Genomic DNA, 57,257 nt, shown 5'->3' with positions numbered 1-57,257 from the left:
CCTGGCCGCGCTGGGCGTGCAGGGCGGCACCGGCCAGGAGGCCGGCGCGATCCCGAAGCTGTCCGCGCTGCCCGCCCCGATCCGCACGGCTGTGGAGGGCGCGTACGGCCACGGCATCGGCGACCTGTTCCTCTACGCGGCGCCGCTCTCCCTCCTCGCGCTGATCGCCGTGCTGTTCATCAAGGAGGTCCCGCTGCGGACCAGCGCGATCACCGTACGCGCCGACGCGGCGGAGGCCGGCGAGACGCCCGGACCCGAGACCGCGCCCCAGCGGAACGGCGCCGTGACCGGACGCCACGCCCAGCGGGACAGGCAGCAGCACGACAGGCAGCGGCCGGTCACGGCGGCCGGGGCCGAGCCGGCGTCGCCGAACGGCCACGCCACCGCCATCGAGCCCCTGAACGCACAGCCTCTGACCACGCAGGCCCTGAACGCACAGTCTCTGACCACGCAGGCCCCGAACGCGCAGTCTCTGACCACGCAGGCCCCGAACGCGCAGGTCCTCACCGCCACCCAGGCCCAGCCGTACGCCGCTCTGGCGATGGACGCGCACGGGCCCGGCGTGGACATCCGCGGGTTCGTCAAGGGCCGGGACGGCGTGCCCGTGGGCCGCGCCACGCTCACGCTGATCGACGTACGCGGCCACCAGCTCGGCCGTACGGTCACCCAGGACGACGGGGGCTACGTGCTCCAGGCGCCCGGCAGCGGGACGTACGTGCTGATCGCATCGGCGGGCGACCGGGAGCCGCAGGTCGCGACGCTGGTCGTGGGCGACCAGCCGGTCGACTATGACATGGTGCTCGCGGCCTCGGGCCGGCTCGTCGGCACCGTACGCGGCGCGGACGGGACGCCGGTCGCCGACGCGGTGGTCGTCGTGACCGACGTACGCGGCGAGGTCGTGGCCAGCAGCGCGACCGACGCCCAGGGCGGCTTCTCCTTCTCCGGCATCGTGGCCGGCACCTACACGCTCACGGTCAGCGGCGCGGCCTACCGTCCCTCCGCCGTGCCGATCGAGGTGCTGGGCACCGGCCAGACCCGGCACGACGTCGTGCTGCTGCCCGGCGCGCGGGTGCGGGGCACGGTCCGCGTCAAGGACGGCGTGCCGCTGGCCGACGCCAGGGTCACGCTGCTCGACGCCGCCGGCAACGTGGTGGGCGTGGCGACCACCGGCGAGGACGGCGAGTACGCCTTCACCGACCTGACCGGCGGGCAGTACACGCTCGTCGCGAGCGGCTACCCGCCCGTTGCGAGCACGCTGAACCTCGGCGGCGAGGGCGACGAGCCGTACGACGTGTGGCTGGGGCACGAGCGATGAGCGTCTCCGAGACGGCGCCCAGGGGACTGCACGCCCTGGTCAGGAGCAAGGACGGCTGGGCCGTGCAGCACGCGGTCGTCACGGTGACGGACACGACCGGTCGGCAGGTGGCGCGGGCGGAGGCGGACGCCGACGGGCACGTCGTCACCGCCCCGCTGCCGCCGGGGGTCTACACGGTGGTCGCGACCGCGATCGGGTATGCGCCCGCCGCGTCCACCGCGATCGCGACCGCCTCGGGCGCCGCCGAGGCCGGCACGCTGGTGCTGGCCCGGCAGGGCGGCACCGCGCTCCCGCCGCCCGGTGTGTGGACGATCGACCCCGAGCACTCGAAGATCTCGGCCACGGCGCGGCACCTCGGGCTGAGCAGCGTGCAGGGGCGGTTCACCGAGTTCTCCGGCCGGATCGAGATGGGCGCCACGCCGGAGGAGTCGTCGGTGGTCGCCGAGATCGTCGCCGGCTCCATCGACACGGGCAGCCGGATGCGCGATGATCACCTGCGTTCCGCGGACTTCCTCGACGTCCCGGTGCACCCGGTGATCACCTACCGGAGCACCGGGCTGTCGCCGGCGGGCCCGGACCGGTGGACGGTGCACGGCGTGCTGACGCTGAGCGGCGTCAGCCGCCCGGTCGATCTCGACCTGAGCTATCTGGGCACGGGCCCGGACCTGTGGGGCGGGCTGCGGGCGGCGTTCCACGCGGTCACCGAGCTGCGCCGCGAGGAGTTCGCGATGACCTACAACCAGGTCGTCCAGGCGGGGATCTCGCTGATCGGGGCGACACTGAAAGTAGAGCTGGAAATCCAGGCGGTGCGCGGGTAAATCCCCTGCCACACATAGTCAGGAGGAGGCAGGCCATGACGGAGGCGGAGATCGCTCCCCGACCGCCCACGGCCGGCGAACACGAGGCGTACTGCGCGATCGAGCGGCAGCTCGCCATCCTGTTGCGGCGCGCCAACGCGTTCTCCGCCGGGATGGGGCGCAAGGTGCATCCCGAGCTGGACCCCGGCGCGTACGGCCTGCTGGTCCGCATCGAGCAGAGCTCGCCGATGCGGTCCAGCGACCTGGCCGCCTACCTTCGGGTCGGCCGGGCGACGATCAGCCGCCAGCTCAAGGGGCTGGAGGAGCTGGGGCTGATCAGCCGCAGCCCCGACCCCGAGGACGGCCGGGCCCATTTGCTGGCCCTCACCGCCGAGGGCAGCAGGCGGCTCGGCGCCGCGCGGTCCGCCCGCGAGGGCCGGCTCCGCACGCTGCTGGCCGCCTGGCCGGAAGAGGACGTACGGCTGCTCGCAGGGATGCTCGAACGGTTCAACATACTCACGGAAGACCTCTATCCCTGACCTCACGTTTCACGTACGTTACGGGCTACAACCCATGTGGTGGCCAATCCGTCATAAGGGACGCTTAAACTGCGCCTCAGACGTTTTCGCACCACAGCAAGGAGGCCGGTGTGGCTCCCTGGTCCATTTATCGGAAAGCGGCGAGCATCGGGGCGGTGGCTCTGGCGGCGACGCTGACCGTCACCGCCTGCGGGAGCGACTCCGCCGACTCGGGCACGACGACGGCCTCGGCCGCCCCCGGCGGTGTCGCCCTCGTCAACGCCGGAAAGCTCACCACCTGCACGAACATTCCGTACGAGCCGTTCCAGTTCAACCAGGGCGACAAGGTCGTCGGGTTCGACGTGGACATCGTCGACCTGGTCGCGAAGAAGCTGGGCGTGACCCAGGACATCGTGGACATCGACTTCGCGGCGATCAAGAGTGGCGCCGCGCTGAACGCCCGCAAGTGCGACGTCGCCGCCGCCGGCATGACGATCACGCCGGAGCGTCAGCAGAACCTGTTGTTCTCCGAGCCGTACTTCGACGCCACCCAGGCGCTGATGGCGAAGAAGGGCAGCGGGGTCACCTCGCTCGACGACGTCAAGGCCAAGAACCTCAAGCTGGGCGCGCAGGCGTCCACGACCGGCCTCGACTACGTCAAGGGGAAGGGCTTCGAGCCGATCGAGTTCGCCGACTCTCCCAAGGAGCTGCTCGGCCTGCAGACCGGCCAGGCGGACGTGATCGTGCAGGACCTCCCGGTCGTGCTGACCTGGCTGAAGAAGCCCGAGATCGGCGCCAAGTTCGAGCAGGTCGCCAGCCTCGACACCGGTGAGCAGTACGGCATCGGCATGAAGAAGGACAACACGGCGCTCAAGAAGGTCGTCGACGAGGTCCTCGCCACCGCCAAGTCCGACGGCACCTACAACGAGATCTACAAGAAGTGGTTCGGCACCGAGCCCGGCGGCGCGTCCGGCGGTGGTTCGGGCGCCGAGACCGGAACCGAGTCGCCCGCCGCGGGATCATGAGTGTTGTGACCGAGCAGCAGGCGCCATCCCCGGCTGAGCCCCGCAAGGGGCTCAGCCCGCGCAAGAGGCAGCGCATCAGCCGGGTCATCCAGTACGCCCTGCTGATCGTGGTCTTCGTCGTCCTGGTCGCGCTGGCCGACTGGAAGTCGATCGGCGAGTCGTTCCTCAACCTCGAGGTCGCCGGCAAGGGCCTGCCCGACCTGTTCACGGTGGCGTTGCGCAACACCGTGATCTACACGCTGACGGGCTTCGCCCTCGGCTTCGTCGCGGGTCTGGTGCTGGCCCTGATGCGGCTGTCCTCGGTCGCGCCCTACCGGTGGCTGTCGGTGATCTACATCGAGATCTTCCGCGGCCTGCCGATCCTGCTCATCTTCCTGATGATCGGGAGCCTCCCGCTGGCGTTCCCCGGCTTCGAACTGCCCGGCGGCGTGTACGGCAGTGCCGCCCTGGGGCTCGGCGTCGTCTCGGCGGCGTACATGGCGGAGAACTTCCGGGCGGGCATCCAGGCGGTGCCGAAGGGACAGATGGAGGCGGCGCGGTCGCTCGGCATGCCGCACATGCGGGCGATGATCACGATCATCATCCCGCAGGCGATCCGGATCGTGCTGCCGCCGCTCACCAACCAGCTCGTCATGCTGCTGAAGGACTCCTCGCTGGTGCTCATCCTGGGCGTCACGGCCGCCCAGGTGGAGCTGGCCAAGTTCGGCAACGACCAGTCCTCCACCTACGCCAACCCCACGCCGATCCTCGTGACCGGTCTGACGTACCTGCTGATCACGATCCCCCTCGGGTACGTCGCGAGGCGGCTGGAAGCGCGTCAGGGAGCGCACCGATGAGCACCGTCGAGATCAGGAACCTGCACAAGTCGTTCGGCAGCCTCGAAGTGCTGCGCGGCATCGACTTCACGGTCGAGAGCGGCCAGGTCGTCTGCGTTATCGGGCCGTCCGGCTCGGGCAAGTCCACGCTGCTGCGCTGCGTGAACCTGCTGGAGCAGCCGACCTCCGGCACCGTGGTCGTGGACGGCGTCGACCTGACCGACCCCGACGTCGACATCGACGCCGCCCGGCGGCACATCGGCATGGTGTTCCAGCAGTTCAACCTGTTCCCCCACCTGACCGTGCGGCGCAACGTCACGATCGCCCAGGAGCGGGTGCTCAAGCGGCGCAAGGACGAGTGCGACCGCGTCGCCCGGGAGAACCTGGAGAAGGTCGGCCTGATCGAGAAGATCGACGCCTACCCGCCCCAGTTGTCCGGTGGTCAGCAGCAGCGGGTGGCGATCGCCCGCGCGCTCGCCATGAACCCCTCGCTGATGCTGTTCGACGAGCCGACCTCCGCCCTCGACCCCGAGCTGGTCGGCGACGTGCTGTCGGTCATGCGGCAGCTCGCGGAGGACGGCATGACCATGCTCGTCGTCACCCACGAGATGGGGTTCGCCCGCGAGGTCGCCGACCGTGTGGTGTTCATGGACGGCGGCGTGATCGTCGAGGACGGGCCGCCCGAGCAGGTCATCGCCGACCCGCGGCACGAGCGGACCCGCGAGTTCCTCAGCCGCGTGCTGCACCCCGGCGGCGTCTGACGTCCGGAGCACCCCCTTCGTGGAACAATGGCGTACTTCGAGGGGGGTGATGGGCGGGTGGGCGCGCTCTCGGAGCAGGTGCGGGCGGCGATCGCGAGCAACGTGCGGCACGCGCGGCACACGCGTGGGCTCAGCATCCGTGACCTGGCGGACCGCTCCGGCTTCAGCAAGGCGCTGCTGTCGCAGATCGAGCGCGGCCTGGCCAACCCCACGGTCGAGGTGCTGGCGGGGTTAGCCGAGGCGCTCGACCTGTCCTTCTCCGACATCACCAGGACGCCACTGTACGAACCGCAGGTGCTGCGCCGCGCCGGCGACGGCGCGGCGCGCACCCTGCTCAGCTCCCTCGACCGGCGGCACTTCGAGCTGTACGAAACGCCGCTGCCACCAGAGCACGCCCACGAGAGCGCGCCGCACGGGCGGGGGTCGGAGGAGTTCGCCTACGTCCTGTCCGGGTCCGTGACCCTGGAGGTCGCCACGTACGAAGTCAGTCTTGAGGCAGGGGACGCCGTGCGGTTCTCGGCCGAGGCCGAGCACGGCTACCGGACCGGTGCGGAGCCGGCCCGGCTGCTGACGCTCGTCTCCATGCCCTTCGACTGACGGGTCACCTGAGCGCGATCATGCTCCGGTAGCTCGGCCGGCCATACCAGGCGAGCCGGTCCAGCGTCGCGGCGGGCAGCGGCAGGTCGAGCGCGTCGAGGTAGGTCTCACCCAGATGGGCGTCCGTCCAGGGATCGTTGACGTGGAAGACGTCTCCGTCCACACCGTGGACGGCGATCCAGTGCGGGCAACTTTCTTCGTGCATGCCAAGCTGCTCGATCAGCACGAGCGCCATTCCGCCGCCCTCGACCACCGCGCGGAGCCGGTCGAGGTCGAAGGCGACGGTCTCCACGCCGATGCCCCGGCGGGACAGCTCGGCGCGGAACCCCGTCTGGATGAAGCGCCGCAGCTCGCGCTCCTCGTCCGTATCGCACAGCTCCAGCAGGGTCGGGGCCTCGGTGGACAGCAGCACCTCCGGGGTGACGCCCCGGCCCGCGGCAGCGAGCGCGAGGCCCAGGGGGTCGCAGCCGGCCACCGTGGTCGCCTCGCGCCACAGCCGCAGCTCCTCTTCCCGGGAGGGCTCGCCCCCCAGCCCCAGCCCGGCCAGGGCCATCTGCAGCGCCACCGGCCCGCAGGTGAAGTCGGTGGTCTGGCGCATGTACGGCACCGCCCGCGCGGGCGGCCGCTCGCGCCAGCGCACCTGACCATGACCCGTTTCCGCGCGGCCGACGACCGGGCCCGCCCAGGTGGGCACCGGTACCTCCCGGTAACCCCGGCCCAGCGAGCGTTCCCATGCGGCATCCCGCGCCGCGAACCAGCGCTTGACCGCCACCGCGCCCTCTCGCCAGGCGCGCTCCTCGATCACGCGGACGAGCGCGTCGGCGACCGCGTCATCGTCCGCCCACACGTCCACGATCTTCCGGTACGCGGTCAGCGGCCTGTGCACCTCGAACGCGGCCCCGGTCAGCGTCCCGTCCTGCGTACGGGCCGTGACGAGCGTGCGCACCTGCACGCCGCCGGCGAGCCGCCAGCGGCTCAGCAGGCCGGCGGGCACGGCGTCGAGTCCGTCGGCGACGGAGGCCACGTCCCCTGTAACGGGCAGCACGTCGACGCGTAGGTCGGTCATCAGGATCTTCACTCCGCTCGGGTCGCCGCCGGCACGGACGCCAGCAGCCGTTGGGTGTACTCGTGGGCCGGGGCGCCGAGCACGTCGCCGACCGGCCCGGCCTCGACGACCCGGCCGCGGTGCATGACGTACACGCGGTCGGCGACCTGCCGCGCGACGGCCAGGTCGTGGGTGATGAACAGCAGGGTCAGGCCCAGGTCGCGGCGCAGATCCGACAGCAGGTTGAGCACCTGGGCCTGGACCGAGACGTCGAGCGCGGAGACGGGCTCGTCGCAGACCAGCACCTCGGCTCCGGGTGCGAGTGCCCGTGCGATCGCCACGCGCTGACGCTCACCACCGGACAGCGCTCGGGGCCTGCGCCGGGCGTACGCCGCGGGCAGGCCGACAAGATCGAGCAGGCCGGACACCTCCGACCGAGGACGGCCCGCCGCCCTGAGCGCCTCGGCCAGCGAGGCGCCGACGGTGAGGCCGGGGTTCAGCGCCGAGTACGGGTCCTGGAACACGTACTGCACCCGCCTCGGGCCGGTGGCCTGGCCGGCGAACGCGACGCTTCCTCCGTCGGGCCGTTCGAGGCCGACCACGCACCGCGCGAGGGTGGTCTTCCCGGAGCCGGACTCGCCGACGACCGCGACCGCTTCCCCCGCCGCGACCTCCAGGTCGACCCCGTCGAGCGCCGGCGCCGCCGAACCGGGGAACCGTTTGGTCAGCCCGCGTACGGTCAGCAGCGCGGACGACGGGCCCGCCTCCGGAGAAACGGCCGCGGCGAGAGGAGCCTCACGAAGGGGCACGGCGGGCAGGGGCACGGCGGGAAGGGACACGGCGACCGGGCGCACGTCCGAGGGCCGCACGCACGCCACCCGGTGCCGGCTGTTTCCCGGCCCATGGGCGACCTCCGCCAGGGCCGGCTCGGCCGTACGGCACGCCTCGGCCGCCAGATCACACCGGTCCGCGAACGCGCAGGCGCCGCTCACCGCGTACGGCCGGGGCACCGAGCCGGGGATCGTCGGCAGCGCCGGCAGGCGGTGGGTGACGGGCGGATCGCAGGCCGCCAGCCGGGCCGTGTAGGGGTGCGCGGGCCGGTCCATCACGTCGGCCGCCGGGCCCTCCTCGGCGAGCCGCCCGGCGTACATCACCATGATCCGGTCGGCCCTGGCCCGGGCGAGCCGCAGGTCGTGGGTGATCAGGATGAGGCCCATCCGGCGCGCCCGCTGCAGCCCGGCGACGAGTTCCAGGACCTCGTGCTGGGTCGTCACGTCGAGGGCGGTGGTCGGCTCGTCCGCGATCAGCAGGCCGGGACCGGCGGCCAGCGCGGCGGCGATCGCCACCCGCTGGCGCATCCCGCCGGAGAGCTGGAAGGGATAGCGTCCGGCGGTCTCGGCGGGCAGCCCCACCTCGGCCAGCAGGCGGGCGACTCCGGCGGCGCGGCCGGCGCGCGGCAGCGCCCAGCCGATCTGCTCGCCGCAGCGGTGCACCGGCGAGAGCGAGGTGAACGGGTCCTGGAGCAGCAGCGCGATTTCCGAGCCCCTGATGCGCTGCCAGGGCGTGCGCCCGGCCAGGTCGTACGCCTGCCCGGACAGCTCCAGCCGTCCGGTGGCGTGCACGCCCTCGGGCAGCAGGCCGGTCAGCGCTCTGGCGGTCATCGACTTGCCCGAGCCGGACTCGCCGACGATCGCCACCGTCTCCCCCGGCGCCACCGTCAGGTCGACTCCCGCGACGAGGACGCCGGCCGCCGAGGTCACCCGTACGTCGCGGGCGTCGAGCAGCGGAGTCACCTGGTCGTGTGTCATCGGGCCACCCCCCTGCGGTCGAGCAGCTCGGACAGCCAGTCGCCGAGCAGGTTCACCGCCGTGGCGGTGAGGATGATCAGCACACCGGGCACGACCGCCGCCAGCGGATTGTCGCCCAGCAACGCGCGCCCGTCGGCGAGCTGGCGTCCCCAGTCCGGTGCCCCAGGCGGCACGCCGAGCCCGAGATACGACAGCGATGACAGCGCGACCAGCGCGAACGCCACGTTGAGCAGGAGGTTGGCCACCACGATCGGCACGATGTTGGGCGCGATGTGCCGGAACATGATCCGCATCGGCCGGATGCCGAGGATCCTGGCCGACTCGATGTACGGCCGGGGTGTCTGCTCCATCACCGCGCCCCGTACGAGCCGCACGTCGGACGGCGAGAACAGCACGATCAGCACGGCGACCGTGATCCAGTAGCCGCGCCCCACGAGTCCGGCGACCACGATGGCCAGCAGCACGGACGGCAGCGCCAGCAGCAGGTCGGCGTAGCGCCCGGCCAGCATGTCCACGACCCCGCCCCGGTAGCCCGCGAAGGTCCCGAGCAGGACCCCGATCACCATCGAGCCCACGGCGACCACGATCGGACCGGCCAGAGCCGAGCGGGCGCCCGCGAGCGACAGCTGCAGGATGTCTCGGCCGAGCTGGTCGGTGCCGAACAGGTGGCCCTCGACGCCCGCGCCGACCACGCCCAGGTAAACGTCCTGGTCGAGAGCGTGCGGCGCGAGCAGTTCCCGGCCCGCCGCGCACACCGCGACGGCCGCGAGCACGACGGCGGACAGGATCGCCACCACCGGCGGCCGGCTCTTCGTCCTTGCCTTCATCGGTCTCATCGCCGCACCGCCCTGGCCCGTACGCGCGGGTCGATCGCGAGGTAGGACAGATCCACGGCGAGCGCGGTCGCCGACACGACCAGCGCGACGACGAGCGTCAGCGCCTGCACCACCGGGATGTCCTTGAACAGCACCGACTCCTCCATCAGCGAGCCGAGGCCGGGCAGCGCGAAGGTGACCTCGATCAGCACGGTCCCGCCGAACAGGTAGGCCACCATGAGGCCGAGGCTGGTCACGATGGGGATCGCCGCGTTGCGCAGCACGAGGCGCAGCACCCGTCGCTCGGACAGGCCGCGTGCCCGGGCGAACGTCACGTAGTCCTGGTCCAGCTCCCGGATGACCGCCGCCCTGGTCAGCTTCACGACGAAGGCGCCGAGCCCGAACGCCAGCGCCACCGCCGGGAGGACGAGATGCCAGAGGGAGTCGAGGAACCCCTCGCCGGTGCCGTAGACGGGAAACCAGCCCAGTCCCAGGGCGAAGACGTACAGCAGGATCAGGCCGACCGCGAAGCCGGGCGCGCTGACGCCGACGACCGAAGCCGCCACGAGCATCCGGTCGAGCGGCCGCCCGCGGCGTACGGCGGTGGCGATCCCGGCCGGGACGCCGGCCAGGACCGACAGCAGGAACGCCAGCCCGGCCGTGGCCGCCGTGATGCCGGTCCGGTCGAGCAGCAGCGGCCCGACCTGCCCTCCCGTACGGATGGACGTGCCGAAGTCGCCGGTCATCGCGTGGGACAGCCACCACCAGTACTGCGCGAGGAACGGCTCGTCCAGGTGGTGCAGCGCGCGGATCCCGGCCAGGGCCTCCGGCGTGACGTTGCGGGTGCCCAGCAGGTTGCGGGCGACGTCGCCGGGGGCGAGATACAGCAGCGCGAAGACCAGCAGCGACAGCGCGAGCAGCAGCGCGAACGTGGCGGCGGCCCGGCGCAGCGCGAAGGCGAGGGCGGCGCGGTTCACTTCGCCGCGTAGACCTGCTGCGGCCAGTCCGCCAGCAGGGTGTAGGAGGTGTAGTCCCTGACGCCGATCGCACTGCCGAACGCGGTCGCCGCCTGGCCCCACCACAGCGGCAGGTACGCGAGGTCGGCGGCCTGCGTGGTCTGCGCCTCGATCAGCAGTCCGGCCCGCTTCGCCGGGTCGGCCTCGGCGGCGGCCTTCGCCATCGTGGCGGCGATCGCGTCGTTGGCGTACTTGGCGGGGTTGGCCTCGCCGAGGAACCAGGTCGCGAGCTCACCGGGGTCGCCGGTGGTGTTGAAGTACCACATGTAGCTCAGCGGCGGGAACTCGTTGAGCTCCGCCAGCCACTGCTCGATCGGCAGTTCCTTCACCTCCAGCGTGATGCCGATCTTGGCCAGGTCGGCGGCGAACGCCTGCGCGGCCGTCCCCAGGTGCGGGCCGGTGTTCGGGTAGGACAGGCTCGCACTGAACCCGTTCGGCACCTTCGACTGCGCCAGCTCCTGCTTCGCCTTCTCCAGGTCGTACGCGTACTGGGGGATGGCGGCGAGCCGCTGCGCCGCCTCCTGCGGCGTCCAGAGCCCGCCGAACTGCTCGGGCGTGGACAGCGCCGTGGCGACCTGACCATGCCCGCGCAGGATCTTGTCGACGATCGCCTGGCGGTTCACCGCGTGAGCGACCGCCCTGCGGACGTGCACGTCGTCGAACGGCGCGGTCTTCGTGTTGAAGGTCAGCCCGGCGTAGGAGCGATCGGGCGCGTAGACCACCCGGGTGGCAGAGGCGCCCTCCCATTGACGCGACTGGGCCAGCGGCACGTTGAGCGCCATGTCGGCTTTGCCGGCCTGCCACGCCAGCAGGCGCGTGTTGTCGTCCGGCACGAACTCGAACCGGATCTTCGCGATCTTCGGCCGGGTTCCGTGCCAGGTGTCCGCCCGGGAGAACTCGACGTAGGAGTCGGGGACGAACCCGGTCACCGTGTACGGCCCGGACCCGACGGGGAGCGCCTGCGGGGTGCCGAACCCGCTCTTCGCGCGCTCCCACGCAGCCTTGGGGGCGATCCACAGGGCGTCGGCGTTGGACGGCAGCCAGGCGAACGCCTCGTCGGCGGCCTTGACGGTCAGGGTGATCTCGGCGTCACCGGTCTTCTCGGCCTTCTTCAGGTTGGCCCAGTAGGCGGCCGTGGCGGGCGAGACCTTGGCGTCCCTCGCCATCGCGATCGAGTGCAGCACGTCATCGGCGGTCACCGGGGTGCCGTCGTGGAACCGGGCGTCCGGACGGAGCCGGTAGACGTAGGTGGTGGGCGACGTCCGCTCGAAGCCCGATGCCAGGGCGGGAACGATTTTCCCCGTGGTGTCGACGCCGACGAGCCCCTCCATGCAGATCCCGGCCACGTAGTAGTTGAGAATGCCCGACTCCTGCCCGGGATACAGGTTCGACAGCGAGCCGGGAAGCGACACCCGGAGCACCTCGATCTCCTTGCCGGTGTCCGTGCCGGCGGCGGCGCTTCCGCTCGACGCCTTCGAGCCGGCCGACGGAGACGGCGCCGCGCCGCAGGCCTCCAGCAACGCCGCGGCCGTGAGCATGGTCATGCCGGTGACCGTCGTCCTGAGGAATCCCCGGCGGGTATGGACGCCGCGCTCGTCCGTTTCTGCCATGGCGCGCCTTCCCTATGACCTGGCTTGTCTACCAGTTAGCCCCAAATGGATAGGAGCAGTAAACACCACGGAATGCCGGATCTTCCATCCTTTTCCCGACCAAATGTGTAGAGATCTTGCCGTGGCCTCGTCGTGGCGGAACTTCCTCGTCGCACGGCGCACCTTCACTACCACGGCGTCGTCCCGCCACCGTCCGCTCCGCGCTGCCGAGCCCCCCGCGGTGCCGCCCGGCGTTACGGATGGCTCGCTCGTGTCAGCGGCGGTAGCCGGCCATCCGCTCCAGACGTGCGATCCGCTCGGCGACCGGCGGGTGGGTGGCGAACAGCCGGCCGATCCGGGTGCCCCGGAACGGATTGACGATCATCATGTGACCGGCGGAGGCGAGCCTGCCGTTCTCCGGGAGCGGCAGCCTGCGGACCTCCATCTCGATCTTGCGGAGCGCGGAGGCGAGGGCCAGCGGGTCGCCGGTCAGCCGTGCGCCCGCGTCGTCGGCCGCGAACTCCCGGGAACGCGCGATCGCCATCTGGATCATCGTGGCCGCGACCGGGCCGAGGATCACCACGAGGATGGCGCCGAGGAACCCCGGGCCCTCGTCGTCGTCCGAGCCGAAGAACAGGCCGGCGTACCCGAAGTAGGTGATCATCGTCGCGAGCGCACCCGCGACCGAGGAGATCAGGATGTCGCGGTTGTGGATGTGCGACAGCTCGTGGCCGAGCACGCCCTTGAGCTCGCGCTCGTCCAGCAGCCCGAGCAGGCCGTGTGTCACGCACACCACGCCGTCACGCGGGTTGCGCCCGGTCGCGAACGCGTTGGGCTGCATCGTCGGGGACACGTACAGGCGGGGCATCGGCGCGCGGGCCTCGGTGCACAGCTCGCGGACGACGCGATAGAGAGCCGGCTGTTCCACCTCCGCCACGGGCCGGGCCCGCATGGCCGACAGCGCGATCCTGTCGGCGCAGAAGTAGGCGACGCCGCAGACCACGAGGGCGGCCACGAACGCGATCCGGACGCCCATGCCGCCTCCCAGCCAGGCCCCGATGACCAGGAGCGACGCGGACAGCGTCCCCAGCAGGACCGCGGTGCGCAGGCGGTTGTGGTGCACGCCTCCTCCTCCCGGTTCGGTGTGGCCGGCTCGGGCGTCCGGCTCGGGCGTCCGGCTCGGTGTGTCCAGCTCGGTGTGTCCAGCGCGGGGTCGGGCCGGAACGTCCGGCTCGGGCGTCCAGCCCTACCAACGCGCACGGCCAGGACGAACGTTCCCCGTGACGCGCCTCACCCTGTGACGGACAGCACCACCTGCGGGGCTACGGAGAAGACCACGGTGACGGCGACCGTGACGGCGACCGCGGCACCCGCCGCCGCCCTCGCCGAGACCGTACGGCTCTCGCCCGCCGCGGGCGGCGCGAACAGCCGGGCGGTCCAGGCGATGTAGTAGTAGAGCCCGACCACCGTGTTGGCCGCCATGACGAGGGCCAGCCAGCCGAGCCCGCCGTCCACCACCGCCCGGAAGACGACGATCTTCGCGAACAGACCGGCGAGCCCGGGCGGCAGCCCGGCCAGGCAGACGAGGGCGAAGGCGAGGGACAGCCCGGCCGCCGGGCTCCGCAGCGCCAGCCCCCGATATGCCTCCAGGTCCTGGCCTCCGGGCAGCCGCGCCACCAGCAGGACCACCGCGAAGGCGATCAGGTTCATCGCGGCGTAGAAGACGAGATAGGCGACCGACGCGCCGACCGCCGCGCGAGGGGCGACGGCGTAGACGGCCAGCGGCGCGAGGATGTAGCCCGACTGCGCCACCGACGACCAGGCCAGCAGCCGGACGGCGGCACGCTGCCGCATCGCGAGGACGTTGCCCGCCGTCATCGTCAGCGCGGCGACGACCGCCACTCCCGGCGCCCACACCGCCGCCCTTCCCGGCAGCGCGTACGTCAGCAGCAGGATCAGCCCGGCGAAGCCCGACGCCTTGGACACCACCGACAGCAGCGCCGCGACCGGGACCGGGGCGCCCTGATAGACGTCTCCTGCCCAGAAGTGGAACGGCACCGCGGCGATCTTGAAGGCGAAGCCCGCCGCCACCAGCACGATCGCCACCACCGCGACCCGGGCCATGTCCCCGGCGGTTCCTCCGGCGGCGGCCCCGGCCAGGTCTCCCGCTGTGTCCCCAATCGAGTCCCCAATAGAGTCCCCGGTCACTCCCCCGGCCGCGCCTCCGGTCATGCCGCCCGCCGTCCGCAGCGCGGCGTCGATCCGGTCGAGGTGGACCGAGCCGGTCACCCCGTAGAGGAGCGAGACGCCGAAAAGCGTGATCGCGGTGGAGACCACCGAGACCAGGAAGAGCTTGAGGGCCGCCTCTGCGGCGCGTCCGTCGTGGCGTCTGAGTGCGGTCAGCGCGAAGACCGGCAGCGAGACCAGCTCCAGCGACACGACCAGCATGATGAGATCGCGAGAGGCCGGCAGCAGCACCGCCCCGGTCAGCGTGGCCAGGAGCAGGAAGTGCCACTCCCCCGCCGGGACACGCTTATCGGACCCGGCGTCGCGTGCCGTGGCGATCTCCGTCATCGACAGCAGCACGACGACCACCCCGGCCGCCAGCACGACCGCCGCGATGAGCAGGGAGAAGCGGTCCGCAACGAGCGAGCACGACGCCGCAACGCCCCGGCCCATGGCGGCCTGACCTGCCGCGGACTGACCCAGCGCGGATTGACCCAGCGCGGATTGACCCAGCGCGGATTGACCCAGCGCGGATTGACCCATTGCGATCTGGTCCGTGGCGGCCTGACCCGCTGCGATCCGGCCCGTTGCGGCCATGCCTGCCACGGGCTGGCCCGTCGCGGGCTGGCCCAGGGCGGACGCCCCGCCGAGCGAGGCGGGGACGCAGAACGTGCGCCGGGCGCCGCCGCTCGCGGCCTGAACGGCCACGACCGCCAGGGCGGCGACCATGCCGCCGAGTGTGACGAGACCGAGCACCCGCGCCCCGCCGGGGCGGGCCGGCAGGAACGCGTCGAGCAGCAGCACGAGCCCGGCCACCAGCGCGAGGATCAGCGGCGCCGCAACGGCGGCGTAGTCGATGGACTGGATCACGCCGCCGTCCATCACACCACCGCCGAACACGCCGCCCAACACGCCACCGCCCGTCATGGAGCCGCCCGTCATGGAGCCGCCCGTCATGGAGCCGCCCGTCATGGAGCCGCCCCCGATCCGAGGAGCGACTGCACGGCGGGCGTGGTGACGGCGAGCAGCGCCTTCGGCCACAGGCCGAACAGCATGATCAGCGCAACCAGCGGAAGCCATGCGGCCAGTTCGTGGGTCGTGGCGTCCCGGAAGCGCCGCCGCCCCTGGCCCGGCTCGGCCCCGTCGCGAGTGTCCACCCCGACCGCCGCCCCTGCGGCACCCGTCGCACCCGGCCGCGCCGATTCGAGTGGCCCGGCAGGTTCGAGAGGCGCAGCGGATTCGAGAGGCGCGGGTTGGAGAGGCGCGGCGGGCGAGACGGTTTCGACCGCCCGGCCGTGCGTCACCCGCGAGAGCATGACCAGGAAGTAGGCCGCGGTGAGCACCGTGCCGAGCCCTCCGACGGCCATGAACACGAGGAACAGTGGCCGGGAGAGCCCTGCGGCCGGGCGGAACGCGCCGAGCAGCGCGAGCATCTCCCCCCAGAACCCGGCGAGGCCGGGCAGGCCCAGCGAGGCGACGCAGGCGAAGGTCAGCAGCGACCCGACGTACGGCAGGCGGCGCAGCATCCCGCCGCCGAGCCGGACCATGTCGGCCGTGCCGTACCGCTCCTTGACCGCTCCTGCGAGGAAGAACAGCAGGCCGGTGATCAGCCCGTGGGCGACGTTGGCGAACAGTGCGCCGTTCATGCCCACCGGCGTGAGCGAGGCGAATCCGAGCAGCACGAAGCCCATGTGGCCGACGGACGAGTAGGCGATCATTCGTTTGAGATCGCGCTGGGCGAGGCAGGCGAGCGATCCGTACGCGATGCCGGCCACGGCGAACGCGCCTAGCCAGGGTGCCAGGGCCGCCGCGCCCTCGGGAAGCACCGGGATCGCGATCCTGGCGAAGCCGTACGAACCCATCTTGAGCAGCACGCCCGCGAGCAGCACCGAGCCGACGGTCGGCGCCTCGGTGTGCGCGTCGGGCAGCCAGGTGTGCAGCGGCCACATGGGCGTCTTCACCGCCAGGCCGAGACCGATGGCGAGGAACGCGAGAATCTGGGCCGACCGGGCGATGCCCGAGCCGTGGCGGTCGGCCAGCGCGACCATGTCGAGCGTGCCGGCCTGGGTCCAGACGACGAGCAGGCCGATGAGAAGGACCGCGCTGCCGAGCAGCGTGTAGAGGATGAACTTCACGGCCGCCACCCGCCTGCCCGCGCCGCCCCACAGGGCGATCACGAAATACATCGGGACCAGCACGACCTCGAAGAACACGAAGAACAGCAGCAGGTCGAGGGCGAGGAACGTGCCGAGCATGCCGACTTCGAGCACGAGCAGCGTGACGACCAGCCCACCCGTCCGGCCGCCCTCCGGCGGATGCCCCGCGAGGTGGACGAAGCACAGGAACGTGAGCAGCGCGGTCAGCACGACGAGCGGCAGCGAGACGCCGTCCACGCCCAGGTGGAACCGCAGGCCGAGGCCGGGGATCCAGGGCTGATCGGTCTGCAGTTGCATCTCGGCGGGGCGGGCGTAGTCGAAGACCGCGGCGAGCGCTGCGGCGAGGACCAGCACCGCCGCCGAGACGGCGATCCCCCAGGCCACCGCACTGTCCCGTACGGCCCGCACGAAGGCGGCGAGGGCGCCCAGCAGGGGGACGGCCACGAGTGCGATCGGCAACCAGCTCACGTCGTCACCGCCAACGCCACCACGGTGTCACCACCACGGGGAAGCCACGCGCCACCGCCAGGAAACCCTGCGTCGCCGTTCCCAAGCCGCGCGCCACCCTGGAGAAGGCACGCACCGCCGTGGGGAAGCCACGCACCGCCGTGGAGAAGCCACGCACCGCCGTGGAGAAGCCACGCGCCGCGTGTCCGAGCCGGCGCGTGACCGCGAAGAAGCTGCGCGCCACCGTTTCGAATCCGCCGCGTCATGTCAGCACCACCGCCGCGACCGCGATCAGTACGAGCCCGGCGAACAGGCCGGTGACGTAGAGCTGTGCGTTGCCGTTCTGGGCGAGCCGCACCAGGCCGGACAGGCCGAGCGTCGCCCGGCCGGAGCCGCGGACCGCGCCGTCCACCACCCGTGTGTCCGTACGGACCACCACCCTGGCCAGGCGCAGGACGGGCCGGGCGACCAGTGCCGCGTACGCGGCGTCCACGTAGAAGGCCCGCTCGCACGGCACCCGGAACGGCCCGAGCAGCCGGGCCGGATCCTGTTCGGGCGCGGCCCGCCACAGGGCGTACACGATCCCGGCGCCGAGCAGCGCGACGGCGAGGCTGACGGCCGCCGGCCCCCACTCGACCTCCACTCCGGTCGCCGACCCGGTCGCCGACCCGGCCACCGATCCGGCGAGGCCGAGCAGCAGGGCGGGCACGGCCAGCACACCGGCCGGCCACAGCATCGACCGGGGCGCCTCCCGGCCGTCGAAGACGTGGGCGACACCGGGCGACGGCTCCGCGAGCGGCTCGACCCGGGCGGGCCCGAAGAACGTGCGCAGCCAGGCCCGGGCGGCGTACGCCCCGGTCACCCCCACGGTCAGCAGCGCCGACGCGTACGCGAACGGCTGGGCCGGTCCCGTCCCGTGCTCGACGGCCGAGAGCACCGCGTCCTTGCTGAAGAACCCGCTCGCGGGCGGCAGCCCGGCGAGCGCGGCGAAACCGATGGTCATCGTCCAGAACGTCACGGGAAGAGCGCGGCGCAGCCCGCCCATGTGGCTGATCAGGTTCGACCCGACGTGGTGGATCACCAGGCCCGCGCAGAGGAACAGCAGGGCTTTGAACGCGCCGTGCGACACCAGGTGGAACATCGCCGCCCGGTCGGACCCGGCGGCCAGCGCCGCGGCCATGTAGGCGAGCTGGCTGATCGTCGAGTAGGCCAGCACGCGCTTGAGGTCGTCCTGCGCGAGCGCGGCGAGGGCGGCGCCCAGCATGCCGACGGCGGCGACCACGCCCAGCACGTCGAGCGTGGGCGGCGCCGCGAGGAAGGCGGGATAGAGCCGGGCGACGACGAAGATCCCGGCCGCCACCATCGTGGCCGCGTGGATGAGCGCGCTGATCGGGGTGGGACCGGCCATCGCGTCGGGCAGCCAGGTATGCAGCGGCGCCTGCGCGCTCTTGCCCGCGACCCCGGCGAGCAGCAGCAGCGTCGCGGCGATGAGCGTGCCCTGGGGAATGTCGGCGCGCAGCACGTCGTCGATCCGGAAGCCGCCCGCCGCCGTGCCGAGGACGAAGATCCCGAACAGGAAGCCGACGTCGCCGAGCCGGGTGACCAGGAACGCCTTCACCGCCGCCCGGGAGTTGGCCCGGTCTTCCCACCAGTGCCCGATGAGCAGGTAGGAGCACAGGCCCATGACCTCCCAGCCGACGTAGAGGACGATCAGGTCCCCCGCGTAGACGACCAGCAGCATGGCGCTGGTGAACAGGCTGACGAACGCGCTGTAGGACGGGTAGCGGGGTTCGTCCCGCATGTACCCGACCGAGTAGACCTGCACCGCCAGCGCGACCACGACGACCAGGATGCCCGCGAGCACTGACAATCCGTCGGCCCGCAGAGTCAGGGAGATCGGCACCGACCCCGTCTCGACCACCGTCAGCGTGCCCTCGACCCGGCCGGGCAGCAGTTCCGACCAGAAGCGCCCTTCCGACGCGCCCGTTCTCCCCGCGAGGGCGGCGGCGAGCCACACCGTCAGCGCCGCCGACACCGCGCCCGGGGCGATCGCGAACCAGGCCGCCCGCCGGTATGCCACCCGTTCCGCGCGGGCGCCCAGGTTCCGAGTGCCGAGGCGGGTCGCCAGCAGCCCCGCCGCGGCGGCGGCGAACGGCAGCAGGACGATGAGAGCCACGACGACGATCACGAGGCGTCCTCCTCATCCGGACGCCCCGGGCCGGGCGCGCGTACGACTTCGGCGAGCGCCCGCAACCGGTCGACGTCGACGGTCCGGCGGGTACGGAAGACGGCCAGCACGATCGCCAGCCCCAGGCCCACCTCGGCCGCGGCGATCACGATGACGAACAGCGTCAGCACCTGTCCGCCGTGCAGGCGGTCCCTGAGCCAGACGTCGAAGGCCACCAGGTTGAGGTTGACCGCGTTGAGCATCAGCTCGACCGACATCAGCACGAGGATCGCGTTGCGCCGGGCCAGCACGCCGTACACACCGATGGAGAACAACAGGGCGGAGATCACCACCGGGTAGACGACGTGCATCCTCGCTCACCGCCTCCGGGCCGTCAGGCTGCTCGATAAGGCCGATAACCGGGTCATTCCCGCCCCCTGATGTCCGTACGGGACAGGACGATCGCGCCGATCAGCGCGGCGAGCAGGAGCACCGACAGCGCCTCGAACGGCAGCACCCAGGTGCGGAAGACGCTCGCTCCCAGGGGTTCGGCCGCCCCCTGCCCGGGCTGGAGCGGTGCGTACGCCGAGCGGAAGCCGGTGATCACCACGGTGACGAGCACGGCGGCGGTCGCGACGGCGACCAGCGCGGCGGCCCACCGGTTGCCGGAGTCGAGGCCGGCCGAGGGCCCGATGGGCGCGCGGGTCAGCATGATCCCGAACAGCAGCAGCACCACGACCGCGCCCACGTAGATCAGCACCTGCACCCAGGCGACGAACTCGGCGGTCAGCACCAGATAGCCGCCCGCGAGCGCGCCGAAGCAGACGACCAGCCACAGCGCCGCATGAACGAGCTGCCTGGTCGTGACGACCAGCAGGGCGGAGCCGACGGCGACGGCGCCGAGCAGCAGGAAGACGATCTCAGGCCCCGAGGGCGGCCACAACCCCGGCGCCTGGGAGGTCATCGCTCCCCCTCGGGCCCGTCCTTCTTCTCCTGTGACGACGGGCCGTTCTTCTTGGGCAGCGAGCCCGGCGGCCGGATGGAGCGGATGTCGCGCATGGCTCTGGGCGGCTCACGACGCGGGCGATTCTCCGCACTCTTCGCGGGCTCCGCCGCCGGTTCCCGCACGGTCTCCTGGGCGGTCTCCTGGGCCGCTGGCGTGCCCTCGGCGGGCCCCCTCGCCGGCGCGGGCGGTGCCGTACGGCGGGCCGGTGCCGGGCGGGACGCGGCCGACAGTTCCTTCGGCGGCTCGGCGCCGACCTCGTGAGCCGGTGGCGGCGGCACGGTGGCCGCCCACTCGCCCAGCCTGTCCTTCTCGTGGAGAAGATCGCGGATGTCGTACTCGGCGTACTCGAACTCGGGCGACCAGAACAGCGCGTCGAAGGGGCACACCTCGATGCAGATGCCGCAGTACATGCACAGCGAGAAGTCGATCGCGAAGCGGTCGAGCACGTTGCGGGCGCGCGGGCGGCCACCCTCGGGCGCCGGCAGGGTCTCCTTGTGGGAGTCGATGTAGATGCACCAGTCGGGGCACTCGCGGGCGCAGAGCATGCAGACGGTGCAGTTCTCCTCGACCAGGGCGATCACGCCCCGGCTGCGGGCGGGCAGGTCGGGGTGGACCTCCGGGTACTGCTGCGTGTCGGACTTCCGCAGCATGTGCCGCATGGTCACGGCCAAACCCTTGGCCAGCCCTTCTCCTGGAATGTGCGCCACCTGCTCATCATCGCGCACTATCGGCGGCGCGTGAACGCGTGACTCCGTCCGGGCTGTTTTCCACATCGTCCACACCGTCATCCCCAGGGTTGTCCACAGGATGTGGGGAGAAGGGGGCAGCGCGGACCCCGACAAATACGTATCGTCTGGACCATGAACGGCTATGGGGGGCCGGGAGGTTACCCACCCGGACCGCAAGGACCACACGGGCCGCAACACGGACCACGGGGGCCACAAGAACCGCCGTACCGACCACAGGGGCCGCAGGGGCAGGGCCCACAGGGGCAAGGACCGCACGGGCAGGGTCCTCACGGGCAGGGTCCTCACGGGCCACACGGGCAGGGGCCGCAGGGACCGCACGGGCAGGGGCCGCAGAACCCGTACCGGCATCGGGGGCCGGGACCGTACGGGCAGCAGTGGCCGGGCCCGCACGGCGCCCATCCGGCGCCGCCCGCACAGCCGCACATGCCACCGCCCGCACATCCCCACGTGCCGCCACCCGCACAGCCGCACGCGCATCCCCACGTGCCGCCACCCGCACAGCCGCACGCGCACTCGCCCGTGCCGCCGCCTCCTCCACCACCGATGCCGCCGCCGCCCCCGCCGACACCGCCGCCCGTGCAGCGGCCGTCCAGCGTCCCCAGCTACCTGTGGGCGCTCACCCCGCTCTACACCTGCGGCTTCGGCACGCCCTTCAGCATGCTGTACGCCGCCATCCGCAAGCGCAGCATGTGGTACGGGGCCGCCGCCGCCGGATACGCCACTGCCAGCGGTGCCTGGATCTACCTGGTCGAGCTGTACGCGGACACGCAGGAGCCGGCTCTGGTGTCCCTCTTCATGGTCGTCTGCATGCTCTGTCCCTGGCTGGTCGGCACCGTGCACTCGCTCGCGGTCAGGCGGCAGGTCTTCGACGACGTCCGGCCGTACGGGACCGCGAACGAGCAGGCGATCGCGGTCGCGCAGCACCGCCGCTCCCTACGGCAGCAGGCCAGGGAGCTGGCGGAACGCGATCCGGTCATGGCGCGCGAGCTGCGGATCGGGCGGCCCGACCTGCCCCGCCAATACGACGACGGCGGCCTGATCGACGTCAACCACGCCCCCGCTGTGGTGATCGCGAACCTGCCCGGCCTGACGCCCGCGCTCGCCGAGCAGATCGTGCGCGTACGCGACGAGGTCGGCGGCTTCGTCTCGGCCGAGGACGTCTCGGCCGCCGCCTCCCTGCCCCCGCACCTCACCTCCGATGTGGCCGAATATGGCATTTTCCTCCCATAGTTATTCGGCAATCCCGATTGTCGTCGCGCATATCCCTGGCTGAGCGATCGGTGTTTCCTTAGGCTTACGGTGCGTCAGCGTGAGAAACGGGAGGGCCGGTGACGTCATCCGAGATCGTCGAATGCAGGGCGGACATGGCCGCGGCCGCGACCGCCGTACGGGAGATCCTCCAGGCGCTCACCGCCGTCCCGGCCATGTTCGGCGACCACACCCGGCAGGGCCCTGCGGCCGACCGCTGGGCCGCCGGCTGGAACGCCCGGAAGACCCAGCTCACCAGGCTCTTCGACGCCGTGCTCGCCGAGCAGCCGCGCCTGATCGCCCGTGTGGAGGAGGCGGAGCGCCGCAAAGCCGCCTCGTAGGCCGCCGCACCGGGAAGGATCGCCGTGGGGGACTTCGTCGGAGTCGATCCCGATAATCTCAAGGAACTCACGAAAAGGCTCGAACGGCTACACGAACTGCTGGCCCGGCATAGCCCCCTCATACAGCAGAAAATGCAGAAATAGGGAAGCGAAGTCGCGGTCACCTCATTGCCCGGCCTCATCGCCGCCGCGCTCGACGACGTACGCGACATGGACGCCCGCACGACCAGGGCGTACGAGCTGGCGAGGGAGCAGGGCTGGAGCGCGCTGAGCCGCGCGCCCGGCGTCCCCGGCCTCACCTTGGACCGGCCGCCCAGCGTACGGCTCGACTGGGAGGCCACGGGACAGAGCGGAAACCAGGGCAAACGCGACGCGGAGACGCTGGCCGCCGCCCTCGCGGCCAAGAACCCCGAGGAGGCCCGCACCGCCCTCCTGGGACTGCCGGAGAGCCTGCAGCGGCACCTCGCCGACGAGGACTACCAGGCGGCCTTCTGGGCCGGGGCCGGGCCGCTCGCACTGCGCGCCGCCCGCGCGCTGTACGAACGAACGGGAAGTGCGCTGTTCAGCGCGGAGAGCGTGAGCGTGCTGCGGGCCCTCGGGGCGTCCCTGGCCGCCGCCGGCCAGATGCGCGTCGGCACGGGCAAGGACCGCCGCCCGTTGCTGCCCGACGCGACCCGCGCCGCCCTCACCGCGAACTCCGACCCCTGGTCGGTCGGCATGCTGGTGAAGTACGGCCCCGAGGGCAGGTCATGGGACTCCCGCTTCCTGGCCGACCTGACCCGCGCCATGCTCGACGCCCGCGCCGCCGGCAAGACGATCTGGCCGCCCGCCCGAGGCCCGCTGGAGACCGACGCCGACGCGTCACGCCACCAGCGGCTCATGGCGGAGTACGACGCCGTGGGGGCCGTCCTCCAGCGGGCCGCGGAGAACGGCATGGCCGCCCGCCACGTGCTGGGCGATCAGACCACCGGCCTGAAGTACGCCCGCATGCTCGTCAGCGATTCCTGGCACACCCCCGGCTACGACCCGGGGCCCTTCCTGAGCTCATACGTGCACCCGGGCGGCGTGCTTCCGCCCATCGGCCAGGTGGACCTCTCCGCGCCCACTGCGGCCTTCCTCAAGGCGGCCGTCTCCGCGGAACGCGGCACCTCCGCCGACGCCAAGGAATCCGCCTGGTCCGTCGTCCACATCGACCAAGCCACCGCCGAATTCTCCAAACTCCACCCGGGAACCCATCTGCCCGAGGAGATCCGCGGTTCCCTGCTATACGTTGCAGGCCGCTATCTTCCCGACTTCGCGCAGTCGGTGAATCACAATTTCGCCTCCGGCGCGCTGCAGCAGGGCAACAAGAGCACCAACCCCTGGGTGCCCATCAACAAGCTCGACGAGCTTGAGGGGTTCTTCACGCAGGCGCTGCAGAAGCCCGAGGAGTTCGGCGCGTTCAAGGGTTTGATGGCCTCTCGCGTGAGCGTCGCCGTCGCGGCTACCATCCACGACCCTTCCGACCGGAACTACCTCAGGGAAATGGGCGGCCTCTTCGGGTTGATCCAGCGGGTGGAGAACACTCATCACTTCGAGGGCGAGCTACGCGTGGATGAGGAGGCCGCCAAGAACCAGATGCTACTCGCGACCGCAAGCGGAGGATTCGGTGCCCTCAGCTTCTCCAACCCTTTCGGCCCAGGAACGATGGCGCAGATCTTCACCGCTCTTGGTACGCCTGCACTCAACGAAGCATTCGACACAGGACATGCGCTGAAAGCCCTCAAAGCCAATATGGATGCATCCCGCCATCAGGTCTTCCAGGTGGAGGTACCCGTAGTGCAGGGACTTGTCGACGCAGGGGCAGTGCATCCGCGGCCGAATGCGAGCTGGGTCAGCAACGGGCGAGTCATCCCCAATGCAGCCCTGGTCGACTGGATCAGTCTGCACGCCGACACTCGGTACGCGGGAAGGTCGCTCACAGACTGGATAACGGAGGCGCAGACCGCCATGAGGATGCAGCAGTGAAAGCGAAGAATCTTGCGGTGATCACGATGTGCCTCCTCGTCCTGCTCGCCGGATGCACCGAAGAAAGACGGTCTCCTCCCGCTGATGACGAAGTGACGAGACGCGACGCGGCGCTCGTGGCGGTGGTGCAATGTCTTGTCGATCACGGCGAAGTCCCGCCCGCACACCTCTCACACCAGCCGTGGCTGAGGGACAAGAAGGTGCGGCCCGGCGCCGAACTCGTGACATGGCGGAGCGATCACGGAGACACCATTTATGCGGGCAAGACGTTGCAGGCGTGGGAGGACGAGGCGACGGCGGGGTGGCCGGGGTGGAGGTGTCCGTTGTGAGCACGCAGCTCAGGCGGTGAGGACCCGTACGACTCCGGTGAGGGCGAGTTGGAGGAGAGCGAGGGGCACCAGGACGGTCCAGGCGAACTTCTGCAGCTGGTCCTCGCGCATCCGGGGATAGCTGACACGCACCCAGATGACGACGAAGGCCAGGGCGAAGACCTTCACCAACGTCCACACCGGGCCGGGCAGGAGAGGGCCCTGCCAGCCGCCGAGGAACAGCACGGTCGTCAGCGCGGAGAGCACCACGATCCCGGCGTACTCGGCCAGCATGAACAGGGCGAAGCGGAACCCGGCATATTCGGTCATCGGGCCCATGATGATCTCGGATTCCGCGATCGGCATGTCGAACGGCGGCCGGCGCAGCTCGGCCAGGCCGGCGACGAAGAACACGAAGGCCCCGATCGCCTGCCAGGGCAGCCACCACCAGCGCCACTGCTCGGCGATGCCCTGGAGAGACAGGGTGCCCGCGGCCATCGCCACGCTGGAGGCGGCGAGCACCAGCGGCAGCTCGTACGACATGAGCTGGGCGGCGGCCCGGATGCCGCCGAGCACGCTGTATTTGTTGGCCGAGGCCCACCCGGCCATGATCGCACCGAGCACGCCGACGCCCATGACCGCCAGCACGAAGAACAGCCCGGCGTCGAGGTCCACGGCCGCGAGCCCGGGGCCGACCGGGATCACGACCATCACGACGAGGTACGGCACGAGCGCCACCGCGGGGGCGATCGCGAAGACCCGCCGGTCGGCGGCGGCCGGGATGACGTCCTCCTTCTGGGCGAACTTCACGCCGTCCGCGAGGAGCTGCGCCCACCCGTGGAAACCACCGGCGTACATCGGCCCGAGGCGGGACTGCATGTGGGCCATGGCCTTGTGCTCCATCTGCCCGACGATCAGCGGCAGCAGCAGGAACGCCGCAACCACGACGACCAGCCGGACCGCTATGTCGAGCACCTCGGCCATGACGCCCCTCTCACCCGGAGGCCCAGTCGGGTGGCACCCCCGGCGGCAGCATCCTGCGGCGGCTCGGCGAGCCGTGGTCGGACTCCCCCGGCTCCTTGGCCCCGGGCCATGCCTTGGCGACCCGGGCGGCCAGCACGAAGTCCTTGCGCAGCGGGTGGCCCTCGAAGCCGTCCGGCAGCAGCAGCGGACGCAGGTCCGGGTGGCCGTCGAAGACGACGCCGAACATCTCGTACGTCTCGCGTTCGTGCCAGTTCGCCCCGCGGAAGACGCCGGTGGCGGTCGGCAGGCGGGGGTCCGCGCGCGGCACCCGGGTGCGTACGAGCAGGTGGGCGAACGCGACCGGGTCGAACACGTGGGCCACGACGGCGAACGCCTCGGGCGGCTCGTCCACGGCGGTCAGCCAGTCGAAGAACTCGAACCCGGCCGAGCGCGCGAACGCCAGCGCGTCGGTCCACTCGCCGGGGTCCACGTCGAGCACGTCCTGGCCGAAGGAGTCGGTGACGCGCGAGCCGTACCGCTCGCGAACGGCGCCGGCGCTCATGCGTCCGCCTCCGGCGGGTAGCGGTCTTCGAGCGTCTCGCCCGCGATCTTCTCCTGGAGCTTCATGATCCCGTGGAGCAGCGCCTCGGGGCGGGGCGGGCACCCGGGGACGTACACGTCCACGGGGATGATCTGGTCCACGCCCTTGGTGACGCAGTACGAGTCCCAGTAGGGCCCGCCCGAGTTGGAGCAGGCGCCGAACGAGATGACGTACTTGGGGTCGGGCATCTGCTCGTACAGCCGGCGTACGGCGGGGGCCATCTTGTCCGTCACCGTGCCCGACACGATCATGAGGTCGGCCTGCCGGGGGCCGTTGGCGAACGGGATCACCCCGAAGCGGATGAAGTCGTGCCTGCTCATCGACGTGGCGATGAACTCGATGGCGCAGCAGGCCAGCCCGAAGTTGAAGACCCACAACGAGTAGCGCCGGCCCCAGTTCAGCACGAACTTCATCGGTTTGGGCGCCAGCCTGGACGCCGGCCCCACCGTGGGCATCGGGAGATCGTTCACGGGCATGCGGTCACCGCCATGCCGTCCATTGTCCTCCCCCGGGCCGGTCGGGTCACGTCCAGGCCAGCACCCTCTTGCGCCAGGCGTAAAGGATGCCGAGCGCGATGAACGCGAGGAAGACGAACATCTCCACCAGGGTCGTCATGCCGTATCCGGGGGCGGCGAAGACGGTCGCCCAGGGGAAGAGGAACACGGCGTCGACGGCGAAGACCACGTAGAGGTACGTGAAGACGTAGTAGCGGATCTGCGACTGCGCCCAGCCCTCGCCCACGGGATCGACCCCGCACTCGTACGTCGTGAGCTTCTCGGGGGTCGGCCGGCTGGGACGTAACATGCGGTTCACGAACAAACCGCCCGCGAAGATCGCTACGCCGACGAGGAAGAGGACGACGACCACGACATAGGAGCCGAAGTATCCACTCATACCGCCTCCCGGTCTCGAGGATAACCCCGGCACGGTCTCAAGGGCTGAACACCTGACGGTCACATCCGAGTGCCCCGCATATAGTTGAGGATCGTGACCCGAATCAAGCTCGTCGCCCGTCTGCACCTGGACCTGTGCCGGCTCGCGTCGGGCCTGTGTCGTCCGGATGGTTCGCGAAGCTGACGGTGCGCCGCCCCCGGCGGCCGAGGCACCACGGGAACGCGCCACAGGTGCGGAAAGTCCCGGCAGACGCACCAAGAGTGCGCATCTGCGAAAAACCAGCGTGACCCCGATGGATCTAGCATGGACATGACAACGTGCCACCAGCAGGCAGCCCTGGGCGCGTCAAGGAGGACTGAGGAGCTGTGACCAAGCAGGTTCAGCAACTCGACCGCGTGATCATCCGGTTCGCGGGTGACTCCGGCGACGGAATGCAGCTCACCGGTGATCGGTTCACGGCGGAGACGGCCCAGTTCGGCAACGACCTGTCGACGCTCCCCAACTTCCCGGCGGAGATCCGCGCTCCCGCCGGCACCCTCCCCGGGGTGTCGAGCTTCCAGTTGCACTTCGCCGACCACGACATCCTGACCCCCGGCGACGCGCCCAACGTGCTCGTCGCCATGAACCCCGCCGCGTTGAAGGCGAACCTCGGGGATCTCCCCAAGGGCGCCGACATCATCGCGAACACCGACGAGTTCACCAAGCGCAACCTGTCCAAGGTGGGCTACGACGGCAACCCGCTCGAAGACGACTCGCTGGCCGAGTGGCGCCTGCACGCGGTGCCGCTGACCTCGCTGACGGTCAAGGCGCTCGAGGGCTTCGACATCTCCAAGAAGGACGCCGAGCGGGCCAAGAACATGTTCGCGCTCGGTCTGCTGTCGTGGCTCTACCACCGGCCGACCGAGGGGACGATCCAGTTCCTGGAGGCCAAGTTCGCCAAGAAGCCGGAGATCGCCAAGGCGAACATCGCGGCCTTCCAGGCGGGCTGGAACTACGGCGAGACCACCGAGTCCTTCTCGGTGTCGTACGAGATCAAGCCGGCCACGCTCCGCCCTGGCACCTACCGGAACATCTCCGGCAACCAGGCCCTGGCGTACGGGCTGATCGCGGCGTCGGTGCAGTCGAAGCTGCCGCTGTTCCTCGGGTCCTACCCGATCACCCCGGCGTCCGACATCCTGCACGAGCTGTCCAAGCACAAGCGGTTCGGGATCCGCACGTTCCAGGCCGAGGACGAGATCGCCGGCGTGGGCGCCGCCCTCGGCGCGGCCTTCGGCGGGTCGCTCGGCGTGACCACGACCTCCGGCCCGGGCATCGCGCTCAAGGCCGAGACCGTGGGCCTCGCGGTGACCACCGAGCTGCCGCTGATCATCGTGGACGTGCAGCGGGCCGGGCCCTCGACGGGCATGCCGACCAAGACCGAGCAGACCGACCTGCTGATGGCGATGTACGGCCGCAACGGCGAGTCGCCGGTGCCGGTGCTGGCGGCGGCCACCCCGTCGGACTGCTTCACGATGGCGATCGAGGCGGCGCGGATCGCGCTGAAGTACCGCACGCCGGTCATGCTGCTGTCGGACGGCTACCTGGCCAACGGCTCGGAGCCCTGGCGCATCCCGGACCTCGACGAGTTGCCGGACATCTCGGTGCGGTTCACCACCGAGCCGAACGGCGACGACGGCACGACCTACCTGCCTTATCGGCGTGACCCCGAGACGCTGGCCCGCCCGTGGGCGGTGCCCGGCACGGCGGGGCTGGAGCACCGGATCGGCGGCATCGAGAAGGCCGACGGCACCGGCAACATCTCCTACGATCCGAACAACCACGACAAGATGGTGCGGCTGCGTCAGGCCAAGATCGACGGCATCGACGTGCCCGACCTGACGGTCGACGACCCCGACGGCGACGCCCGGGTGCTCGTGCTCGGCTGGGGCTCGACGTACGGGCCGATCGCGGCGGCGGCCCGCCGGGTGCGCGCGGCGGGGCACAAGGTGGCCCAGGCGCACCTGCGGCACCTCAACCCGCTGCCCGCCAACACCGGCGAGGTGCTGCGCTCCTACGACAAGGTGCTGCTGCCGGAGATCAACCTCGGTCAGCTCGCCATGCTGCTGCGGGCCCGTTATCTGGTCGACGTGATCAGCTACAACCGGGTGCGCGGGCTCCCCTTCAAGGCCGCCGAACTCGCCGCCGTCATCCAGGACGTGATCGAAAGTGACTGAGACCCTGAACGGGAAGGGCCTGGCCCTGATCCCGCGTACGGACGCCAAGCAGACGCTGAAGGACTTCAAGTCCGACCAGGAGGTGCGCTGGTGCCCGGGCTGCGGTGACTACGCGATCCTGGCGGCGGTGCAGAGCTTCCTGCCCGAGCTGGGGCTCAGGCGCGAGAACATCGTCTTCGTCTCCGGCATCGGCTGCTCCTCGCGGTTCCCGTACTACCTGAACACCTACGGCTTCCACTCGATCCACGGGCGGGCGCCGGCCATCGCGACGGGCCTGGCCACCTCACGGCCCGACCTGTCGGTGTGGGTGATCACGGGTGACGGCGACGCGCTGTCGATCGGCGGCAACCACCTGATCCACGCGCTGCGCCGCAACGTCAACCTGAACATCCTGCTGTTCAACAACAGGATCTACGGCCTGACCAAGGGGCAGTACTCCCCGACCTCCGAGATCGGCAAGATCACCAAGTCGACGCCGATGGGCTCGCTGGACAAGCCGTTCAACCCGATCTCGCTGGCGCTCGGCGCGGAGGCCGGGTTCGTCGCCCGGACCATCGACAGCGACCGCAAGCACCTGCAGAGCGTGCTGCGCCAGGCCGCCGAGCACCGGGGCGCCTCGCTGGTGGAGATCTACCAGAACTGCAACATCTTCAACGACGGCGCCTTCGACACGCTGAAGGACCCCGGCACCCGCGACGAGATCACCCTGCGGCTCGAACACGGGCAGCCGATCGTGTTCGGCACCGGCGACAACGAGCGCGCCGTACGGCTGTCGCCCACGGGCGGCGTCGAGGTCGTGCGCCGCGCCGAGGTCGCCGACAGCGAGATCCTCGTGCACGACGCCCACAACCCCGACCCGTCGCTCGCGTTCGCGCTGTCGCGGCTGGACGAGCCGGCGTTCGAGCATGTGCCGATCGGCGTCTTCCGCTCGGTCGACCGGCCGTCGTACGACCACCTGCTGAACGAGCAGGTCCAGACGGCCACCACCGAGAAGGGCACCGGCAGCCTCGCCGACCTCCTGCACGGCGGGGACACCTGGACCATCAGGTGACCAGGGCGTGACGCCGGGCCGCGGGGCCCGGCGTCACGGCGTGATCTTGTAGATGTGCGAGGTGTACTCTGCCTCGAATGTGTCGGTGAACTGCCCTCCGGAGGAGATGGGCAGCGTCCGGTTCTCGAAGAGCACCTCGACCTTGCCCGCTCCAGCCAAAGCGGGAGGAAGGGTGAGCGTGTGCCGGCCGGCCTTGCTTCCGCGTCTCACCATGGCGAAGACGTAGTAAGAACCGTCGTGGCCTTTCAGCATGGTGTCCAGATCCGCGCAGAAGCCGAACTCGTACGACTGCGTGTTGAGCACCGGGGCAAGTTGCTTGATCTGCTGGTTCACCCGCGTCACCATGACCCTCGTCTCCGGTGAGCAGTCCCGGAGCGCGTGCTGACTGACGCAGGGTCCGCCGAAGTTGTGGTTGAAGTAGATGATCCCCCTGGCCTCGTGGATGAGGGAATTCATCACCGCGCCACGTATCTGCTCCGGCTTGATCGCCTTCACGCCGTTCGAGCCGGGCCACCCCACCTCGATGAAGGCGTAAATGGGCTGCCGTTTGCCGTCCTTGCCGTCCAGCCTGCGCTCCTTGTCGAGGAGCATGCCGTAGTCGGCCGCCACCGGGCACTCGTCCCGGGGCAGACGGAGGAAGTTCTCCGCCTCCTCGCACATCCCGAGGTCCGTGTACCAGTACATGTCCGTCGACATCACGTCCGTGTAGCCGTTGACGAACCTCTCCGCCTCGGCCTCCGACTCCCACATGGCCACGCCCTTGCCGTAGTTGGCATAGTGCATGCGCCCGTCGCCCCGTGGCAGCCGCTCCTTCAGCGTGCGCATCGCCGTGTAACCGCAGGGCGGCTTCTCCGGCTCGCAGGGCGGGCCTTCGCCCGTCACCTTGCCCGTCCACTTGCCGTCGCCTGGCCCGGCGAACATGTCGGCCTCGTCGGCGATGATCCATCCGACCGTCTCCCGGCCCGCACCGGGGAGTGGCTTACTGGTGATCGCCCACATGCCGTGTCTCCGCAGCAGGTCGGCGTTGCTGTTGGCGGTCAGCTCGACGTAGGTGTTGAGCCCCGCCGCCTTGTCGGTGACCACGTCCTTCTCGTCCACGACCGACTCGAACCAGACACCGATGGGAAAGAACGACGCATCCGTCCAACCCGCCTGAGCCGCAGCCGGGAAACGCTTGTAGTAGGCAGGCCCACCCTCCCAGGCAACCTTGGGGAGGACCAGCTCCGGAGGCTTCCTGTCCACGCTGGCGCTCACGACCAGGCACCCCAGCCCGATCGCACCCAGCACCACGGCGGCCCTGAGTGCGTTTCTCGTCCACCGGCTCGCGGCCATACCTCTCCCCACGTAACGGTATTCGTCGATGCCGAAGAAGTGCCCTGCACGAAGCTATCCGTGATTCGGCCGCCTGTCCCGGGATGTCTTCCTATTTGGAAGACGAGCCCGTCTCACGGACGCTTCTCCGCAAGCCTCATGAGCACGGCGGCGCGCGCGGACCAGCCAGCGTCGAGCACCGAAGCACGTAGCTGCTCGGGCGACGCCGGGAAACCCTCCGACAGGCTCTCCCGGATCGCCTTGACGAAAAGGTCGTGGCTGGTGGCCACTCTGACCCGGTCCGCGTAGGCGGCGAGCTCTCCGTAGTCCATGCTCACCACCGGCAGGCCGAGCGCCAGATACTCCTTCAGCTTGATCGGGTTCGAGTACCTGATCCACTCGTTGTCCAGCCACGGCATGATCGCCACATCGAAGCCCGAGCCGTAGGCGGGGACCTGCTCGTACGGCAGGAAGCCGAGCCAGTGAACGTTCGCATGCCCGGTGAGCCGGTCCATGGGACCATTGGCGTCGCCGATCAGCACCAACGAGACGTCGGGAAGCTCCTCGGCGACGCGCTCAAGCAGGGCGAAGTCCACGACGAAGTCGTCGAGCGCGCCGAAGAAGCCGACGCGCGGCCCGGGGATGGCCAGCAGGTCGGCGGGAAGCCGCTCCGGGGGGACGCGTCGGAAGTGCTCCAGATCGACGCCGTGGTCGAGGAAGTGTGCCCGGCCTCCCACCAGCGCCCGATCCTCGGCCATCAGCGTCCGGCTGACGTAGATCACCTGATCGGCGTGCCGCAGCAGTTCGCGCTCCATCGACTCGATGGCCTCGCCCGCCGACTCCGGAAAGGCCGAGTGCCGATCGGAGCGATTGAAGATCAGCGAGTGCCTCCGCATGGGTCGCACCACGTCCCAGGCCGTCGGCAAGGTCACCATGATCACCGGTCTGTGCAGGCCGAGGGCCAGGCAGACCGCTTTGACCTGGGCCCTCACGAGGGTGGCGTTCACCCACCTGCCCAGGCGTGAGCCGTACAGGGGAAGGGGCAGGGGCGACATCACGTAGAAGTCCGGCATCGGCCGTCTGATGAATTTCGCGACACTACGCAGCTTCCGGGCGATGCGCCGCGCCACGTGTGTGGATCGTCCGGGCATCGGCATCCGCATGCCGATGCTGTTGACGACGAGGACCCGGCGGTGGGCCGCCACCTGGCGCATGAGCTGGAAGTCGGAGTGCGCCCTGTTGTGGTACCACCAGTCCTGGGCGGAGAAGCAGACATACCCGCTGGGCGGCGCGGTGTGACCCGGCAAGGTGGGCCAGCGCCGCATCGTCAGCAATTCACGCAGGGCGGCACGGTGGCGCCGGCCTCTCGCCCCTCCTCTGCCGACCATGCGGACGGCCTCGTTGAGCATCACTCCGAGCCGCATCAGCTCGCCGCGCGGCCTTCCGTGCCTCTCCCTGTGGAGCCGCACCCGGTTGGCGGCGGCAAGGGTCCACAGCGGGCTTGAATTGGCCTGTTCACCGCCGAGATGAACGGCCACGGCGTCGGGCTCGTAACGTACGGCGAAACCACGCTCGCCGGCCCGCAGCATGTACTCGGTCTCCTCGGAGTAGAGGAAGTACCGCTCGTCGAGGGTGCCGATCGCGTCGACGCAGGCCCGCGAGACCAGCCACGCCGCGCCTGTCGCCCAGTCCGCGGTTCCCGCCCTGGTGTACTCCTCCGGGTCGACCACGAGTTCGCCCAGCCGCGATATCCGCCCGGCCCGGTAGCCGCCCAGGAGCGCCTCACCGAGGGCTCTGAGCACGGTGGGCCTACGGCGCAGTGAGAGGTGGAGCTCACCGTGCGCGTCGAGCAGCTTGGGTACGGCGATGCCCACGCCCGGCTCGGCGAGTGCCCGGCGCAGTGGTGCCACGGCTCCCGCCCCGAGCCTGATGTCGGCGTTCAGCACGAGCACGTCGCACCCCTCGGCGGCGGCGATGCCCGCGTTCACTCCGAACGCGAAGCCCCCGTTCCGTCCGGTCTCGATGAGCTCGACGCCTTGGCCGAAGGCACGCACCCGCTGCACGGTGTCGTCGGGCGAGTCGTTGTCGACCACGATGATCCTGGCGGGACCGGCCCCCTCCAGCGCCGGCGCGAGCGAGCGCAGGCACTCCTCGATGACCTGGCCGCTCGCGTAGGTGACGATGACGACCGCGAGAGTCATGTTCCAACCCTTCTTCCGTCAGGGCCGAGACCGGGGGCCTGCGAGCCGGGTGAGTGCGGCGGCGGTCAGCACCTTCAGCGCGAAGGGGAGGTCATGCCTGAGGTAGCGTCCGGCGAGACGCCGAGGTTCCAGCCAGAGGCGGTACAGCCACTCCCCGCCCATCCGCTGAACGCTCTCGGGCGCACGGCGGAACTGCCCCGCGGCCATGGGGATGCCCGCACCGCATCCGAGGTACCAGGCACCGGGCAAGCGGCCGCGGATCGCGGCGATGAGCCGCTCCTGCTTGGGAAAGCCGAGGCCGACGAGCACCAGATCAGGGGCTGCGGCCAGGACTCGGTCGACGGCTTCTCGCACCCCCTCGCTCGTGGTCTCGAACCCGAAGGGAGGCGCGTAGGTGCCGGCCACGCGCAGGCCCGGGTAACGCTCGACGAGCACTCGCGCCGCCTCGTCCGCGACTCCTCGCTCGCCGCCGAGGAGGAAGATCGAGCGGCCCTCGCGGGCGGCGCGCTCACTGAGGCTGAAAACGAGGGATGCGCCGGTCACCCTGCCGGGCAGCGGATGACCCGCCAGCCGGGCCGCCCAGACGACCGGCATTCCGTCGGCGACGACCAGGTCGGCCCCGTCGACGAGAGCGGCCAGTTCGGGATCGCGGGTGGCCAGACGGACGATGTCCACGTTGGCGGTGACGATCGAGCCACCCTCGTCCCGTTTCCAGGCCGAGGCCACGTGATCGGCGACGAAGGGCTCGTCGACGGCCATCACCTCCACGGCGCCCACTCGAAACCGCGAGATCTCCCCCGGCAACGGGGAATCCGTCGATGAGTCGGTCATGGAACAGCCACCGCGTCACTCGTCGCCTTCCTCTCCTCGTGCACGACCCGCAGCAATGCGCCTGCGACGCCGACGAGGAGGAAGGCCATGGCGTTCGTGGTCTCGAAGGAGTTCAGGTCGAAGGTGGCCGAGCCCACCAGAGGGATGACAAGCGAGGCGGCCAGGCTCAGGCCGAGATCTCGGATCGAGCGGTCGTCCGACAGCCGCCTGGCCCGCAGGGCGGACCAGATCGCGGTCAGGAAGAGCCCGACGAAGACGAGAATGCCGAGAGCACCGCCCTGCACGGCCGTGAGCAGGTATTGGTTGTCGAAGACCTGGTAGTACGGGGGATACCACGTGCCGTAGCCACGGCCGAGCAGCGGATGCAGGACGAACTCGGCGAATGCCGTGCTGTAGTCGTTGGTCCGGTAGCGGAGGCTCCAGTCGTTGTCCAGGTTGCCGAAGAGCGACGTGATCGCGCCGAGCAGGCCGGGCACCGCGATCCGGACCACCACGAGGAATCCGGCGAAGACGAGAAGCGCCCGCCAGCGCCGGGCCGCCGGCCACCCGACCAGGAGGACCGCCCCTCCTACCAGGAGTCCGAGCACGGTCGAACGCGAGGCGGAGAAGAGCATCCCGGCCGCGACCAGGAGGCAGCACAACCACCAGCGCAGCGAGGGCAGCCGGCGCTCGCGGGCGTCGAGCGCGTAGTGCAGCGCGAGCGGCAGGACTATCGCGCTCACGACGCCGAACTCGATGGGGTGGCTCGTGGTGGAGGCGACCCGGTTGAGACCGTTTCTGACGAGGATGGTGGGCTCGGTCCCCCTGATGCGGGTTCCCGGCAGGTTCATGTACTCGGTCAGGTCGAAGGAGAACAGATACTGGGCGGCACCGATGGCACCGATGATCGCGCCGCAGACCACGATGGCCTTGAGCACGAGGTCCAGGCGGTCGCGGCCGCGGACGCCGTCGCACGCCAGCAGGGCGATGCCGACGAACGCGAGCGCGATGACGGCGACGTGGTCCGCCAGCTCCAGTTCCCGCTCGGGCAGGTAGCCCGCCGCGGAGTAGGCGTAGGTGATCAGGTAGGCGACGGCGTAGAGGTATATCGCCGTGCGGACCGGTGTGAACCCCTTGGCCGCGCCCAGGGAATCCGTCAGGTGGGCGCAGAACCACCACACGACCGCGACCAGGCCGACGGCCTCCGCGGGGGTGAGGGCGAACGGGACGCCTTTGAGCACCAGCCGGGCGGGTACGAGCATGAGGATCATGACGAACAGGGCCGCGATCGTGGCTCCATCCGCCCCGCGGCGTCCGGAAGGCTCGACGGCCTCCGCGGTGAGTCCCGCGCTCACCGCTGAAGCACTGACCGCTCGGCGGGCAGCCAATCGGCCTCCGTAGGGGGACGGCTTCGTGAGGCCGCGCGCCTCCGTGACGCCGCCGCGAGGCTCTCGGCCATGAACGCGCTCGACAGGGCGGCGATCCCCCCGAGCACGAGGACGGCCGCCGTGGTGCGGGTCCGCTCGCTGCGCTCCGAGATGGGCGCCGTGGGCGCGACCATCTCCGCCATGACGATGAAGGTCACCGGCGGAGCCTTCAGTTGCCGCTGGCGCTTGTCCAACTCGATTTTGGCACGTTCCGCGACCTTGACGACGATCTTCCGGGCCTCCTCCGGATGCACGCTCCTGCCCTGTATGAACACGAAGGGCGAGCTGAAGAGCAACTCCGGGTTCGAACTCCCGTTGTTCACCTCGTAGGTGGTCTCCCCTCCGCGGGGAGCGCCCAGTGCGGTCCGCACCTCCGAGGTGCCGAGCACCTGGACGATGATCGAGGCCGCCATGTTCAGCCCGCCGTCGAAGTTGAGCATGGGATTGGCCTGCTGTACGCGCGCGTTCGGGTCTCCGGGCTTGACCGGCCCTGTCGTCGGGACGGTGAGGGTGAGCACGCTCTGCGAGATGTACTGCGGTGGGATGCTGACGTACACGAGGTAGGACCCGCCGAACGCCGCGAGCAGGGCCGGAATCGCGACGTACCATCGCCGCAGTACGACTCCGATGGCCCGCCAGAAGTCCAACACGCCCCCCGAATGAATCCGCCGACAATCCCTAAAGGAATCGGCCCGCTGATCCGCGGCGTTACCCTCGATTCGTAACAAGTGATCCGCCGGCCGCGATATGCGCAGGTGAACACCCTGGCTGTAATCACGCCCAGCTACGGGCCGGACGCTGTTTTCTTCGCCGACCTGCATGAATCAGTCCTCGAGTTCACTCCCAGTGACACCGTCCACCATGTGATCGTGCCCCGGGCCGACCGGCATCTGTTCGCCAGGTACGCGGGACCGCGCTGCCGTATCCGAGTGGTGAACGAGTTCATCCCCCGGCGTTTCCTCAAAGTGCCACGCCTCGGGTTGTGGGCGAACCTCCTGCGGCCGTGGCCACCTGTGCGCGGATGGGTCATGCAACAGATCATCAAGCTGGCCGCGACGGCCTCGTCGGACGCGGACGTGGTCCTGGTGGCGGATTCGGACGTCGTGCTCGTCCGGCCGACCGACGCGAGCCGCGCCTTCGTGGACGGCGGGTTCCTGCTGCACCGTCTGGAGAACGGCGTGCTGCCGGGAATGGACCGACACGTCGTATGGCACCAGACCGCGAGAAAGCTGCTCAAGCTCCCGCCGGCGCCCGGGCCTCCGCTGCCCGACTACATGAGCCCGCTGACGTTCTGGGACCCGGCGAACGTGCGGGCGCTCCAGCGGCACCTCACCGAGACGACCGGCCGCCACTGGGCCGACGCGTTCGGCTCCCACCTCCACGTCTCCGAATTCATGCTTTACGGCGTCTTCGTCGACGAGGTGCTCTGCGCCTCAGGCGTTCGCCCGCCGTCCGACACGACGATCTGCCACAAGAGCCCCGACGAGTCGCCCATGACCATGGAGAGCGCCGCCGCGTTCGTCGACCGGCTGCCCCCCACGGCGATGGGCGTGCTGATCTCCTCGAAGTCGGGAACACCGCATGAGGTGAGGCAGGCGGCCATCAAACGATGCCGAGAGGTCGCCGCCGGTTAGTACTGCGGTCGCGGGCGGGGTGCCGTGGCGCCGGCAGCGACGCTCACCGGGTCCTTCCCGGTGAGCGGTGGGGCTCAGGAACCGTTCTCGTCCGCTCCCGGCCGCTTGCCGTCCTTGGAACCGTTGGGAACGAACTCGACCCTCTCGAAGGCGATGGTGTCCTCGCTGCTCCACCAGTCTTCGGGTTCGTCCTCTTCGCTCTCGTCGGCCACGAGAACGACGTGCTTGTCCTCTTTGTCGCCCGTATCGGCCGCGGCCACCTGCTTCGGCTCCTCGGTCAGGACAGGCGAGGGGCCGGTGACGGCGTCGGCCGGCCAGACGGCCACCGGTGGTTCTGGCGACGCGGATACGGGCGCCACGGCCGACGCGGTTCCGGCCGCACCGGAGCGTGCGGTCCGCCGGTTCCGTCCGGCGTACGCCAGGCCGAGCGTGATGACCAGAGCGGCCAGGAAGGCGCCGGCCGCCCCCTGGAACTTGTCTGTCAGGATCTCCTTGGGCTCCTGCACGGCCACGCGGTTCATCGCGATGTAGGTGCCGGCGGGCGCGCCGAGCGCCCGCTGTTCCTTGATCAGTTCGTCGCGCATGCGCCGCTCCACCCGCGTCATCATGTCCGACACGGCCGCACGGCTGTTGCTGGTTACGGAGATGAGGACGAAGGGGCCGTTGGAGACGATCCCCATCAGTTCCGCGTTGGACCGGCCGTCGTCGACCACCAGCTTGGTGGGGCTGTCGTCGGTGATCCCCAGCTCCTGCAGGGCCGAGGAGCTGTTCATCTTGACGATCAGGATGCCCGCCACGGTTCGCAGGCTGTCGTTGTACTGGAGCAGGGGATTGGTGAGACCCTCCGGCCTGTCGGGGTCGAACGAGAGCGTGCCACCGGACGGAGGCGCGAAGAAGGCCAGCGACGTGCTCGCCTTGTAGCGAGTGGGGATCAGGAGGAAGGCGGTGACGGCCAGCGACAATGACAGGACGATTGCTACCGGACCCACGATCTTATGCCGCAGAAGGCTGAGAATAATGCGCCAGAATGCCATACTTTCCCTCTCGCCCCCGCCGTAATACAAGGCCCCAGCCCCGCAGGGGCATGCAGATCTAGATCGGAGCCCGGCGCTTCCACGTTACGTTTCCCCTGCCACACCGTCCACCCCGCGGAAGTCCCGGGCGAATGCGCTGCGTCCGTGCATCGAGTAGGCAAGACTCTAGGGTGCTCCCCGATACGTGAAATCCTCCGGAGGCTGACACGATGACCGCCGACGCTGTCGCGCCCCAGGCGCATCCGGCTCCCTCACTGGCCGGCCGGGCGGCTCCAGAGATCGGCATCGGGCTCTGCGTCTACAACGGTGAGCCTTACCTCTCGGGATCCCTGGCCTCGATCCTGGCGCAGGACGGCGATTTCGACCTCGTGATCGCGGACAACTGCTCGACCGACGCGACCGAGGAGATCTGCCGGGAGGCGGCAAGGAAGGATCCGCGGGTTCGCTACATACGTCGCGATCGCAACCTCGGGGTCATCGCCAACCACAACCAGATCGTCCACGAGACGCGGGGCGAGTTCTTCTCCTTCGCCTCCTCCGACGACGAGTACCGCGAGGACCGCCTGACCCTGCTCGCCGCGGCGCTGCGCGCGGTCCCCGACGCCTCCATCGCCTTTTCCGGCGCTGAGGAGATCGACGCCGACGGCGAACTCATCAAGCTCTGGCGCAACACCGCGCCGACCGACCATCCCGACCCGGTGCGGCGCCTCCACAGCAAGCTCGTCCACTACGACGAGACTCTGCAGTTCTACGGGCTCATGCGCCGCTCACTCCTGGAACGCGCGCTACCGCTCCAGCCCATCGTGGCCTGCGATCGGGTGCTGATCGCGCAGATGGCGCTGCTCGGCCCCATGGTGGCCGTGGACGATCCGCTGCTGCGGCATCGCAACCACGCCAAGAGCGTGAGCAGGGCCAACCATGCGCGGGCTTTCCGCAAGCGTGAGAAGCCCGAGGAGAACTCCCGCTTCTTCCTGCCCAACGTGGCCGAGGGGGCGGCGCTCGCGCGTGCGATCCGCCACACCCCGCTCAGCCCCGGCGACCGGCTCCGCGCCTATGCCGCCCTCTCCCCGTGGCTTCGGCGCAACGCCGTCCCGATGGCCCGTAACGTGGCCCACGTCGCCGTCGGGCTCGTCCGGGGGCGAGCGGAGTAGCGGTCAGCTCGTCGCCAGCACCCGCATCTCCCTGAAGCGGGACGAGGAGATGCCCGTGGCGACGTAGACGAGCAGGCCCGCGCTTCCGGCGGCCGCCAACTGCACCAGCGGGATCGCCCCCGATGTCGCCCTCAGGGCCAGCCAGGCGACCACGCCGGCGGCGAGCCCTCCGATCAACGGCCGAACGGACGCGAAACCGATCGGCGCCACCGGCACCCCGATGCGACGCAGGAAGAGCGCTCCCATCGGGACGGTGAGCAGGAGGCCCACAAGAGCGTGGGCGATGGCCACCCCGCGTATCCCGCCGATGTGCGCGCCGGCCCACAGGGCGGGGATCAGCACCACCGCCCAGCACAGGTTCATGATCGCGATGCTCTTGGTGGCGCCCACGGAGGTGAGGACGTCGAAAACGGTGCCGGAGAGCATCCGCACCGCCATCGACACCATCAGGAAGGAGAGCGCGGCGGCGGAGGGCAGCCAGCGCTCGCCGTACAGGAATGGCACGATCGCCGGGGCGAGCACGCCGACCAGGACGGCCACCGGAACCACAAGAATGACGACCATCGGAATGATCTGCTGCACTTTGGCGGACAACTCTTCGGGACGTTGGTCGGCGACACGCGAGAAGCCCGGCAGCGTCACATGACGGAGGGCTTCTCCGACGAGCCCGGGCACCCAGTTGGAGATGTTCAACGCGAGCGTGTAGAAGCCGAGGACGGTGGCGCCGTAGACCGCGCCGACGATGACGGTGTCGGCGTTGAGCAGCAGGGCCTCGACGCCGAGGCTGGCCGCCAGGGGGAGTCCGAAGCGCAGGAGCTTGACGACGACCTCGCGGCGCAGGCCGAACCTGATGGGCTCCCTCGCCCATGCGATCATCAGGACACCGGCGAGCAGGGAGGAGGAGATGGCTCCGCCCGCGAAGCTGAACGCCCCCGCGCCCGCCGCGGCCATCCCCACGGCCACCGGCACCTGCACCACCATGCCGGCCATGTTCGCCTTCGCGATCTTTCCCTGCTGGAACCTCCGCAGCAGCACTGCACTGCGTACGCCGACGAAGCCGTCGATGACGATGAGGACGGCGAGCATGCGCACCATGCCCTCGGCCCGGGGGTTGCCCGCGACTGTGGCGAAGTACGGCGCGAACAGCCACAGCAGGCCGTACACGGTCAGGCTGAACGTCAGGACCATCGTCGTCGCCGTCGGCAGGACATCCTCGATCTTGCCGCGCCACTGGACGATGGCGGCGACGATCCCGGCGTCGTTGACGTGCCAGAGGAACTGCTGAGCCGCCAGGGCGACCGCGTAGACGCCGAAATCGGAGGGCGCCAGGAGCCTGGCCAGAATCAGGCTCATCGCGAAGGAGCCGACTTTGGTGGCCACCCTCGCCAGCAGACCCCAGCGAAGGCCCAGTCCCGCCGAACCGGCGCGATCGCTCTCATTCTCCGGCATGCGTCGTTCTCCTCACTTCTCACCGATCCGTTCCAGCCAGATCTCCCGCCAGAACGGCAGGTGTCCTCTGGGGCAGTTGAGGCTGTGCGTGCCCGGACAGACGAAGTCGTCGAGCAGGATGCAGGGCGTCTTCATCTCCAGCATTCGGCCCGACGCTTCGTCCACACACCGCTCGACTTTGCCGAGCACGCGGGACTCCCGGCCGCAGAAGCGGGTGAGCCCTTCGTCGAACGCCATCCCCCTGTTGCGCAGTTGCTCGTTGAGGGTCGCGGCGATCTCCGCCTTCGATCTGACCCTGACCCGGTCACCTGGCCGCAGTCCGAGATCGGCGACGGGAGTCGGACCGACGGCCGTTCCCTTGAAGAAGCCCCACTCCAGCCCTTCCTTGATCCACAGCCGCTTGGGAAGGACCCGCCTGCTCTTTGCCTGGAACCGGTCGAACAGACCGATGAAGAGACCCTTCATGGTCTCGCCGACGCTCGAGTTACCGGAGCGCACATCCCAGACGAACTGGCGCATGTCCTTCAGCGGCAGGACCTGGGGGGCGGCCCGCAGAATCTCCGTCGCCTGGCAGGAGTAGCGGGGCGCCCCGTCCGGGAACGGCTCCTTCGTGGTGGCGCGCTCCAGAATTTCCACGTCCACCGGCACAGGCGAGGGATCCGGTTCCGGATCCTGAGGGGTGACCTTCCTGATCCACGCCGTCTTCCAGTACAACAGGCAGGCGGTCTGGCAGCCCCCGTGCGCGCTGCCGTCGCATCGTGAGCCCGTCAGATGGACGGCGTCGGTCATGCGCCGCAGCCCCGTCCGCTCGATCGTGTCACAAAGCTTGTGAGCGACCTTGTAGACGCTCATCCTCCGGCCGCAGAACTTCAGCATCTCCGGCATGAACGGGAGGCCGTCAAGCTCGCCGTTCTCGTCGAGCGTGGCGAGGATCTCCTCCGCACTGCGCACCTCGACCAAATCACCCACAACGAAGTTCACGCTCTCTCCTCCAACAGGGCGGCCTCCTCAAGGGCCGCGGCGGCCGCGCGGATGACCGCGAACGGGATTCCCGATCGCTCCGCGATGTCCAAAAGGCTGTGCTCTCCGTCGGAGAGGTTCAGCACCCACAGAATCGCCATCTGGTACTGCCGGTGATCGGTGTGCGTAACCGGCGACTTGTACAGTCCCCGCGGCCCGAGGCGAGGCTCGCCGTAGGGCTGCAGGTTGACATAGGCGCGGTCACCCTCGATCACCTGAACGATCTCCTCCATCACCGCCAGGGTGTCGGCCATGGCATGGGCGGTGACGAAGCCGGGATCGTCCGCCGAGGTGTGATACTCGGGAAATTCCTCGTTCGGCGTCCGGGTGAGCAGGCCGATGGGCAGGTCGAAACCCGGCGAGCAGAACTGCCGCTCGTCGTAGCCGAAGGGGACGAAATCGATGACGGTGTGCTCCCGGGTGCTCAGAACGTGCGCCGCCACCCTGTCGATCGCCGCGTTCCCCCTACGGCTGCGCTTGTACCGGAAAGGCCCCGGGTCCCCTGCGCACGCGAGGACGAGCCCGTGTTCGACCCTGCCCACACCCTCTCTGTTGCGAGCCAGCCACGTGATCGCCCCGATCGTGGCGGGCGCGAAAAGGAAGCGATAGGTGTGGCGCGGCCTGGTCTCGGCGAGGCGCTCGGCGAGCTCGACCGCCACGGCTATGCCCGCGAGCGTCTCGTTGGCCAGCGCGGGATGACATGTGTGCAGGCTGATGAGGACCTCGTCGTGGCCGCTGCCCGGGATGACGTGCTCGCCGTACGTGAGATGCCCGTCGGCCAGCGTGGAGTCGATCAGCACCTCGTAGGGTCCTTCGTCCAGCCCGTCCAGCGTCTTCTGGCTCAGGCAGAAGCCCCAGGTCTCACCCTCGTAGTCGGTTCTGTAGGGCACCAGTTCGGGTTTGTCCGGGAGCGTATGGAGATGGGGTCTCAGCTCTTCCAGGCGCATGACAGCCGACACCGGCAGGCTGTAGCCGACCACGTGCAGGGGAGACGCGTGGAAGTCCACGACCCGCCGCCCCGCCGGGTCCTTGATATAGGCGTCCCTGATGTTCCACTCACGCGGCACCACCCAGTCGAGGACCCGCGTACCGGTAGGCACCTCGTGGATCTCCAGCGGGATGCGCTCCCCGATGATCTCCAGGGTCCGGCGCACTCCGTCGCCCGTTCTGCTGCGGCAGAGGGGATGCAGCCGCGTCACAAGAGCGTGCATCCGCTCTCCGGGGCTCACGGACGCAACCCGCCGTCGATCGTCCCCGCCTCACGCCGCGCGGCGAGCCAGGCCAGACGCGTGAAGCGATGGTCGAAACCGTGCTGGGTCAGGCCACACCTCCGGTAGGCGTCGACCAACTCGGCCGCGCCGGCCCGAACCGTCCATTTGGCGTGATAGCCGGGCAGCGCCTCGCGAAGACGCGAGAAGCCGACGCGGTAGGAGCGCGGATCGGCTCCAGCCTCGCCTGTGATCTCCAGCTCCGAGCCCGGCACAGCCGACACCACTTCCGCGGCGATCTGCGCCACGGTCACGTTGTTCTCCTCCGTGCCGACGTTGAAGGCTTTGGCGTGCACGGCTTCCCGCGGCGCTTCCAGCGCCAGCGCGAAGGCCTGCGCTATGTCCTCGGCATGGACCAGCGGACGCCACGGGGTGCCGTCGGAGAGCACTTTCACGGTTCCGGTCAGCAGCGCGTGCCCCACCAGGTTGTTGAGAACGATGTCCGCGCGGAGCCTGGGCGAGAAGCCGAAGGCGGTCGCGTTGCGCAGGAACACCGGGGTGAAGTCGGCGTCCGCCAGAGCGACGAGGTCCTCCTCCACCCGCACCTTCGACACGGCGTACGGCGTGACGGGCCGCAACGGAGCGTCCTCTCCCACCAGTTCGTCTCCGCCCGAGGCTCCGTACACCGAGCAGGTGGAGGCGTAGAGGAAGCGCTTGACGCCCGCGTCCCGCGCCAGGCGCGCGAGGCGCACGGAGGCACGGTGGTTGATGTCGTAGGTCAGTTCGGGCTCGAGCGCACCGAGCGGGTCGTTGGAGAGCGCCGCGAGGTGGACCACGGCGTCGAAGCCCTCCACGTGCTCGGGGCGGGCGTCCCGCAGGTCGACGGCGAATCCGGGAGGGTCCGCGGGGGCGGGACCCAGGACGCAGTCGGCGAACAGACCCGAGTCGAGCCCGACCACCTCATGACCGGCCGCCGACAGAACCGGGCCCATCACGGTGCCGAGATAGCCTTGATGGCCAGTCAGAAGAACGCGCACGATGTCTCTCCCTGTCAGACGCCTATGACGATCTTGTCGCTGTGGAATGCCTCGGCATAGCGGGTCCGGCTCTGGATTCCCCTGAGCCTGGCCAGGCCGTGGAAAGCCTCGGAGTCGAACCAGTCCCGATCCCTTTGCGAGGGGTAGTGCCGGTGGAGCAGTTCGATCTTCTCCCGCAGCGACTCCTCCGCCAACGGCAGGAAGACGTTCGGCTGGGCCAGATCCGACTCCCACTTGAGGATCTCGTAGCCGAGCACGAGCACCCCGCGGAAGACCGTGGGCGCGAGCCTGGCCAGGCCCCGATGGTCCTGATGCGCGTCGTGCGGAGCGGGTGCGAGAACCAGGTCGGGAGTGGCTCCGTCGCGCAGCGCGTGCAGGGCGTCCTTGGCCCGGTCCCAGTGCGCTGGCAGGCGCCCGTCGGGTACGTCCAGAACAGTCACCTCGAGATCCGCTTTCGGGCAGAAGGAGGCCAGCGCCGCCCGCTCCTCCTTCTCGCGAACGGTGCCCGCGCCCGACAGCACGAGTGCGCGCACCCGAAGCCCCGGTCTGGCCCGGCACAACTGCAGAAGGCTCCCGCCCGCGCCGATCGGAATGTCGTCACAGTGCGCGCCGAGGAGGACGATCTCCTCACACGGTTCAGGGATGAGCCGCAAGATCCCGCTTCTCCTCCCACAGCGCCCACGGCCGCTCGCCTCTGGCGTACTCCTCGTCCAGTTGGGCACGCTCCTTGACCGTGTCGGTGGGCCGCCAGAATCCCCGATAGGGGAAGCCGAGAAGCCTGCCTCGCTTGGCCAGTGCGACACAGCCGTCAGCCACCAGATCGCCTCCCGGCGGGATGTGATCGAAGACCTCCTGACGGAGGACGAAGTAGCCGCCGTTGATCCACAACGGCATCTCGACGACGGGCGTGATGTTGTCGACCGTCCCTTGCTCGCCCAACTGGACGCAGTGGAACGTGCCCGGCGGCGGCACGACCATCATCGAGCCCCCCGCGTCGGATGCCGCGAAGCGGTTGATCATCTCGTCCAGCGGTGCGTCCGTGAGCACGTCCGCGTAGTTCGCCAGGAACATCTCCTCGCCTTCGACGTGCTCGCGCACCCGCCGCAGCCTCTCGCCGATGGCCGAGTCGGTGCCCGTGTGGATGAAGGAGATCGACCAGTCGGATATGTCGGTGGAGAGCAACTCGACCCTGCCGCCCCGCAGTACGAAATCGTTGGAGGCGGTCTCCTGGTAGTCGAGGAAGAAGTTCTTGATGTGCTCGGCGCCGTAGCCCAGGCAGAGGACGAACTCGTTGTGCCCGTGATGCGCGTAATAGCGCATCACGTGCCAGATAAGTGGTCTCGGCCCGACTGGCTGCATGGGCTTCGGCAGGTCGAAGTCGCCGCCGCGCATCCGGGAGCCGCGCCCGCCGCAGAAGAGGACGACCTTCATGAGACGACCTCCAGCCGGGGAATGGGGAAGACCAGGCGGCCTCCCCAGTCGCGAACGTGGGCCAGCTGCTCGGTGATCTCCGCGCGGAGGTTCCACGGGAGCACGAGCACGTAGTCGGGCCGGTCCTGCGCGATCCGCTCCGGCGGCAGGATGGGGATCCGGGTGCCGGGAGTGAACCTGCCGTGCTTGTACGGGTTGCGGTCCACCGTGTACGGCAGCAGGTCCGGGCGGATGCCGCAGTGGTTGAGCAGCGTGTTCCCCTTGCCGGGCGCGCCGTAGCCGACGACCGTCCGGCCCTCCTCGGCCGCTCGGATGAGGAAGGCCAGCAGGTCGCGCCGCACCCGGGCCACCCGGGCGGCGAACTCGGCGTACCCGGAAAGCTCGTGCAGGCCCGCGGCCTTCTCCCTGGCCAGCAGGTCGGCCACCCGTGGGCCCGGCTCACCCGCCGCCTCGACCGGCCGCGCCCACAGCCGGATCGAGCCGCCGTGGGTCGGCAGCGACTCGACGTCCACGAGGGCCAGCCCGCCGCTCGCCAGGGCCCGCATCGCGGAGGCGACCGTGTAGTACTGGAAGTGCTCGTGGTAGATGGTGTCGTACTGCGTGCCCTCGATCAGGGTGAGCAGGTGCTGCACCTCGATCGACACCCAGCCGTCGTCGGCGACCAGGGCGCGCAGCCCCTGGGTGAAGCCGATGACGTCGGGGATGTGGGCGTACACGTTGTTGGCGACGACGAGATCGGCCGGGCCGTGCTCCTCCCGTACGGCGGCGCCGGTCTCCGGGGTGAGGAAGGCCGTGAGGGTCGGCACCCCGGCGTCCTTCGCCGCCTGACCGACGTTGGCGGACGGCTCGATCCCGAGGCAGCGGATGCCGCGTTCCACGACGTGGCGCAGCAGGTAACCGTCGTTGCTGGCCACCTCGACCACGAACGAGCTCCCGGACAGCCCCAGTCGCTCGGCGGCGCCTGTCACGAACCGGCGGGCGTGCTCCACCCAGGACGTCGAATATGAGGAGAAATAGGCATATTCGGTGAATGTCTCCTCAGGCGTGATCAGAGGAGGGATTTGCGCCAGCAGACAGCCGGTACACAAACGCAGATGCAAGGGGTAGGTGTTTTCCGGCTCGTCGAGCTGTTCCCGGGTGAGGAATCGCTCGCAGGGGGGCGTCGCGCCGAGATCGACGATGCTCGCCAGCGCCGCCGAACCGCATAAGCGGCACGTTGTCATCAATGCTCCCTTGTCACATGCTTACCGCTGGAAGACGCGCGACACGGAGAACCGGTTGCCGCGCAGGGATCACATGAATAACGAGAGGAGTTTCCTCCCTATATGTCATGCTTCGTCCATGGATCGGCTCAACATCCCCGGGGCCTGGTGCCACACCCCCCGCATTCACACCGACGAACGCGGCTCGTTCCTCGAGTCCTTCAGGGCCGCCGACCTTCGTGAGGCCGCCGGGCACACCCTCGATCTCGCGCAGGTGAACTGCTCGGTCTCCAAGAAGGGGACGCTGCGGGGGATCCACTTCGCCGACGTGCCGCCGGGACAAGCCAAATATGTCACCTGTGTCGCCGGGAGCGTGCTCGACGTCGTCGTGGACCTCCGGGTGGGCTCTCCCACGTACGGGTCCTGGGAGGCCGTGCTGCTCGACGACGTCGACCGCCGGGCCCTCTACATCGCGGAGGGGCTGGGCCACGGCTTCCTCGCGCTGAGCGAGCAGGCCGTCGTGGTCTATCTCTGCTCCCAGCCGTACGCTCCCGGGCGCGAACACGGCGTGCACCCGCTCGATCCTGATCTGGGCATCGAGTGGCCCTCGGACATCGAGCCGATCCTGTCGGCCAAGGACGCCGCCGCCCCCTCGCTCAAGGAGGCGCGCGAGGCGGGACTGCTGCCGGATCACGACACCTGCCTCGCCTTCTACGACACGCTCAGGTAAGGCCACGCCGCGCGCAGAGCCTCACGCCAGTGCCGCATCGGCGGCAGGCCCGCCTCCGCCCAGCGACCGTGTCCCAGCACGCTCCACGCCGGCCGCGGGGCGGGCCGGGCGAAGGCGGCGGACGAGGTCGGGACGACCCGGCCGGGATCCGCGCCGAGCAGCGTGAAGATCTCCCGGGCGAACGCGTACCAGGTCGTCCGCCCCGCGTTGGTGCCGTGGTAGACGCCGCCCGGCGCGCCGGAACGGCCCAGCTCGACCAGGCGGGCGGCCAGGTCCGCGGACCAGGTCGGCTGGCCCACCTGGTCGGTCACCACCTGGACGGTCTCCCGCTCGGCCGCCAGGCGGATGATCGTGGCCGGGAAACTGCGGCCCCGGGCGCCGTAGAGCCAGGCGGTGCGGACCACCGTGTGGCCGTGCTCAAGCGCGGCCCGCTCCCCGGCCAGCTTCGACCACCCGTACGCGTTGACGGGGCGCAGCGGGACGTCGTCCTCGCCGTACGGCTCGCGGCCTGCGCCGTCGAAAACGTAGTCGGTGGAGATGTGGATGAGGCGCACCCCGCGTTTGGCACAGGCCAGCGCGAGCCCTTCGACGGCGCGGCCGTTGACCTCCATGGCCTCTTCGGGGCGGGTCTCGGCACCGTCGACGTCGGTCCAGGCGGCGCAGTTCACCACGACGTCGGGGGCGAGGTCGTCCAGGGTGTCCTCCACGGCTCTGCCGTCCGTGACGTCGAGGTCACGGCCGAAGCCGAAGGCGTCCTCAACGGCCAGCGCGTCCATGAGATCCGTGCCGAGCATGCCCCCGGCACCCGTCACCATCCACCTCATCCGCGCGTCCGTAACGGCTTCCACCACTGCGGGGTGTCGACGTACCACCGGATGGTGGCGGCCAGGCCCTCATCGAAGGGGATCTCCGGGGCGTAGCCGAGGGCACGCAGCTTCCGGTCATCGAGTGAGTAGCGCCGGTCGTGCCCCTTCCGGTCGGCCACCCGCTCGACCCGGTCCCAGCCCGCGCCGAACGCCGCGAGCAGCTTCTCGGTGAGCTCCAGATTGGACAGCTCGGCCGTCCCGGCGATGTGGTAGACCTCGCCGGGCTCCCCCACCTCGGCCACGCGCTGGATGCCCCGGCAGTGATCCGCGACGTGGATCCAGTCGCGGATGTTCCCCCCGTCGCCGTAGAGCGGAACGCGGCGGCCCTCGACGAGGTTGGTCACGAACAGCGGGATGACCTTCTCGGGGTACTGGTAGGGCCCGTAGTTGTTGCCGCACCTCGTTATCGACACCGGCAGGCCGTGGGTGATGGCGTACGCCCTGGCGATCATGTCTCCGCCGGCCTTTGCCGCGGCGTACGGCGAACGCGGGGCGAGCGGCGCGTTCTCGTCCCAGGAGCCCACGTCGATCGAGCCGTAGACCTCGTCGGTGGACACGTGCACGACCTTTCCGACGCCCGCGGACAGGCAGGCGTCGAGGAGGGTCTGCACGCCGAGGACGTTGGTGCGCACGAAATCGGCCGCGCCTTCTATCGAGCGGTCGACGTGGGACTCGGCCGCGAAATTGATCACTATGTCGTGACCGGGAACCACCTCGCGGAGCAGGTCCGCGTCGCAGACGTCCCCGTGGACGAAGTCGTAACCCCCCTCGACGGGAGCGAGGTTGGCGAGATTGCCCGCGTAGGTCAGCCGATCCAGCACGGTGACCCGCGCGCCGGCGAAAGCGGGATATCCGCCGGTGAGCACGGTTCGCACGTACTGGGAGCCGATGAAACCGGCGCCGCCAGTGATCAATAGCCTCACGTCAGGAGTCTCCAGGGCGAAGGGGGTGACGAAAGAAACCGCTGGGCGATGTGCTCATGAGGTGATCTGCACCTTGCTGTGATCCCCCAGCACCAGACGGTGGGCCCGCGGCGTCTCGGGCGCCGGGGTCACCTCGACGTCGTGGCCGATCAGCGAGGCCTCGATCCGACGAACCCCCGCGATGGAAGCGCGAGACAGCACGATCGAATATTCGATCTCGCTCCCGCTCAGGAGGCAGTCGGCGCCGATCGAGGTGAACGGGCCGACGTACGAGCTGCTGATGACGGTCCCGGCGCCGACCACCACAGGCCCGACGATGCGGGAGTGGCGCACCGAGGCGCCGGCCTCCACCACGACCCGCCCGATGATCTCGCTGTCCTCGACGTCGCCGTCGATCCGAGGCTCCAGCGACTCCAGCACGAGCCGGTTCACCTCCAGCATGTCGGCGACGTTCCCGGTGTCCTTCCAGTAGCCCGAGATGATCGACGGCTCCACGTCGTGACCGGCGTCGATGAGCCACTGGATGGCATCGGTGATCTCCAGTTCGCCCCGCCACGACGGTTTGAGGTCCGCCACCGCCTCGTGCACCGCCGGGGTGAACAGGTAGACGCCGACAAGGGCGAGGTCGCTCTTCGGCTCGCTCGGCTTCTCCACAAGCGCGACGACCCGGCCGCCGGCGTCCAGCTCGGCGACGCCGAACTGGCGCGGGTCAGACACCCGGGTCAGCATAATCTGCGCGCTCGGCCGCCGCGCCCGGAAGCGCTCGACCAGGCCCTCGATGCCGCCCACAACGAAGTTGTCGCCGAGATACATGACGAAGTCGTCGTCGCCGAGGTAATCGCGGGCGATCAGCACGGCGTGCGCCAGCCCGAGCGGCGCCTCCTGACGGAGATAGGTGACCTGCAGGCCGAACCGGGAGCCGTCGCCGACCGCCGCCTCGATCTCGGCGTGCATGTCGCCGACGACGATGCCGACCTCACGGATGCCGGCCGCCGCGATCGACTCCAGGCCGTAGAAGAGCACCGGCTTGTTGGCCACCGGGACCAGTTGCTTGGCCTGCGTGTGCGTGATGGGCCGCAGGCGGGTTCCGGATCCGCCGGCCAGGACGAGCGCCTTCACCTCAGTAGGCCCCGTCGCCGCGGGTGACCGCCGACCACGTCTTCCAGAGCACCTGGAGGTCCAGCATCAGCGACCAGTTCTCCACGTAGCGCAGGTCGAGCCGGACCGACTCGTCCCACGACAGATCGGACCTGCCGCTGACCTGCCACAGGCCCGTCATGCCCGGCTTGACGACGAGGCGACGGCGCACGTCCACCCCGTACTGCTCGACCTCGGACGGCAGCGGCGGACGCGGGCCTACGAGGGACATCTCGCCCCGCAGCACGTTGATGAGCTGGGGCAGCTCGTCGAGCGAGTGACGGCGCAGAACGGCCCCCACGCGGGTGATCCTTGGATCGTTCCTAATCTTGAACAACACTCCGTCCGACTCGTTGTCGTCAAGAAGGACCTGCCGCATCTTCTCGGCACCCACCACCATCGTCCGGAACTTGAGCACCTGGAACTCGCGGCCGTGCCGGCCGACCCGGGTCTGCTTGAAGAGTGCGGGACCGGGGCTCGTGAGGCGGATCGCGATGGCGATGGCGAGCATCGGCATCGCCAGGATCGCCAGCATGACCGCCGCGACCACCTTGTCGAAGACGCTCTTCACGAGCTGGCCGGTGCCGTCGAGGTCAGGGTGCTGCACATGGAGGAGCGGCATCCCGGCGACCGGCCGCACGCTCACCCGGGGTCCCGCGACGTCCATGAGGGCCGGGGCGACGAACAGCTCGGCGCCTCTCGACTCGATGCCCCACGCGAGGCGGCGCAGCGCGGCGCCGTCCAGTTCGGGGCAGGCCAGGACGGCCACGGCGTCGGCGGACACCTTGTCGACCACCGCCGCCACGTCGGTGAAGTCCCCGAGCACGGGGATGTCGTCGACGTCGAGAAGCCGGCCGTGGTCCTGCGGGTTCGGCAGGCACGCGGCGACGACGCGCATCCCGTGGTACGGCTGCCGCCGCAGTTGCATGACGAGGTCGAGAACGGCCGCGCCGTGCCCGACCGCGACGACGCGGCGCATGTACTCGCCGCGGGCGCGGGACCGGTGCAGGCGCTTGCGCATCCGGTGGCGGAACACCAGGGTGACGAACGTCGCGAGCGGCACCATGGCCATGACGTAGCTTCTGGCCACGGTGGTCTGCGTGACGTACGCCCCGATCGCGACCGTCGCGACGAGTCCGAAGCCGCCCTGCGCGACGGCGCGGAACTCCTCGGTCCCCTCGCCGTGCGTGCTCCTGCGGTAGCTGCCGACCAGGCTCATGACGCCGGGCCAGAGGATGGTCAAGGTGATGCCGAAAATGAGGTCCACCACGGGTATGAACGCGCCGAGCGCGAGCCGTGTCCCCTCGACCACACCGAACGCGGAGATCGAACACACCAGGTCACCGGCCATCAGCAGCCTGAAGTAGGCCGCCGTCGCCATGCTGGTGTATCTCCGTTGCTCGACGTGCGTGGTGACAGTTCGCGCCGGGGCCGACCCCAACCGCGTCTCCATCTATCACGCCCCTAGTAGCCGGACTTTGCAGACTTGACGCCTGTTCCGCCCCACAGGTTGACCTGAAGCACAGCCGCTTCATCGCCTGCTATCCGACTTTGATATTAAAGAGCGATCTACGCCTACGGAACGGTAGCTCCTGTCCACATTTGGCCGCCGTGACACTCTCGGAATGACTTGACGGAACGGTCCAAAAGTGCCCACCTTCGATGGGCTTGGAGAACGGACGTCCGAAGTACGCACCCCCGTAACCTGCCGAAATACACTCCACATGTGGGGCCGCGGGCCGCCCGGGCGACCGGGGGCCGGTCGACGCAGGTGGCGTACCTGCGCGTACCCGCGCGCGGCTTCGCGACGCCCTCCCGGAGGCCGAGCCTGAACCGATCACGGCGTCCGATACCGGCCCGTCTGTAACACACCTCCGGGCGGCCGAATGCGGGCCGGATCGCACGCCGGGGGTTTCCGCCCATGTCGCACACGCCGCCAGCGCCAGTCCGTAAACCCGCCATATCCCACAAGTCGCCCGCATTGCCGTTGAATATGTCAGTACGCGTTGATTGAAAGGATCATGGGAGGGCGGCCGGGAGTTCTAGTCGTATTCCAGGTCGGGGAGAGGGGAGGGCGGCTCCGGGCTGCGCCACACGACGACGTAGTCCGACCGCGCGCTCGCGACCGCAGTGCTCAGGCGTTCGAGGTCGAAGTCGGGCAGGTAGCGCAACCGGGCCAGGAAGTTCGCGTCCGTTGCCGAGTGCGGCACCACGCATCCCTCGCCCTCACGGTCGAGAAGGACGATGAAGACGTCCTCCGGGTGGCCGGGCGGCTCCTTCTCGCCGTGGCCGCCGACGCGCACCTCGACGACGTCCTCCCAGGCGAGGGCCTCGACGCTGCCGTCGGCGTAGTGACGTGTCACGCCTTCTTCGGTGACGTACACATAGGTGTCCGGCACAGGGTTGCCGTGCATGGCCGCGATTGTGACGACTTCGAGCCGCATGGTGCAAGGGAATCGGCACCCGAGAGAGCGGCGCAAGGGAATCGGCGCCCGAGAGAGCAGTGCAAGGGAATCCGGATCCGAGAGCGCGGCGTGGAATCAGGTGTGCCGCCACCGCAGGTGCTCGCGCACCGCGCGGACGGCCGCGTCCGCCGGTCCCTCGGTGATCACGCGCAGCAGCGCGGCGTGCTCCGTGGCGAGCTCGCGGGGATCCTCGTACGCGTGCCTGAGCCCGACCAGCCCGAGCCTCGTCTCGGCCGCGAGCGTGGCGTACAGGCGTTCGAGGCGGGGGCTGCCGACGGCGGCGACGAGCGCCTCGTGCAGCGCCATGTGCTCGGCCACCACGGCCGCCCAGGGCGCGCCGGCCGGCAGGCCGGACAGGCGGTCCAGCGCCTCCTCCGCCGCCGTCACGCGGCGCCCGGCGACGGCCTGCGCCATCAGCTCCTCCAGTGGCGCGCGCACGTACATGAGGTCGGCGAGGTCGGCGGAGGTGAGCACCGGGACGTACGCGCTGCGGTTGCGCTCGCGCCGCAGCAGTCCCTCGTGGACGAGCAGCGCCAGCGCCTCCCGCACGGTGGGCCGGGCCACGCCGTAGCGGGCGGACAGCTCCTGCTCGGGCAGCGCGGCCCCCGGCTCGATGTCCCCGGACAGCACCCGCTCGCGCAGCGCGGCGGCGAGCGCCTCGACGGTGGAGACGGGTCTCAGGGTGGTCACGTGCCGAGCCTAGTGGGGGCTCCGGGCCGGCGCCCTCGGCGTCCCGGGTGCCGCGATGTCCGTACGCGTCCGGGCGGGCAGCGCCACCACGACCAGCCCGAGGGCGAGCAGCACGAGACCGGCCCACGAGACGAGCGACAGGTGCTCGCGCAGCGCCACGACGCCCAGCAGGGCCGCGACGGCGGGCTCGGCCAGCGCGAGCGTGGCCGCCGTGGCGACGGGTGTGGTGCGCAGGCCCCGGCCGTACAGGAGGTAGGCCAGCCCGGTCGTGGCGCAGCCGAGGTAGAGCGCGGTGAGCAGGCCGCCCGGGCTCGCGAGCCAGCCCGGCCCGGTCAGGGCGAGGACCGGCAGCATGAGCACGGCCGCGCCGCCGAACATGACGCCCATGACGATCCCCGACTCCATGCCCCTGCCGATGGCGCGGGCCGCCACGACCGCGTAGAAGGCGTACAGGAGCCCGCCGAGGAGGGCGAGCGCGACGCCGCCGGCGTCCACCCCGCCCGTTCCCCGCCCGCCGGTGACGAGCACCGCGCATCCGGCCACCGCGGCGGCCGTGGCGAGCGCCCAGCGCCCGCTCGGCCGCTCGTGCCCGACGATCCAGGACAGCAGCCCGGTGAAGACCGGCCCGCTGCCGATGGCCACCACGGTGCCGACCGCCACGCCCGTCCTGCCGACGGCGGCGAAGTAGCACAGCTGGTAGGCGGCGACCGCGGCGGCTCCGAAGATCAGCGACCAGCGCAGCGGAACGTTCCGGCCAGGGGTGCGGCGGTGCGCGGCCAGCGCCAGCGCGCCCAGCAGGGCCCCGCCGAGCACGAGGCGGGCCGCGGCCAGCGAGACGGAGCCGGCGGTGGCGAGGGTGCCCACGGTGCCCGCGGTCCCCCACAGGACGGCCGCCGCGACCACGGCGAGCGGGCCCGATCGTGAGTTCATGCGAGGATTGTCTGACAACTAGACAGCGCTGAGCAAGCAATTTCCCCCCGCAACGTCGAGACTGTCCCGATATGGGGCTGTGGCCCAAGTCGTTAGGAACGATCCCTGGTGACAGGACTCACGGATTGCTATGGTTTCGCCACTGTTAACACATATGTAACCGACGGGCAGGTCTAATGGCTGGTCGGAAACGGTCCATCCGCTTCAAGATATTCGCGATTCTGCTGGTGCCTGTGACCGCCCTGGTGGTGATCTGGGGATTCGCCGCCAAGCTGACCATCGAGCAGGGGCAGCAGCTCCTGCGCATTCAGAAGGTCTATGACAACGTCGTCTCCCCCGTCGGTCAGGCCATCAACGAGCTGCAGACCGAGCGGTTCGTGTCGGTGAGCTACCTCGCCTGGCGCACCTCCTCGCTGCGCACCGATCTCCAGGTGCAGCGCCGCAAGACCGACGCCTCCGCCGTCCTGCTGACCCGCCTGTCGGAGGAGGCCAGGGACGAGACGCCGCCCGCCATGTGGGACCGGCTCCAGGACCTGATCCGGCAGATGGAGCGGCTCGACATCCTGCGCGGCCAGATCGACGACCATCGGCTCACCCGCCTCGACGCGATCGAGGAGTACAGCTCGGTCGTCGAGACCGCCCACCAGGTCTACGACCGGCTGATGATCTCCCCGGACATCGACATCATCGAGCAGGCCAAGGCGCTCATCCTGGTCACCCGCAGCCGCGAGCTGGTCAGCCAGCAGTCCGCGCTCGTGCTGGGCGCGCAGGCGGCCGGGCGGATGACGCAGGACGAGCGCGACGCCTTCTCGGGCATGGTCGGCAAGCGCCGCCTGCTCTACCAGCTCGGCACGAGCCAGCTCAACGCCGACCTGCTCAGGCAATACGGCGCGCTGAACTCCGCCCCGGTCTACACGGCGTTCGTCGCCCTGGAGGACGACGTGATCTCCCGGGTGCGGCCCGGCCAGCCGCTCCCACCGGAGGCCATCGCCTGGCCGACGACGGCCCAGGCCCTGACCCGCCAGCTCACCGAGACGACCGACACCGCCGCCGCCGCGACCGCCGCCAGTGCCGCGCCGCTGGCGCGGAGCGTGCTCTGGGACATCGGCATCGTCGGCGGGCTCGGCCTGGCGGCCGTGCTCGCGACCGCGTTCATCTCCTTCCGGTTCGCCCGTACGGTGACCGGCGAGCTGATCGCCCTGCATCAGGCCGCGGCCGACCTGGCCGGGCGGCGGCTGCCCGACCTCGTACGGCGGCTGCGGCGCGGCGAGGACGTCGACGTGACGGCCGAGACGCCGCCGGTGGTCCGCACGAGCAGCACCGTCGAGGTCGAGAACCTCGGCCGCGCGTTCAGCTCGGTGCAGCACACCGCGATCGAGGCGGCCGTCGGTCAGGCCGAGCTGCGCAAGGGCGTCAACAAGGTCTTCCTGAACCTGGCCAGGCGCAGCCAGTCGCTGCTGCAGCGCCAGCTCGGCATGCTGGACGGCCTGGAGAAGGAGATCAACGACCCCGACCTGCTGGAACGGCTGTTCGGCGTCGACCACCTCACCACCCGCATGCGCCGCCACGCCGAGGGCCTGATCATCCTGTCCGGCGCCGTCCCCGGCCGCGGCTGGCGCAGACCGGTCCGGCTGTACGACGTGGCCCGCGCCGCCACCGAGGAGGTGGAGGACTACCTGCGGGTGGACGTGAACATGCCGCACGGCTACTCCCTCGCCGGCAGCAGCGTCACCGACGTCGTCCACCTGCTCGCCGAGCTGATCGAGAACGCCACGGTCTTCTCCCCGCCGCAGACCCGCGTGCAGGTCAGGGGAGAGCCGGTCGCCCGGGGCTTCGCCATCGAGATCGAGGACCGCGGGCTCGGCATCCCCCAGGAGGAGCTGGCGCACCTCAACGCGCGGCTCGCCGACCCGCCGGAGTTCGACCTGGCCGACAGCGACAGGCTCGGGCTGTTCGTCGTCGGGCTGCTGGCCCGGCGGCACAACATCCGCGTCTCCCTCCGCACCTCGCCGTACGGCGGGACGAGCGCCGTGCTCCTGCTCCCGCAGGAGATCGTGGTGGAGAACGACACCAGGGAGCCGGTGGTCGAGCGGCTCGCCCAGCCGGACACCCCGCCTCCCGCC

The 57,257-nt window shown here is 70.1% G+C and carries 54 protein-coding genes (2 of these 54 cut by a window edge); 17 read left to right on the top strand and 37 right to left on the bottom strand.

Annotation, left to right across the window (positions count from 1 at the left end; all coding sequences use genetic code 11):
- From FLV34_RS07365 to FLV34_RS07335, 7 genes are all read left to right on the top strand, one after another.
- A protein-coding gene (locus tag FLV34_RS07365) for an MFS transporter (RefSeq protein WP_222709433.1) crosses the window boundary here: on the top strand, window positions 1-1,315 show its end. It extends 1,331 nt beyond the left edge of the window; 1,315 of the gene's 2,646 nt are visible here — the last part of the coding sequence; its start codon lies beyond the left edge, outside the window; it ends in the stop codon at window positions 1,313-1,315.
- Window positions 1,312-2,133: a YceI family protein gene (locus FLV34_RS07360; protein WP_142652268.1), complete on the top strand. Its 822-nt coding sequence runs from the start codon at window positions 1,312-1,314 to the stop codon at window positions 2,131-2,133. The genes FLV34_RS07365 and FLV34_RS07360 overlap by 4 nt, the downstream gene beginning before the upstream one ends.
- A gap of 35 nt (window positions 2,134-2,168) precedes the next feature.
- Window positions 2,169-2,651, top strand: a complete 483-nt coding sequence (locus FLV34_RS07355; protein ID WP_142652270.1) for a MarR family winged helix-turn-helix transcriptional regulator — start codon at window positions 2,169-2,171, stop codon at window positions 2,649-2,651.
- A gap of 155 nt (window positions 2,652-2,806) precedes the next feature.
- Window positions 2,807-3,655, top strand: coding sequence for an ABC transporter substrate-binding protein (locus FLV34_RS07350; protein WP_261985691.1), 849 nt, complete (start codon window positions 2,807-2,809; stop codon window positions 3,653-3,655).
- Window positions 3,652-4,491, top strand: a complete 840-nt coding sequence (locus tag FLV34_RS07345) for an amino acid ABC transporter permease (protein WP_142652274.1) — start codon at window positions 3,652-3,654, stop codon at window positions 4,489-4,491. The genes FLV34_RS07350 and FLV34_RS07345 overlap by 4 nt, the downstream gene beginning before the upstream one ends.
- Window positions 4,488-5,231 carry an amino acid ABC transporter ATP-binding protein gene (locus FLV34_RS07340; protein WP_142652276.1) on the top strand — a complete coding sequence of 248 codons (744 nt, stop codon included), beginning with the start codon at window positions 4,488-4,490 and terminating at the stop codon, window positions 5,229-5,231. Before FLV34_RS07345 ends, FLV34_RS07340 begins: the two co-directional genes overlap by 4 nt.
- 27 nt (window positions 5,232-5,258) lie before the next feature.
- Window positions 5,259-5,828 (top strand): helix-turn-helix domain-containing protein, encoded by a 570-nt coding sequence (locus FLV34_RS07335; RefSeq protein ID WP_142652278.1) that lies wholly within the window; start codon window positions 5,259-5,261, stop codon window positions 5,826-5,828.
- A gap of 4 nt (window positions 5,829-5,832) precedes the next feature.
- Here the strand turns inward: FLV34_RS07335 and FLV34_RS07330 are convergent, their stop codons facing one another.
- The 13 genes from FLV34_RS07330 to FLV34_RS07265 form a co-directional block, all read right to left on the bottom strand.
- Window positions 5,833-6,894, bottom strand: coding sequence for a peptidase C39 family protein (locus FLV34_RS07330; RefSeq protein ID WP_147942683.1), 1,062 nt, complete (start codon window positions 6,892-6,894; stop codon window positions 5,833-5,835).
- An 8-nt stretch (window positions 6,895-6,902) separates the two neighbouring features.
- A complete protein-coding gene (locus FLV34_RS07325; RefSeq protein WP_142652282.1) occupies window positions 6,903-8,681 on the bottom strand; it encodes an ABC transporter ATP-binding protein in 1,779 nt (592 codons plus the stop codon).
- Window positions 8,678-9,508 carry an ABC transporter permease gene (locus FLV34_RS07320; RefSeq protein WP_147942682.1) on the bottom strand — a complete coding sequence of 277 codons (831 nt, stop codon included), beginning with the start codon at window positions 9,506-9,508 and terminating at the stop codon, window positions 8,678-8,680. Before FLV34_RS07320 ends, FLV34_RS07325 begins: the two co-directional genes overlap by 4 nt.
- Window positions 9,509-9,513: 5 nt before the next feature.
- Window positions 9,514-10,473 (bottom strand): ABC transporter permease, encoded by a 960-nt coding sequence (locus tag FLV34_RS07315; RefSeq protein WP_168066591.1) that lies wholly within the window; start codon window positions 10,471-10,473, stop codon window positions 9,514-9,516.
- Window positions 10,470-12,122 (bottom strand): ABC transporter substrate-binding protein, encoded by a 1,653-nt coding sequence (locus FLV34_RS07310; RefSeq protein ID WP_142652286.1) that lies wholly within the window; start codon window positions 12,120-12,122, stop codon window positions 10,470-10,472. Before FLV34_RS07310 ends, FLV34_RS07315 begins: the two co-directional genes overlap by 4 nt.
- A 253-nt stretch (window positions 12,123-12,375) precedes the next feature.
- Window positions 12,376-13,224, bottom strand: coding sequence for a M48 family metalloprotease (locus FLV34_RS07305; protein WP_142652288.1), 849 nt, complete (start codon window positions 13,222-13,224; stop codon window positions 12,376-12,378).
- Between the two features lie 167 nt (window positions 13,225-13,391).
- Complete coding sequence (locus FLV34_RS07300; RefSeq protein WP_261985690.1) at window positions 13,392-15,299, bottom strand: NADH-quinone oxidoreductase subunit N; 1,908 nt, start codon at window positions 15,297-15,299, stop codon at window positions 13,392-13,394.
- Window positions 15,296-16,951, bottom strand: coding sequence for a NuoM family protein (locus FLV34_RS07290; protein WP_147942681.1), 1,656 nt, complete (start codon window positions 16,949-16,951; stop codon window positions 15,296-15,298). Before FLV34_RS07290 ends, FLV34_RS07300 begins: the two co-directional genes overlap by 4 nt.
- A 4-nt stretch (window positions 16,952-16,955) precedes the next feature.
- Window positions 16,956-17,174 carry a hypothetical protein gene (locus tag FLV34_RS07285; protein ID WP_147942680.1) on the bottom strand — a complete coding sequence of 73 codons (219 nt, stop codon included), beginning with the start codon at window positions 17,172-17,174 and terminating at the stop codon, window positions 16,956-16,958.
- 18 nt (window positions 17,175-17,192) lie between these two features.
- Window positions 17,193-19,118 (bottom strand): NADH-quinone oxidoreductase subunit L, encoded by a 1,926-nt coding sequence (locus tag FLV34_RS07280; RefSeq protein ID WP_147942679.1) that lies wholly within the window; start codon window positions 19,116-19,118, stop codon window positions 17,193-17,195.
- Window positions 19,115-19,468 carry an NADH-quinone oxidoreductase subunit NuoK gene (nuoK, locus tag FLV34_RS07275; protein ID WP_147942678.1) on the bottom strand — a complete coding sequence of 118 codons (354 nt, stop codon included), beginning with the start codon at window positions 19,466-19,468 and terminating at the stop codon, window positions 19,115-19,117. The genes FLV34_RS07280 and nuoK overlap by 4 nt, the downstream gene beginning before the upstream one ends.
- A gap of 53 nt (window positions 19,469-19,521) precedes the next feature.
- Window positions 19,522-20,061 carry an NADH-quinone oxidoreductase subunit J gene (locus tag FLV34_RS07270; protein WP_142619755.1) on the bottom strand — a complete coding sequence of 180 codons (540 nt, stop codon included), beginning with the start codon at window positions 20,059-20,061 and terminating at the stop codon, window positions 19,522-19,524.
- A complete protein-coding gene (locus tag FLV34_RS07265; protein WP_261985688.1) occupies window positions 20,058-20,810 on the bottom strand; it encodes a 4Fe-4S binding protein in 753 nt (250 codons plus the stop codon). Before FLV34_RS07265 ends, FLV34_RS07270 begins: the two co-directional genes overlap by 4 nt.
- Before the next feature lie 618 nt (window positions 20,811-21,428).
- Here FLV34_RS07265 and FLV34_RS07260 point away from each other — a divergent pair.
- From FLV34_RS07260 to FLV34_RS07245, 4 genes are all read left to right on the top strand, one after another.
- On the top strand, window positions 21,429-22,082 hold the full coding sequence (locus FLV34_RS07260) for a helix-hairpin-helix domain-containing protein (RefSeq protein WP_185949109.1): 654 nt from the start codon (window positions 21,429-21,431) through the stop codon (window positions 22,080-22,082).
- Between the two features lie 98 nt (window positions 22,083-22,180).
- Entirely contained in the window at window positions 22,181-22,441 is a 261-nt protein-coding gene (locus tag FLV34_RS07255) for a hypothetical protein (RefSeq protein ID WP_147942676.1), read from the top strand.
- A 168-nt stretch (window positions 22,442-22,609) separates the two neighbouring features.
- The gene (locus FLV34_RS07250) at window positions 22,610-24,448 is read left to right on the top strand and encodes a hypothetical protein (RefSeq protein ID WP_147942675.1); all 1,839 of its coding nucleotides are present in this window, start codon (window positions 22,610-22,612) and stop codon (window positions 24,446-24,448) included.
- Window positions 24,445-24,777, top strand: coding sequence for a hypothetical protein (locus tag FLV34_RS07245; protein ID WP_147942674.1), 333 nt, complete (start codon window positions 24,445-24,447; stop codon window positions 24,775-24,777). Before FLV34_RS07250 ends, FLV34_RS07245 begins: the two co-directional genes overlap by 4 nt.
- A gap of 9 nt (window positions 24,778-24,786) precedes the next feature.
- Here the strand turns inward: FLV34_RS07245 and nuoH are convergent, their stop codons facing one another.
- The 4 genes from nuoH to FLV34_RS07225 form a co-directional block, all read right to left on the bottom strand.
- Complete coding sequence (gene nuoH, locus FLV34_RS07240; protein ID WP_142648057.1) at window positions 24,787-25,740, bottom strand: NADH-quinone oxidoreductase subunit NuoH; 954 nt, start codon at window positions 25,738-25,740, stop codon at window positions 24,787-24,789.
- Window positions 25,741-25,750: 10 nt separating this feature from the next.
- Window positions 25,751-26,281 (bottom strand): NADH-quinone oxidoreductase subunit C, encoded by a 531-nt coding sequence (locus FLV34_RS07235; protein WP_142648056.1) that lies wholly within the window; start codon window positions 26,279-26,281, stop codon window positions 25,751-25,753.
- Window positions 26,278-26,733, bottom strand: coding sequence for an NADH-quinone oxidoreductase subunit B (locus FLV34_RS07230; protein WP_240971466.1), 456 nt, complete (start codon window positions 26,731-26,733; stop codon window positions 26,278-26,280). The genes FLV34_RS07235 and FLV34_RS07230 overlap by 4 nt, the downstream gene beginning before the upstream one ends.
- Window positions 26,734-26,842: 109 nt before the next feature.
- Window positions 26,843-27,214: an NADH-quinone oxidoreductase subunit A gene (locus tag FLV34_RS07225; protein WP_142648054.1), complete on the bottom strand. Its 372-nt coding sequence runs from the start codon at window positions 27,212-27,214 to the stop codon at window positions 26,843-26,845.
- A gap of 365 nt (window positions 27,215-27,579) precedes the next feature.
- Between FLV34_RS07225 and FLV34_RS07220 the strand changes: the two genes are divergently transcribed.
- Both FLV34_RS07220 and FLV34_RS07215 read left to right on the top strand, forming a co-directional pair.
- Window positions 27,580-29,427, top strand: coding sequence for a 2-oxoacid:acceptor oxidoreductase subunit alpha (locus FLV34_RS07220; RefSeq protein ID WP_142648053.1), 1,848 nt, complete (start codon window positions 27,580-27,582; stop codon window positions 29,425-29,427).
- Entirely contained in the window at window positions 29,420-30,478 is a 1,059-nt protein-coding gene (locus FLV34_RS07215) for a 2-oxoacid:ferredoxin oxidoreductase subunit beta (RefSeq protein ID WP_147942673.1), read from the top strand. Before FLV34_RS07220 ends, FLV34_RS07215 begins: the two co-directional genes overlap by 8 nt.
- 33 nt (window positions 30,479-30,511) lie before the next feature.
- Here the strand turns inward: FLV34_RS07215 and FLV34_RS07210 are convergent, their stop codons facing one another.
- The 5 genes from FLV34_RS07210 to FLV34_RS07190 all read right to left on the bottom strand — a co-directional run bounded on the left by FLV34_RS07210 (window position 30,512) and on the right by FLV34_RS07190 (window position 36,877).
- Window positions 30,512-31,810, bottom strand: a complete 1,299-nt coding sequence (locus tag FLV34_RS07210) for a hypothetical protein (RefSeq protein WP_147942672.1) — start codon at window positions 31,808-31,810, stop codon at window positions 30,512-30,514.
- A gap of 113 nt (window positions 31,811-31,923) precedes the next feature.
- On the bottom strand, window positions 31,924-33,990 hold the full coding sequence (locus FLV34_RS07205; RefSeq protein ID WP_147942671.1) for a glycosyltransferase: 2,067 nt from the start codon (window positions 33,988-33,990) through the stop codon (window positions 31,924-31,926).
- An 18-nt stretch (window positions 33,991-34,008) separates the two neighbouring features.
- Entirely contained in the window at window positions 34,009-34,821 is an 813-nt protein-coding gene (locus FLV34_RS07200; protein WP_147942670.1) for a WecB/TagA/CpsF family glycosyltransferase, read from the bottom strand.
- On the bottom strand, window positions 34,818-36,155 hold the full coding sequence (locus FLV34_RS07195; protein WP_261985687.1) for an O-antigen ligase: 1,338 nt from the start codon (window positions 36,153-36,155) through the stop codon (window positions 34,818-34,820). Before FLV34_RS07195 ends, FLV34_RS07200 begins: the two co-directional genes overlap by 4 nt.
- Window positions 36,152-36,877 (bottom strand): hypothetical protein, encoded by a 726-nt coding sequence (locus tag FLV34_RS07190; RefSeq protein WP_147942669.1) that lies wholly within the window; start codon window positions 36,875-36,877, stop codon window positions 36,152-36,154. The genes FLV34_RS07195 and FLV34_RS07190 overlap by 4 nt, the downstream gene beginning before the upstream one ends.
- A 78-nt stretch (window positions 36,878-36,955) precedes the next feature.
- Here FLV34_RS07190 and FLV34_RS07185 point away from each other — a divergent pair, with 78 nt between their 5' ends.
- A complete protein-coding gene (locus FLV34_RS07185) occupies window positions 36,956-37,861 on the top strand; it encodes a DUF6492 family protein (RefSeq protein WP_315985139.1) in 906 nt (301 codons plus the stop codon).
- Between the two features lie 74 nt (window positions 37,862-37,935).
- On the opposite strand, the gene FLV34_RS07180 is transcribed toward FLV34_RS07185, so the two are convergent.
- On the bottom strand, window positions 37,936-38,895 hold the full coding sequence (locus FLV34_RS07180) for a hypothetical protein (protein WP_147942667.1): 960 nt from the start codon (window positions 38,893-38,895) through the stop codon (window positions 37,936-37,938).
- A gap of 209 nt (window positions 38,896-39,104) precedes the next feature.
- Here FLV34_RS07180 and FLV34_RS07175 point away from each other — a divergent pair, with 209 nt between their 5' ends.
- The gene (locus FLV34_RS07175) at window positions 39,105-40,046 is read left to right on the top strand and encodes a glycosyltransferase (protein ID WP_147942666.1); all 942 of its coding nucleotides are present in this window, start codon (window positions 39,105-39,107) and stop codon (window positions 40,044-40,046) included.
- A gap of 3 nt (window positions 40,047-40,049) precedes the next feature.
- On the opposite strand, the gene FLV34_RS07170 is transcribed toward FLV34_RS07175, so the two are convergent.
- The 7 genes from FLV34_RS07170 to FLV34_RS07140 are packed head-to-tail and all read right to left on the bottom strand — an operon-like array spanning window position 40,050 to window position 47,414.
- Window positions 40,050-41,495 carry an oligosaccharide flippase family protein gene (locus FLV34_RS07170; RefSeq protein ID WP_147942665.1) on the bottom strand — a complete coding sequence of 482 codons (1,446 nt, stop codon included), beginning with the start codon at window positions 41,493-41,495 and terminating at the stop codon, window positions 40,050-40,052.
- A 12-nt stretch (window positions 41,496-41,507) separates the two neighbouring features.
- Window positions 41,508-42,476: a hypothetical protein gene (locus tag FLV34_RS07165; RefSeq protein ID WP_147942664.1), complete on the bottom strand. Its 969-nt coding sequence runs from the start codon at window positions 42,474-42,476 to the stop codon at window positions 41,508-41,510.
- On the bottom strand, window positions 42,473-43,726 hold the full coding sequence (locus FLV34_RS07160) for a DUF4910 domain-containing protein (RefSeq protein ID WP_147942663.1): 1,254 nt from the start codon (window positions 43,724-43,726) through the stop codon (window positions 42,473-42,475). The genes FLV34_RS07165 and FLV34_RS07160 overlap by 4 nt, the downstream gene beginning before the upstream one ends.
- A gap of 14 nt (window positions 43,727-43,740) precedes the next feature.
- Window positions 43,741-44,760 (bottom strand): NAD(P)-dependent oxidoreductase, encoded by a 1,020-nt coding sequence (locus FLV34_RS07155; RefSeq protein ID WP_147942662.1) that lies wholly within the window; start codon window positions 44,758-44,760, stop codon window positions 43,741-43,743.
- 14 nt (window positions 44,761-44,774) lie between these two features.
- Complete coding sequence (locus FLV34_RS07150; protein WP_261985686.1) at window positions 44,775-45,413, bottom strand: PIG-L deacetylase family protein; 639 nt, start codon at window positions 45,411-45,413, stop codon at window positions 44,775-44,777.
- Window positions 45,397-46,191 (bottom strand): sugar phosphate nucleotidyltransferase, encoded by a 795-nt coding sequence (locus FLV34_RS07145; RefSeq protein ID WP_147942661.1) that lies wholly within the window; start codon window positions 46,189-46,191, stop codon window positions 45,397-45,399. Before FLV34_RS07145 ends, FLV34_RS07150 begins: the two co-directional genes overlap by 17 nt.
- A complete protein-coding gene (locus tag FLV34_RS07140) occupies window positions 46,188-47,414 on the bottom strand; it encodes a class I SAM-dependent methyltransferase (protein ID WP_147942660.1) in 1,227 nt (408 codons plus the stop codon). Before FLV34_RS07140 ends, FLV34_RS07145 begins: the two co-directional genes overlap by 4 nt.
- A 118-nt stretch (window positions 47,415-47,532) precedes the next feature.
- Between FLV34_RS07140 and rfbC the strand changes: the two genes are divergently transcribed.
- Window positions 47,533-48,123, top strand: coding sequence for a dTDP-4-dehydrorhamnose 3,5-epimerase (gene rfbC, locus FLV34_RS07135; RefSeq protein ID WP_147942659.1), 591 nt, complete (start codon window positions 47,533-47,535; stop codon window positions 48,121-48,123).
- On the opposite strand, the gene rfbD is transcribed toward rfbC, so the two are convergent.
- The 7 genes from rfbD to FLV34_RS07100 form a co-directional block, all read right to left on the bottom strand.
- Entirely contained in the window at window positions 48,105-48,947 is an 843-nt protein-coding gene (gene rfbD, locus FLV34_RS07130; RefSeq protein ID WP_147942658.1) for a dTDP-4-dehydrorhamnose reductase, read from the bottom strand. The genes rfbC and rfbD overlap by 19 nt on opposite strands.
- Window positions 48,944-49,912: a dTDP-glucose 4,6-dehydratase gene (rfbB, locus tag FLV34_RS07125; RefSeq protein ID WP_147942657.1), complete on the bottom strand. Its 969-nt coding sequence runs from the start codon at window positions 49,910-49,912 to the stop codon at window positions 48,944-48,946. Before rfbB ends, rfbD begins: the two co-directional genes overlap by 4 nt.
- A 54-nt stretch (window positions 49,913-49,966) precedes the next feature.
- Window positions 49,967-51,031, bottom strand: coding sequence for a glucose-1-phosphate thymidylyltransferase (locus FLV34_RS07120; protein WP_147942656.1), 1,065 nt, complete (start codon window positions 51,029-51,031; stop codon window positions 49,967-49,969).
- 1 nt (window position 51,032) lies between these two features.
- The gene (locus tag FLV34_RS07115) at window positions 51,033-52,430 is read right to left on the bottom strand and encodes a sugar transferase (protein WP_261985685.1); all 1,398 of its coding nucleotides are present in this window, start codon (window positions 52,428-52,430) and stop codon (window positions 51,033-51,035) included.
- A gap of 661 nt (window positions 52,431-53,091) precedes the next feature.
- Entirely contained in the window at window positions 53,092-53,463 is a 372-nt protein-coding gene (locus FLV34_RS07110; RefSeq protein ID WP_142619795.1) for a hypothetical protein, read from the bottom strand.
- Between the two features lie 126 nt (window positions 53,464-53,589).
- On the bottom strand, window positions 53,590-54,204 hold the full coding sequence (locus FLV34_RS07105; protein ID WP_147942654.1) for a GntR family transcriptional regulator: 615 nt from the start codon (window positions 54,202-54,204) through the stop codon (window positions 53,590-53,592).
- A gap of 9 nt (window positions 54,205-54,213) precedes the next feature.
- Window positions 54,214-55,134 carry an EamA family transporter gene (locus tag FLV34_RS07100; protein ID WP_142648035.1) on the bottom strand — a complete coding sequence of 307 codons (921 nt, stop codon included), beginning with the start codon at window positions 55,132-55,134 and terminating at the stop codon, window positions 54,214-54,216.
- Window positions 55,135-55,367: 233 nt separating this feature from the next.
- Between FLV34_RS07100 and FLV34_RS07095 the strand changes: the two genes are divergently transcribed.
- Window positions 55,368-57,257, top strand: partial view of a nitrate- and nitrite sensing domain-containing protein gene (locus tag FLV34_RS07095; protein ID WP_187280562.1) — the 5' portion only. 153 nt of this gene lie beyond the right edge of the window; only the first 1,890 of its 2,043 coding nucleotides appear in the window; its start codon is at window positions 55,368-55,370; its stop codon lies off the right edge, out of view.

Origin of the sequence: Microbispora sp. CSR-4, from assembly GCF_008033685.1 — a bacterium.
Taxonomy (GTDB): Bacteria; Actinomycetota; Actinomycetes; order Streptosporangiales; family Streptosporangiaceae; genus Microbispora.
The sequence above is the reverse complement of the archived record's forward strand: the minus strand, read 5'-3'. Positions and strand labels throughout refer to the sequence as shown.

Bases quoted from the DNA above. Each gene is read 5' to 3' on its own strand.
- FLV34_RS07225 (WP_142648054.1), bottom strand. From the start codon at position 27,214: ATGAGTGGATACTTCGGCTCCTATGTCGTGGTCGTCGTCCTCTTCCTC.
- FLV34_RS07270 (WP_142619755.1), bottom strand. From the start codon at position 20,061: ATGACCTCCCAGGCGCCGGGGTTGTGGCCGCCCTCGGGGCCTGAGATC.
- FLV34_RS07325 (WP_142652282.1), bottom strand. From the start codon at position 8,681: ATGACACACGACCAGGTGACTCCGCTGCTCGACGCCCGCGACGTACGG.
- FLV34_RS07210 (WP_147942672.1), bottom strand. From the start codon at position 31,810: ATGGCCGCGAGCCGGTGGACGAGAAACGCACTCAGGGCCGCCGTGGTG.
- FLV34_RS07330 (WP_147942683.1), bottom strand. From the start codon at position 6,894: ATGACCGACCTACGCGTCGACGTGCTGCCCGTTACAGGGGACGTGGCC.
- FLV34_RS07340 (WP_142652276.1), top strand. From the start codon at position 4,488: ATGAGCACCGTCGAGATCAGGAACCTGCACAAGTCGTTCGGCAGCCTC.
- FLV34_RS07140 (WP_147942660.1), bottom strand. From the start codon at position 47,414: ATGACAACGTGCCGCTTATGCGGTTCGGCGGCGCTGGCGAGCATCGTC.
- FLV34_RS07175 (WP_147942666.1), top strand. From the start codon at position 39,105: ATGACCGCCGACGCTGTCGCGCCCCAGGCGCATCCGGCTCCCTCACTG.
- FLV34_RS07345 (WP_142652274.1), top strand. From the start codon at position 3,652: ATGAGTGTTGTGACCGAGCAGCAGGCGCCATCCCCGGCTGAGCCCCGC.
- FLV34_RS07180 (WP_147942667.1), bottom strand. From the start codon at position 38,895: ATGGCATTCTGGCGCATTATTCTCAGCCTTCTGCGGCATAAGATCGTG.
- FLV34_RS07170 (WP_147942665.1), bottom strand. From the start codon at position 41,495: ATGCCGGAGAATGAGAGCGATCGCGCCGGTTCGGCGGGACTGGGCCTT.
- FLV34_RS07145 (WP_147942661.1), bottom strand. From the start codon at position 46,191: ATGAAGGTCGTCCTCTTCTGCGGCGGGCGCGGCTCCCGGATGCGCGGC.
- nuoH (WP_142648057.1), bottom strand. From the start codon at position 25,740: ATGGCCGAGGTGCTCGACATAGCGGTCCGGCTGGTCGTCGTGGTTGCG.
- FLV34_RS07310 (WP_142652286.1), bottom strand. From the start codon at position 12,122: ATGGCAGAAACGGACGAGCGCGGCGTCCATACCCGCCGGGGATTCCTC.
- FLV34_RS07115 (WP_261985685.1), bottom strand. From the start codon at position 52,430: ATGGCGACGGCGGCCTACTTCAGGCTGCTGATGGCCGGTGACCTGGTG.
- FLV34_RS07160 (WP_147942663.1), bottom strand. From the start codon at position 43,726: ATGCACGCTCTTGTGACGCGGCTGCATCCCCTCTGCCGCAGCAGAACG.
- FLV34_RS07335 (WP_142652278.1), top strand. From the start codon at position 5,259: ATGGCGTACTTCGAGGGGGGTGATGGGCGGGTGGGCGCGCTCTCGGAG.
- FLV34_RS07200 (WP_147942670.1), bottom strand. From the start codon at position 34,821: ATGACCGACTCATCGACGGATTCCCCGTTGCCGGGGGAGATCTCGCGG.
- rfbC (WP_147942659.1), top strand. From the start codon at position 47,533: ATGGATCGGCTCAACATCCCCGGGGCCTGGTGCCACACCCCCCGCATT.
- nuoK (WP_147942678.1), bottom strand. From the start codon at position 19,468: ATGCACGTCGTCTACCCGGTGGTGATCTCCGCCCTGTTGTTCTCCATC.
- FLV34_RS07205 (WP_147942671.1), bottom strand. From the start codon at position 33,990: ATGACTCTCGCGGTCGTCATCGTCACCTACGCGAGCGGCCAGGTCATC.
- FLV34_RS07235 (WP_142648056.1), bottom strand. From the start codon at position 26,281: ATGAGCGCCGGCGCCGTTCGCGAGCGGTACGGCTCGCGCGTCACCGAC.
- FLV34_RS07100 (WP_142648035.1), bottom strand. From the start codon at position 55,134: ATGAACTCACGATCGGGCCCGCTCGCCGTGGTCGCGGCGGCCGTCCTG.
- FLV34_RS07230 (WP_240971466.1), bottom strand. From the start codon at position 26,733: ATGAAGTTCGTGCTGAACTGGGGCCGGCGCTACTCGTTGTGGGTCTTC.
- FLV34_RS07300 (WP_261985690.1), bottom strand. From the start codon at position 15,299: ATGACGGGCGGCTCCATGACGGGCGGCTCCATGACGGGCGGCTCCATG.
- FLV34_RS07360 (WP_142652268.1), top strand. From the start codon at position 1,312: ATGAGCGTCTCCGAGACGGCGCCCAGGGGACTGCACGCCCTGGTCAGG.
- FLV34_RS07320 (WP_147942682.1), bottom strand. From the start codon at position 9,508: ATGAAGGCAAGGACGAAGAGCCGGCCGCCGGTGGTGGCGATCCTGTCC.
- FLV34_RS07355 (WP_142652270.1), top strand. From the start codon at position 2,169: ATGACGGAGGCGGAGATCGCTCCCCGACCGCCCACGGCCGGCGAACAC.
- FLV34_RS07110 (WP_142619795.1), bottom strand. From the start codon at position 53,463: ATGCACGGCAACCCTGTGCCGGACACCTATGTGTACGTCACCGAAGAA.
- rfbD (WP_147942658.1), bottom strand. From the start codon at position 48,947: ATGAGGTGGATGGTGACGGGTGCCGGGGGCATGCTCGGCACGGATCTC.